The organism is Bythopirellula goksoeyrii (assembly GCF_008065115.1).
GTDB classification, from domain to species: Bacteria; Planctomycetota; Planctomycetia; order Pirellulales; family Lacipirellulaceae; genus Bythopirellula; species Bythopirellula goksoeyrii.
The window spans coordinates 3,552,344-3,610,014 of the sequence record NZ_CP042913.1 but is presented as its reverse complement, the minus strand read 5'-3'; the positions used below and the strand labels follow the sequence as shown (position 1 = coordinate 3,610,014).

Below are 57,671 nucleotides of genomic sequence, written 5' to 3'. Positions count from 1 at the left end.
TCTTTGCTCGATGCTTGGTGGGAATTCGGACTTTTGGTCTGTCCCTTTTTGGCAATTGCCATCAACTGCTTGAAAGCAATAAAACTTCCTGCAGCAAATCCCAACAACATGAACAATCCCTTGCTGCCTAGCTTGCTATCCAGCCAATAGCCTGCCAGGCCTGGAAGTACCATTTCCAACGAAATGGTCATGATTCGCGATGCCCACTCAGTAGCTTTCGCAGTGGCAGAGCGGTTGTCTCCCTGAGCATCTCGTTCGCCTAGTCTCGTGTCGTTCTCAGCATCAGGCCCAGTTGACGGCTTCCAGGACATCAAAATCCCTAACCTGCTGAACCTATCCCTTAAAAAGCGTGCCGTAAGGTCACGCTAAGAAGTGGTATAGAGACTCAGAAACACAAATTTTTCTAGACCGGCCTAATCTAATAGGGAGTCATTGGAGCGCAAAGGGGGATTCGTGCAATTTTTCACAAAGTCTTTCGAAACACTCAATCTTCTACCAACCAACTGATACGCCTGATATTGATCCCAAAAAGAACTTACGAAGAGGCTTCCATTCATTGGGCACCAAGATCGTGTCGAGCGATTTTTAGTCAGTGAGGACGTAACATGCTGTCAAATATGGGCTTACGGTCATCTCAGTTGTCCAAAAAGTTGCGTTTTGCGTGATTCGAGGTTAAGATGGATTTTAAAGGATTTGCGGCTCCACCTAGTCTTTTTGGAGGGGGATCGCAACGAATCATGTTGGTGCCTGGTCAGGGTTCACATTCTCGGATGGCCTGTAATCGGGTTCTGGTCGGCTGATCGAATCACGGAAGTTTTGTTCATCCCGTATTTTGATTGTCCGAACAAACTCGAATCGACGCCCTTTTTGGGTTCCAAGAGCCATGACCGCAACCTCCCTCCGCTCCCACACTGCCAAAGACCTCGCCCAGATGGCCCGTCAGCACGGTATCCCCGGTTGGCATTCCATGCGTAAGGACGAATTGATCGGAGCACTCTCAAGTGTTGCGCGTAAAAGAATGTCTCCCCGTCGGCAGCCAGGCGGTGAATCACCTCCCAAAAAAACAGCTCTAAGCGAAATATCAAGCCAAAATGGTTCAGCAAAGCAAAAATCTGAAACACCACCGCATATTCGCCATGATATTCTAGTCATGCAACAAAAAAAGGCGGTCTTGAAGAATCTGGCTCTCAACGATTCCAGTAAGTTTGACCAGGACAGAGAAGACCGCCTCGTGGTGATGGTTCGTGACCCCTACTGGTTGCACGCTCATTGGAGTCTCTCACAACCTAGTATCGATCGCGCTCAGGCGGCCATGGGCCAGCGCTGGCACCACAGCCAACCAACCTTGCGAGTTTTTCGCATAATGGAGGCTGGCTCGACAGTACTCGATCGAGATATTGCAATCCACGGTGGGGTGTCGAATTGGTACGTCGACGTGACGGATCCTCCTTGCAGTTTTCGTATGGAGATCGGTTATCTTTCCGCAGACGGCACTTTTTATACGCTAGCCCGCAGCAATTGCGTTCAGACGCCCTCCCCTGACGCAAACGAGACCGTAGACGAAAACTGGTCCGACGTGGCTGAGAACGCGGATCGAATCTTTGCCATGAGTGGCGGATATACACCGCAAGGAACAAGCCGGGAATTGCAGGAAATCCTCGAAACTCGTCTGCATCGCCCCTTGGGCTCTCCAATGCACACACGATACGGCAATGGCGCAGCAATGGATTCCAATTCAGGTTTGGAACTTGCTGTCGACGCGGAAGTGACCATCTTTGGTGTGACCTCCCGAACTGCTCACGTCACACTTAAGGGGGTGCCCATCAACGTGCGGCCTGACGGAACATTCTCAGCCAAGCTCAAACTCACCGAGCAGCGTCAGGTGATTCCGATTGTTGCCAGTGCTTCCGATGGAGTGGAACAACGCACGGTCATTCTCGCCCTGGACCGCAATACTAAGGTGATGGAACCCCTCTTCCGCGATATCAGCAAGCCAACGTAAATCTGTCAGTCGCAACGCTTTTCTCTCAGCCGCAATGCCCCTGATGGGTCTCGCGAGGCGGAGCGGAGAGTGCGCTAGTCAACAAATTGGCTAGCCGCATGGCTATTGTTCTGCATAATAGAGTCCAGGGAGGAGACTGTAATATGGCTAGAGATCTCATCAATATTGATGAACTGTCCGAAGCGGAATTGGTAGACCTTAATCACCGCGTCGTGGCCCGATTACGATTTTTGCATGAAATGCACGCTCATGCGGATATGTTGGAGTATCGTATCGGCGAGCGTGTCGAGTTCGATTCTGGGCGCGGCGGTTCAAGAGTTGGCGTTTTAACGAAATACAACAAAAAGACCGTCACGGTTGTTACGGATACCGGTGAGCATTGGAACGTTGCTCCTTGCCACTTGCGATCTGTAGAAAATCACGGCACTCATCAGAGAATCGATCCGAAAAGGATTGATCATCAGAATACCTGAAGCAGGGGTTCCCCCATGTCCACTACCGACAAGCAGCAACGATTGCTCGATTATCTTCGCAATCTCCCAGATTGCGTGATCGCCTTTTCGGGTGGCGTCGATAGTGCTGTGGTCGCGATGGCCGCACATTTGGCACTCGGCGAGAGGGCCTTAGCCGTCACGGGGGTGAGTGCCAGCTTGGCCGAAGGAGAACTGGAAGCCGCGCCACGCATTGCCAGTGCGATCGGGATACGCCACGAAACACTTGCCACCGATGAACTGTCGCATTCCGAGTACTTGAAGAATGAACCCACTCGCTGTTGGCACTGCAAGACGGAACTTTACAGCCAAATGCGTGCATTTGCAGATGAGATTGGATTCGTGACAATCGCCAACGGAACCAACACGGATGACCTGGGCGACTTTCGCCCAGGCTTACAAGCTGCCAAGGAGCATGGTGTATTGAGCCCCTTGGTCGAGTGCGGTATCGACAAACAAGGGGTGCGCGAACTCGCTCAAGCGTGGGACTTGGAGGTATGGGACAAACCTGCTTCGCCCTGCCTCTCCAGCAGAGTGGTCTACGGTCTGGAAATCACTCCTGAACGGCTCCAACGCATCGATGCCGCTGAAGTTTTCCTCCGAGAACTAGGATTCAGCTCGGTGCGAGTTCGCTGCCACCACGATGAGTTGGCCCGCTTAGAAGTCGAAGCCAGGGAAATAGCAAGGCTGGCAGAACCGGCCTGCCGGGAACTCATCACCGCCCGATTGCGAGAGTTGGGCTTCCGCTATGTAACGGTCGACTTGGAAGGATTTCGGTCAGGTAGTTTTACTCAGTTGGTATCTGTGGATCAGCTAAGCACCTCAAGTTCTAAGGTCTAGAAGAATACCACATAGAGAGCGAGTGTTAGAATCACGACAACCGTTCCCCAGAACTTCGCCGTACTAGACTCTTCCAGATTCATCGATTCATTCACGGGGAGTTCGACCGGTACAGGGAGCGGGTTGAGTTTGGTCATGATAGCCAACACAACCAGGATGATTCCAAAACAAATCGCCATCCGGTCCAGAAATGCGATCTGTGGGGCGAACACTTTGAGAGCACCATAAAGAACAGGGTTTAATAGGAGGCCCACTGTCCCCACTGAGCGAGGGGCACGATGTACAAGTAATCCAAAGACAAATATTGCCAGCACACCAGGAGAGATAAATCCCTGGAACTCTTGGATGTAGTTGAAGATATTCCCAAACTTGGGGCTACCCAGATTGGGCGCAATCAATAGAGCGATCAGCACAAAAATAATCGTACAAGTGCGTCCAACTGCAACCAACTCTCCCTGTGAGGCACTCTTGCGCAGCTTGTAGTAAATGTCCATTGTAAAAATGGTGGACGCTGAATTGAGCATAGAGGCCAAAGAGCTAACAACGGCACCAAAAATCGCTGCCAAAACAAACCCCAAGACGCCACTGCCTGGTACAAGTAGATTCTTCAGGAGCGTGGGGAACGCTGCATCATAGTCATAGCCGACTAGCTTGCCCGCTACGGGGATTTTCTTGGCTTCTGACATAGCGACTAATTCCGTATTCCTTCCCCAGATCGAAATCACTTCGCGGTCATCGCCTTCCAGGAGGAATTCTGCCAAGAGTGTAGCGTTGTGATTGACGATCTCCGCGGCTTTCTCCGGATTCGCCTCTGCGTAGCGATCGGTAAAATCAAAAAGTTTTTCTGATCCTGCATCTAATTCAGTTAGTAAATGTTGGTTTTTCTTTTCCGCGAGTTCCTTGAGATCGCCGTTGTAGAGGTTAAAGGCCAAGATTCCCGGAATCACCACGATGAAGGGTATGACTAATTTCAGGAAAGCGGCAAAAATAATACCTTTCTGGCCCTCAGCCAAGGACTTAGATCCGAGAGTCCGTTGAGTGATGTATTGATTAAGCCCCCAGTAGAAAAAGTTGGGAATCCAAAGCCCGATCAACAGTGCCGACCAGGGGATTTTCTTGTCATCCAAGGGGCGAACCATATGGAGCTTGCCATCGGGCAGTTCCCCTTTATTGAGGGCGAAGAACCTTTCCAGGGAAGTAGCTCTTTCCAGGCTCTCCACGGTCACTTCGCTGTTCCTAGCTGTTGTGATCAATTCCTGAGGATCTGCTGCTCCGAGCGCATGAAGGGCCAAGTAAGCAATAATCCCTCCTCCCACGATCAGGGCGGCACCCTGGATCAAGTCTGCCCAGGCACATGCCTTGAGACCTCCTGCGAAAACATAACCTGCCGCCAGGATGCCGATAATCCAGCAGCCTACCGTGATGCTTCCTAGGTCGAATCCCAATAGAGATTGCCCTTGGAAAAAAACGCTGATGACCTTGGCACCCGAGAATATGACCGATGCGGTAGGAACTCCCACGAGGATAATCATCGTGGTGATAGCCATCACCGTGCGCGCGAAGGTGTTGTAGCGATACTCCAGAAATTCAGGAATAGTGTAGATTCCGCTCTTAAGGAATTTTGGTAAGAAGACAAATGCAACCACAACCAACGTAATGGCTGCCATCCATTCGTAGCTGGCGATTGCCATGCCTAGCCAGTCGGCTGCCTCACCACTCATGCCGACAAATTGCTCGGTTGAAATATTGGCGGCAATGAGAGAGAAACCAACAAGCCACCAAGTCAAGCCACGACCTGCGAGAAAATATTCCTGAGCTCCCTTCTCGCCGCTGGTTTCTTCGTCTTTGCTCTTCCAAAGTCCAATGCCTATCACCGAAGCAACGAACAAAACGAAAACCAGAATGTCGATTCCGCCCATGAATAAATCCTGTTCAGACAAGAAATGAGATGCAATGCGAAAAGCCAGATCCCTAATGGGACCGCTAATCGAGACATCTTAATCCAACCCGAAGTGCAAATCCACCACTCGGACTCGTATGACGGAGAGTCTTTTACGATTGGAGAAGAGAATGGGGTAGATTCAAGCATTCGCCTGATAAAGCCGGTTTCCGCTAGATCGCTTCCGGACCACGTTCTCCGGTGCGAATACGAATACAATCTTCCAGGGGCAGAACAAAGATCTTGCCGTCGCCAATCTGACCGCTTTCTCCGGTGCGTCCCCCTTCAATGATGGCGTCTATGGTGGGTTCGACAAAGTTGTCATTCACGGCGATTTGCAGTTGCACTTTACGCAACAGGTTGACCGTAATCTCGCGACCGCGATAAACCTCGGTCTGGCCTTTTTGCCGTCCAAACCCTTGGACGTCCATAATCGTGAGTCGGACCACCTCCACTTTGGAAAGGGCCGCTTTGACGTCTTCCAGCTTGCTTGGCTGGACAATGGCAATGATAAGCTTCATTCGAATTCGGAATTGGGAAGGTGGAGTTCGGAATCAGGAAGAATGTGGACAACTATCCTAATTCCGCAACCCGCGATCCGCAATCCGCATTTCAAACAGGGACACCCCGGCCTGGGCAGGAATAGGCGGAAAACCCACCCAAGCCATTGGGGCATCCTTCTGGTTTGATGAGCCTGCTATCGGCTCAACTTTACCTCAGTAGGCTGGAAGGTGACGTCAGACGATTCGAAACCTAATTTAAGGTGTAGGAATCCGCGCGATATTTGCCGCATTGAAAAACTGCTCAGGCGATGAAGTCCCGGCTTGGTCGCACTGTAGGCGGCGAAGTGCAACCAAGCCAGTTGGGACATCATCAACGACCCAGGCAAAGGTCTTTCCAAACTATACTCGCGCCACCTGTGGAACACTTGGGAGGGTCCAGCGCTCCACAGGCGGCGATACTATTAACTATTCTCAAAGGATCATGAGTAGCTAGGCGTACCGGTGTAGGCCTGCATTCCATGCTCACTCACATCGAGACCTTGCTGCTCCTCCGCCTCAGAGACTCGGAGGATTCCGGCTGCTTTGAGGATCGAGAACAGAACAAACATCGTTGCAAAGGCCCACCCCGCAATCGAAAATGTACCGATCGCTTGGGTCATGAACGACGTCGATGGCTCAGGGCCAGCGGTGAGAGTGTTAGGTAAGATGCCAATGGCCATACAACCCCAGAGGCCACACAGTCCATGGACTGGGAAAGCACCCACCGGGTCGTCGATCTGCAGCTTATCGAGCAGAAGTATTCCGGCAATCACAAGACCGGCGGAAACCGTACCGACAACGATGGCCATATTGTTTGACATGCAATCGCAGCATGCCGTAATTCCCACCAAACCACCAAGGATGCCATTGAGGCCCATGGAAAGATCAGGCTTTCCAAACATGAACCAACTCAGCAGAGTGGCTACAATTCCGCCAGCACCGGCTGCAAGCGTTGTGGTCATCGCAATGTGCATCGTGGCATCGATGTCACCAGTGGAATGGAAGGCCAACTGGCTACCAGGATTAAACCCATACCAGCCGAACCACAGGATAAAGACACCCAAAGCAGCAATTGGCATGCTGTGACCAGGCATAGGAATTGACTTGCCATTTACAAAGCGACCAATTCTAGGGCCAAGGATGATGGCTCCTGCCAGACCGGCAAAACCACCCACGGCGTGTACAACTGCTGATCCTGCGAAGTCGGCAAAGCCCATTTGGCCCAGCCAACCGCCGCCCCATTTCCAGAAACCACTCACTGGATAGACAAATGCCGTGAGCACAGCACTATAAATCAAGTAAGCTCCAACTTTCATACGTCCCGCAACGGCCCCAGAAACGATTGTCGCTGCGGTAGCTGCGAATACCGCTTGGAAAAACCAGTCAACTTCAGGGCTGAAAGTACGATCGGCAGCAGCTTCGTAGCCGTCGAGCCCAAAACCGCCAAAGGCAAAATACTTGTGAGCTTCGACGTCGACTCCGTAGTTGCCTGGATACATCAAGCCGAAACCAATCGCGTAGAATAAGAGCACTCCGACGCAAATATCCATCGAGTTTTTAAACAGGATATTGACGGCATTCTTCGAGGAGTTGAAGCCGGCTTCCACCATGGCAAAACCCGCTTGCATGAAGAAAACCAACACCGCGGCGAGGAACAGCATCGCATTGTCGAGAGCATAGCCAACGCCCAAATCACCAGACTCTTCCACTACAACCGCTTCGTCGGTCACAGCTACGTCTTCCTGAGCCCAAGCCGGCTGATTAAGAAGGGCCGTCGCGCTGAGCGACAGCATCAGGGCAACTAGCAAAGATTGCCAGCTGCGAGTCATCACGAGAGAAAACATAACATTCGCCCTTTTTACATTGTCAGAAGGATAGTTACACCGCAGGACCGCACAGTTATCTAGAATTCCACCTTTTGGGTCCTGGGGGCCTTCACGGAAAGACCCCGGACGAGAACTCTTCGCACACCTGCAGGACTACCCTGCAGAGAAGTTTGCCACTCGCCGAGGCAGGGCTAATGCAATCATTGTGCCAGCACATGGAAATCAACTTGGTTGTGTAGCGTAACCTTTTTGATTAAAAGGGTTTACATCGCAAGAAAATATCATCAAATCTTGGGTGATTCGATCAGTCTGCAAGAAGGCTAATCAGAGGATGTCGCGCTTTTGGGCAGGGCCGCTCCTACCGTCATTTCCGAGCAGGCGGGAACCCAGTCTTGAAATGCCGCCGAATAGATTCCCGCCTGCGCGGGAATGACGCCTTGCAACCGGCGGCTGAAAGGCACCGCTACGCTGAAGCCGTACTTGTGGCACCGATTTCGGCAAACAGAGCGTCGACAAAATCAACAGGATTGAAGAGTGCCCAGTCCTCGGGTTGTTCACCTACACCGACATATTTGACAGGGAGCCCCACTTGCTGCTTGATAGCGACAACGACACCACCTTTGGCAGTACCATCGAGTTTCGCTAGGATTATACCTGTGCAATCCACGGCCTCTGTGAAGTTGCTCGCTTGGCTGATTCCGTTCTGACCTGTCGTGGCATCGAGCACCAGAAGCACTTCATGTGGTGCCTCGGGGATCAGCTTGCGGATCGATTGCTGGATCTTGGTAAGCTCAGCCATCAGGTTTTTTTGAGTCTGTAGTCGGCCAGCTGTATCGACGATACAAACATCAGCCCCGGTTGAGATACATTCTTCGACCGCCCGATAAGCGACTGATGCGGGATGGGCACCTTGCTCTCCAGTGACCAGGTTTACACCAAGCCGTTTAGACCAAATTGTTAATTGTTCGACTGCAGCGGCACGAAACGTGTCCCCTGCCCCGAGTACAATTGTTTTGCCTTGCGATTTTAGTAAATGTGCTAGTTTTGCAATCGAAGTCGTTTTGCCGGCCCCGTTTACACCGCAGACCATGATGACCGTTGGACCCGATTCAGCAAACTTAATCGGAGAATTTTCTTGAGCCATGAGTTCGGTAAGCTTCGCCTTCCAAGTCGCAACGACTTCTTCAAGTGTCACAACTCGACCACGCATCTTCGTGGCGACTTCGTCTACGATCTTTTCGATGGAATCGTAGCCCATGTCGGTTTTGAATAGTATGGCCCGCATCTCATCAAGGAACTGATCGTCAATCAGTCGTCCTTCACTCTTAAAAAGATCACGAACGTCAGTTTTCAGAAGATTGGCGGTCTTTTTCAGACCACTACGAAACTTGTCGAAAATTCCCATGTGTTTAAGTACGAATGACGAATGACGGAATGACGAGAGAATGTCGAAGCCTGAAGGACGAAATGCTATAGGGCAATCGTTATTCGGACTTTGTCATTCATTCGTGCTTGGGTAATTCGTCACTTTCGCTCTCTTTCCTTTCGATCAACTTGTCAAGAATTCCGTTCACAAACTGAGAAGAGTTAGCAGACCCAAAGCGTTTCGCCAGTTCGACCGCTTCGTCGATGGCTACCCTAGGCGGAGTGTCCGTGTAGCGAATTTCAAAGGCACCCAAGCGAATCACATTGCGATCCGTCGCGGCCATCCGCGAGACACTCCAATTGTCTGCTTTAGCGGCAATCAACGCATCCAGTTCTTCTCGATTTCGCAAAACCCCGAGTACGAGCGAGATAGCAAATTCGCGTAGCTCCGGTTCCTTCAAACGGTTTTCCAGCAGAGGCATAACCTGATCGCGAGATTCTCTCGGATTGAGATCTTCCTGAAACAGCGCTTGCAGCGCAACTTCGCGAGCTCGACTACGATTTGCCATGGGAAGACATTCGGGGGGTTAAATAAATTGCGTCACTATTCTTCGAACAGCCGCTGGGGCATTCTACTTCGGTGGGGAGTTCTTGAGCAATGCGACCATCCGCAAGGCAGCCTCGGCACACTCGGCTCCTTTATTGCCCACGTTGCCCCCAGAACGATGGATTGCCTGCTCCATCGTTTCGCAGGTCAGAAGCCCAAAAATCATCGGCAGATCACACGCCAAGGCAATCTGCTGCAGGGAAAGACTCACCGCACGATTGATGTGCTGATCGTGCGACGTCTCGCCTCGAATGACCGCACCCAGGCTAATCACCGACGCGTATTTCTGGCATTGGGCGAACCGCTGTGCGACCAGCGGGATCTCCCAAGCCCCGGGTACCCACGCAACATCGATCTGGGCATCAGCCACCCCTGCGGCTGAGAGGGTACTCAGCGCACCTTCGAGCAGTTTTGCCGTGATCGAGCGATTCCACTCAGCCACGACAATTGCAAAACGCTCTGAACCGTCTAATGGAGGTTTTTCCATGGGTGAAATTGCACCGATAGGCGAGGACGTCCTACTCCTTGATACTCATCAAGAACTCGGCATTCGACTTGGTTTTGCGAAGGCGTGTCGTCAGCAGGTCCATGGCATCGGTGGGGCTCATTTCGTTCAGCACGCGCCGCAACATGCACACGCGACGATGTTCTTCGGGATCCATGAGCATTTCTTCGCGACGGGTACCGCTGCGATTGATGTCGATGGCGGGCCAGATCCGTTTGTCGACCAATTGGCGATCGAGCACGATTTCCTGGTTGCCAGTCCCTTTGAACTCCTCAAAGATGACTTCGTCCATGCGACTGCCAGTATCAACAAGTGCCGTGGCAATGATCGTCAGCGACCCACCCTCTTGCACTTTACGGGCCGAGCCAAAGAACCGTTTTGGACGCTGCATCGCGTTGGCGTCGATACCTCCTGAAAGAATCTTGCCGGAACTTGGACACTCCGAGTTCCAAGCCCGTGCCAAGCGGGTGATCGAATCGAGGAAGACAACCACGTCGCGGCCGTATTCCACCATTCGCTTGGCCTTTTCGATGACCATCTCGGCCACCTGAATGTGCCGAGCCGCCGGTTCGTCAAACGTGGAGCTAATCACTTCGCAGTTGGGGCCCTTCACCTCACGTTCCATGTCAGTAACTTCTTCAGGCCGCTCATCGATGAGCAGCATCACAACATAGGCGTCGGGATAATTGACCAATACACTCTTGGCCATTTTCTGCATGAGTATAGTTTTACCAGCCCGTGGGGGGCTGACGATCAATCCGCGTTGGCCGAAGCCGATTGGCACGATCATATCGACCACCCGCATCGCGATTTCGTCGGGAGTCGACTCCATAACGATCCGTGAGTCGGGATGCTCGGGGGTCAGATTGTCAAAATACACCTTGCGAGAGAGCAGATTAGGATCGGCACCGTTGACGGACTCAATTCTCAATAAAGCAAAATATCGTTCGTTCTCCTTGGGAGGACGAATAGTCCCCGCCACGGTTGCACCCGTATGCAAACCAAACCGGCGAATCTGACTCGGCGATACATAGATGTCGTCTGGGCAGGAGAGATAGTGGTAGTCAGGGCTACGTAAGAAACCGAATCCATCAGGAAGGATTTCTAGCGTTCCTTCTCCGGACATCATCCCGTCGAGTTTTACCCGCTGTTTGAGGATGCGGAAAATCAGGTCTTGCTTTTTCAGACCGGCTGCTTCTTCAACCCCTTCGGCCTCGGCAACCTCAATCAACTCCGGCATCTGCATCTTTTGCAAGGCAGCGATGTGCATATTGGGGTCGGGCGTGTCGGTTCGCTCGATGGATTTGCCGACACGGCGAACACGCTCGGCTGCCTTGTCCAGTTCTTCAGCGATCGAGAGTGGCTCTTCTCGCTCTAGTTGCGCCAAAGCGTCGCCATCGATGTGGCTGTCACTACTGTTGTCGTAGGGTCGGCGTCGGCGATTGTAGGACGAACTTCGTCCAGACCTTGTGCCGTAGTTGGATGATTCAGACATAGTAAAAATCTCCTGAAAAGTGAGAGAGTGTGGCGCGCGAACAGCGCCGGCGGGGGGAATTCTAACGGAGCATAACGAGGAGAAGCTCTCAAGGAGCCAACCTCATTATTACAGAAAAACAATAAAAACGGAAAGCGAAATTGGAATTTTTAATGACGCGGGAAATGCGTCGGGCGGGCTGGCTGTGAGGAAATCTCAGGGCCAGTGGTTTTAATATACACAGAATCGATGCCAGGGGAAGGCGTGCTCGATATTAATTCTTAGTTAAGACCTCTCAGAGAGTTACATCTACGACACGGTCTGCCAGAACTGGTGTACTCGTGTAATAAGACTCTCCAGTGAGCCGTCATTGGCGATCACATGGGTGGCGTGGCGCCGCTTTTCTTCTATCGGCAATTGTGCGGCTTCCCTCGCCGCAAATTCTTGCGCACTCCAATTACGCAGGTTTTCGGCTCTGGACCGCCTCTCCGCAAGCGGACTATCAACAAACAGCAGCACATTGCAAAGCTCCCTCCAACCCGCTTCGAGCAACAAAGGAGCGTCTATAACTACTGCTGGCGTCGAGGTTTGCGCCAATCGAGAAATTTCAGCCTCGAACTCTTCACGGATTACTGGATGAAGTTGATCCTCGAGGAAGTCAAGGTCCTCGCGGCCCTCGTTTGTCTTTGAGAAGACTCGATCTGCCACTGCGGAGCGGTCAATCCTGCTGTCTGCATCGAGGATTTCTTTCCCCCAGCGGTTCACAAGGGCCTTTTGGACTCTTGGTCGATCGAGGACCTCGTGGGCTGTAGCGTCAGCATCAAGTACGACGGCTCCGAGTGAAGCCAACTCCTTGGCAACAGCCGACTTGCCGCTGGCGATCCCACCGATTAGGCCGATTACATGCATAAAGTTTTATTCTGCCAGACTGTCAACTTCCATCCGATAAACTAGCCTTCCTCCCACGATTCGCACTCAGCCCAGTTGTCGCCGAACTTGACATCAACTTGCAGTGGCACTCTCAGTGGCATAACGCCACTCATCTCAGCCACTACTAGCCGTGCCAAGTCATCCACCTCAGTGGGCGGCACTTCAAACAACAGTTCGTCATGGATTTGCAAGAGCATCGTGGCAGTGAGCCTCGATTTGCGCAGGCTGCGCTCAACCCCGATCATTGCCAGCTTGATCAAATCCGCAGCGGAGCCTTGAATCACCGTATTGACCGCGGTGCGTTCGGCAAGGTTCAGTTGACGCAGTGCCCCCGATTTTTCTTCGCGTAGCCCCTTCGGGACAGGCCGCACTCCTTGAATTGACCGCCGCCGGCCAAGCAAGGTCGAAACATATCCTTGCTCCCGACACAAACTGAGCGTGTGCATCATGAAACGCAGTACACCCGGATAGCGGGCGAAATACGTTTCGATAAACTCGGCAGCTTCGTCTTGGGAGATCCCCAGCGATTTAGCCAATCCGAAGGGACTTTGCCCGTAGATAATGCCAAAATTCACAGCCTTGGCACGTCGCCGCATATCCGCGGTCACTGCCTCGAGCGCCACATCCTCTACCTGACTAGCCACCAGAGTATGTATGTCCTCGTTGTTGGCGAAGGCGGCGCAGAGCGTCTCATCTTCAGAGAAATGAGCCAGTACCCGCAATTCAACTTGAGAATAGTCGGCAGCCAGTAGTTTCCAGCCAGCCGGGCCGGCACGGAACGCGGAACGAATTTCCCTTCCCGCTGCCGTTCGAATGGGGATGTTTTGCAGATTCGGGTTGCTGGAACTGAGCCGCCCCGTGGAGGCGACTGTCTGGCTGAATGAAGCATGGACGCGACCGGTATCGGGATGAACCATTGTTGGCAGGGCGTCAATGTAGGTGTTGAGCAGCTTGGCATACTGACGGTGCTCAACAATCTTCGCCGGCAATGGATGCAATGGAGCTAGCTCCTCGAGCACACCTGCATCGGTACTAGCTCCGGTCTTTGTTTTCTTGATGATTGGAAGTCTCAACTCTTGAAACAGCAACTCGGACAATTGCTTCGGTGAGGCAATGTTGATGGGGTGCCCCGCCATTTCTTCGATTTCGATGGTCAGCTTGTCGAGTCGTGAACGGTAGTCTTTGCTCAATTCAGCCAAGCGATCCGTATCAACCGATATCCCCTCGTATTCCATATCACCTAGAATTGCAATGAGTGGTATCTCCACTGAATCGTTCAATTCCTCCAATCCTTGGCTAGCCAATCCTTCTTCCAAAAGGGGTTTCAGTCGGAGCGGGATTTCAGCATCTTCAGCGGCGTAGGGAGCCACTGCATCCACGGGTATTTCGTCCATCCGCTTTTGGTTTTTCCCTTTGCCGATCAGCGAATCGATCTTGATTGTCTCGTGCCCGAGGTGCCGAAGTGCCAAGCCATCAAGCCCATGGCTCCGCTCTCCCGAGTCTAGGAGGAAGCTGGCGATCATCGTGTCAAAAGCGATGCCGGCTAGCTGGATGTCAACTTGTCGGAGTACAACATAGTCGTACTTGAGGTTCTGCCCGATCTTGGCAATCGCTGGATCTTCCAGGATCGGCCGCAACTTGTCGGCAACAAGCCCAGGGTCAAGGGCTGGTTGGCCAGCTGGAGCCCTCACCGGAACGTAGTATCCTTCCTCAGGTTTGCAGGCGAAGGCGTAGCCAACGATTTGAGCGCTTCGAGGATTCACATCCGTGGTTTCAGTATCCACTGAGATATGCGACTCGCCACTTAGTTGCTTAACAAGGGTGTCGAGTTTCTCAAGTGTTTCAACCAGGTGGTATTCGGAATCAGTTGGATTTACGTGCTTTTGGGAGTTGGCAGAGCCTCCATCCAGTGCCGCCACCCTTTGACCCATCGTGCGAAACCCAAACTGGCGAAACAGGTCATTTAGTCGGTCATAGTCAACAGTACGATATCGGGCAGCATTCCAATCAAAATCGACTGGCACCTGGTTTTCCAACCGTGCCAATTCCTGGGAAATCAGCGCGTCGCTGCGGTGATTAGCGAGATTTTGCTGTCGCCTGGCACCGGCCACCTCGCTGGCATGGTCCAAAACGTTTTCGAGGGTTTTGTACTCCGCCAGCAGTTCCTTGGCGATTTTGGGGCCAATGAGCGGAACACCCGGCACGTTGTCGACCTTGTCACCTACCAATGCCTGGAAATCTACCACCTGGCTGGGAAGGATTCCCCAATCGGCGAGTAATGATTCGGCATCGTAGATTTCCCCTTTCCGGATATTAAAGAGCGACACGTGATCAGTGATCAACTGGCGGCAGTCCTTGTCGCCGGTCACGATGAGGCAATCCGCTTCCAACTCATTGCATCGCCGGGCAAGAGTCGCCAAAACATCGTCCGCCTCGAACCCAGGACTACTTACAACCGGTATTCCCAACGCTTCGAGTACTTCGATTATCTTGGGAATCTGCGGGATGAGATCGGCAGGCATTTCACCTCGGTCGGCTTTGTAATCCGAATACAACTTGTGCCGATAAGTCGGTCCCGGCAGATCGAATGCACAGAAGATCGCATCTGGCCGGCGAGTCTCCAGCAGTTGCAACACATCGCGTATGAATCCGTAGACTGCCGCAACAGGTTCCCCATGAGGGCTAGTCATCTCAGGAATCGCATGGAAGACCTGGAAGATGAGCGAGTGGGCGTCAATTCCGCAGATACTCCAGTCTGAGAGGGTATCGACCTGCTGGGATCCCTTTGGATCGGCTTCCTTGGACGCTTCAGCTCCGGTTGTATCAACAGACAATTCCATCCCGGGTAATGATGACTGACGCGAGCGAGAGGACATGGTTTATTCTGTCGATTTCAGCAATTAGTGAACGTGGATTCGTCCTAATGTGGAGATTTCAGGTGACTCTTGGAGCAGTTGAGCCATGTTCGGTCGAGGGCCAGTATTGCCTACTTTCAGCTTGTTACCAAGGTGCTGATATCCTGCTGAATGGCTCGTAACACGGAGAATCGCTATTACCTAAACTGCCTATGTATCAATTCTTGACATGACGTAATTCCCTAATTAAGCTCGACTTAGAGCGATTCTTGTTGTTCCTGTCCACCTAAGTTAGGGCAAATTCGACTTCGAATTACTTGTCACAGCGAAGCAATCTGGGCGTTTAGTTCGCACTCGGGCTGTCTTGCTTCGTACAATAGTTAGTAGCGTCGCTAAGAAGACATATCCGCGGCGCGTTCGTTCGCTTCAGTCTTTCGCAAGCAATCAAGAGAATAGAGATTTACCGATGGCTTCTCGAGACAACCAAACTTTGCAAGGCGTAGTCATTGCCTTGGTATTGCTATTGATCCTAATGATTGTGGGCCTGCTGCTCATCAATAACGAGCGGAAGAAGCAAGTAGCACGGGCAGATGCTGCCGTCCAAGATGCCAGTAGCCAAAGAACAGCCGCGAGTAGCGCTCAATCGGAGGCAAACAGTTTTAAGCAGTGGATGGGATTCAAGGAGGAAGACACTTTCCAAACAGTCGAAGAAGCCTTTAAGGAAGATATGACCAAGTATGGCAGCACGTTCGATGAAAGTGTCCGATTTTACAGCCCGCTCCTGCAGAATTTGCAGCAAGAAAATCACAAGCTGGCACTGAGTGAGACGCAAGCAAAATCAAACGTCAAGGAACTTGATGAACAACTGCAAGCCCTCAAGGCTGAGATGGAAAAACAGTTTACTGAGTTCAGGAATACCGAAAAGAAGATGCAGGAAGACGCTGCAGCTGAACGAGCCAAGTTCGAAAAAACACGCCAGGACATGGTTGCCGAGCAGAATAAATTGGCAGAACAACTTGCCCAGCATCGTGAGGAAGTCGACAAGGCACGTAGTGAACTCTCGTCGGCAGAGAAAAAACAAACGGAACAACTGGCCAAGCTCGATCGCGATATCACGATCCTACGCAGCAATCAAGCTGATCCCGATCCCTTCGCCCAGCCAGCAGATGGGCTGGTCCGGTGGGTGAATCAGAAAGACCAGAAGGTTTGGATTAACATTGGCGAAGCGGACCATCTTCGCCCTCAGGTAACCTTTACGGTCTATAGTGGTGATGAAAGCGACGCACTCAAGGCCGAAACGAAGGGAAGCATTGAAGTTACCAAGATTCTCAGCCCCCACATGGCAGAGGCTCGCATTACCAGTGACATTCCGACGCGACCATTGATGGAAGGGGACAAGATTTATAGCCAGGTCTGGAATCGCGGTCGTCAAGTTGGTTTCGCCATCGCGGGATTGATCGACTTTAACGACGATGACAAAAGTGACCTAGAAGAACTCAATCGAATTATTGCCCTCAACAATGGCAAAGTAGATGCACAACCTGGCGAAAATGGTGGAGTTGACGGCGAGATGACGGTAGACACACGCTACCTGATCTTAGGCGAGTTTCCCGATAGTGCCTTGAAAGATTCAGAAGCCCAGCGCCAAGCTTGGGCAAAGATGAATGAGAGTGCCGACCGGCTTGGCATCGAAACGATCTCGCTCGATGAGTTCCTTACTCTCATGGGCTGGAAAGTGGAACTACGGACCGTGGCATTGGGCTCCTCTGCTCGCCCTGAGGACTTTCCTTTGGAATCTCGTGGTGAATATAAAGTTCCTAACAATCAATATAGCCCAGGCTCCTTCCGCCCTCGAAAGCCACAGCCGACTTATTGATGAATCTCGCTGCTATAGACTCTCACCTAGTAACGGGCTGGATTTGAGGCTCCACCTTATTTCGGCTGTAAAGCGGCTGGCCCAATCGACTGCGTCGCAGCTTCGATGCTTTCGAGGACGACTCGGCCCAAGAACTCCAGTTCGTCTTTAGTGATACACAGCGGCGGCATAATTACCAAAGTGTTTCCGAGGGGGCGCATCCAGACCTCACGCTTTAGTGCCTCCCGACAGACCTGATGACCAAACCGCAGTTCAGGAGGGAAGCATTGTCCATGCGAGTCCGCCGGGGCAAGGTCCACCGCACCGACCATGCCCAATTGCCTGACCTCAGCTACATTTTGCATGGCACTCAACTCATTGAGTATTTCTTCAAGTTGGTCACACTGAGCCCGCAATCGCGATTGAACCTCGGTACTAGCCAATACGTCGAGAGACGCCAGTGCAGCGGCCGCTGAAAGCGGATTGCCACCAAAAGTATGCCCATGCAAGAAGGCCCGACCGCTGTTCTGGTCGCCTAGAAACGCTTTGTAAATTTCACTTGAGGCAATTGCCGCTGACAAGGGAAGATAGCCTCCGGTGAGGTTTTTTCCAAGGCAAAGCAGGTCGGGAACAACTCCTTCCGACTCGCAGGCAAACATATTTCCAGTGCGGCCGCAACCGGTAACGATTTCGTCCGCGATCATCAGCACATTGTACTTCCGGGTAAGCTCCCGTACTCCGCGCAGATATCCCAATGGTTGGAAGACCATCCCCGCAGCAGCTTGAATGCGCGGTTCAATCACCAAGGCAGCAATCTCCTGATGATGCTGCTCAAGCAGAGACTCCAATTGCTGAAGAAAGTATTCCGCTCCTGAACCTTCCGGAAGCAGGCGACTGTCGGGAGCGTGTAACCGATGCACCTCGAACAACAGTGGCTCAAAGATTGCTGTGTACTTGCCGATTCCACCGACGCTGGCGCTCCCAAGCGTATCGCCATGGTAGGCACCATCGAGGGCCACATAACGAGTCTTGGTAGGTCGAGGTTGCTCACATTGTTGCCAGTACTGAAAGGCAATCTTCAGCGCAGCTTCGACAGCAGAAGATCCATCACTGCCAAAGAAAATATGATTGAGGTCGCCGGGAGCTAGCTCGGCAAGCCGTCGCGCGAGTTCAATGGCCGGCGGAGTTGCTACGCCCAGCGAGGTAGCGTGACTTACTTTGCTGATTTGATTTCGAATTGCTTCGTCGATCACTGGGTGTCGATGCCCGTGGAGCGTACACCACATGCTACTGATGCCATCCAAGTAGCGGTTGCCATGTACATCGTAAAGCCAGACTCCTTGGGCAGAATCAATGATTAGCGATTCATACTCCGCCATCTGAGTAAACGCATGCCAATAGTGGTCAAGATCCCACTTGGCGAGCAATTTGGGGGAAGACATAGTCAAACCTGGCTGTTTCAGAGGGAGGATGGTTTACCAGGAGACTTCAACAGGAGCGCCGACACCCACTCCAAGCATGATGGTGGCACTCTCGTCCACGATGGCGATTTCCAAATTGTCGTTTGATCCGATGAGTGCGACGAGTGTCATGGCAGGTTGATCGCCGTAGGTCTGGAAGATACTGCGGGTTTCGTGATCGTCACAACGAATGGCGACCGTTTCGTCTGTTGGGACATCGGCGAGCATATCGCGCGTGATATTCGTAATCAGATTCCCAAAAGAATCGACCTCAACCACTTCTCCTTCAATCCGGTTGGCCATTTTCTCTGCCTCTTGCCACTGCAAATTTACAAGCGTCTCATGTCGCGGGCCCAGCAAATCGGGAGCCAATCCGAGGCTCAAGTGTCCAGCCACAGGTGCCATGATGTCGCGGCCATGAAACGTTGGTGCGACCTGAGGTCGGAAGTACTGTGCTTCGTTTACACAAATTATCTTAGTGGGCAAGTGCCGATCCGCCAACCGATCCAGCAGGCCATTATCCGGGCAAACATACCTCTGATCGCCGAATTCGGCGTACAATATGTCCCTGGAAGTCCCCACACCGGGGTCCACAACCGCTACATGGATAGTGCCCGCCGGAAACAGCGGCGTCGTATTTGCCAGAACCTGAGCTGCAAGGCGAATCTGCTGAGGGGGAATCGTGTGCGAAATATCGACTAATTGCACCTGGGGATTGATCGAGAGAATCACCCCCTTAAGCGCCGCCACATAGGGGCTGCTCGCTCCAAAGTCAGTGGTGAGAGTGATGATCATGTACCACGCTTGCGTCTTCGCGGTCTCAACGCTTATGAAAGGGCCAATTATTATACACCTGTACAAACGAGTATTCCTGCCGCGGAAGTCCTTCTTTCTCGGGGTTCCGCTCGACATAGATGACTCGCGAGCGAACTTCCTCGGGATTGTGTAGAAAAACTTTGTAAGGCCGCTCGGACAACACGGGGTGGGTGAAGCCTATTTCAGGGTGCTCGCGAAGACGCAAGCGAAGGGCGTCCCCGAACTTGTGCCACATCGTGAGAGCGTCGTCGCGGTGACGGCGAATCACCAGATGGGCATGATTTGAAAGCACTGCACCCGCCCACACCGTATACCCCTGTTTCGCAATGACTTCTCCAAACCCCTCTCCAACGACTTGTCTCTTCGCGTCATCCAACCAAAATCTATTGAACTGCAGAAGAGGTTCCGCTTGCTTGTGAAACTCACGAAGCTTGTCACGAGAAGGTTGTAGGTGTGCCGGTCTACGCCCGAGGTAGATGGGGCCAAGTTCCTCAAACTCTTTCTTGCGAATCTTCTTTGACCCACTCCCTCGCAAGTCGTTAGACAGCCAATGTCCATACAGTGTCCAAATCAGGTGATGGCCAATGATTGACTCTCGGGGCGGCATGACGATTACCCTTGCTGAGCCAACTCCAAACAAATCTCACGGAATCGAGCCGGGTCGACATTGGGATTGAGCTTCTTCGCTTGTCCAATCAAGGCACCAATCGCCTGCACTTTACCCCCTTGTACATCAGCAACTATTCGCGGGTTCTTCTCCAACAGTTCGCGGCAAAGTTCCACGAGGGCCGACTCGTCTACCTGCTCGATTCCTAGTTTCTTTATCGCTTGCTCCGCCGTGATACCCTCTTCGAGCATGATCTCAAAGGCGTCCTTGGCGCGTGGCTTCGGCAGCATTCCATCGTTAATTGCTGAAATCATCCCAGCTAGGTTTTTAGCAGAGACACCGAATTCTTCGATGCCTTTTTCTTGCTCTTTGAGTAGTCGCAAAATGTCTTGGGTGACCCAGTTGCAGGCACTTTTGGCATCGCTGCTTTCCCGGGCAACTTGCTCAAAATAATCTATCACTGAACGACCCTGGTTGACGATTACACCGGCATCGTAAGCCGAAAGTCCCATTTCCTCGGCATAACGGGTTCGAAGTTCGGCAGGGAGTTCGCCCAACGATTTGCGAGCGTTCGCGACTTGTTCTTCGGAGACCAACACGGGGACCAAATCGGGATCAGGAAAATAGCGATAATCGCTCGATTCTTCCTTGCTTCGTTGTTCGAGAGTGATACCTGCTCCGTCATCCCAACCGCGGGTTTGCTTGGGTGCCTCGCCGATTTTCTGCCCCGTTTCCTGCCAAACACGGTATTGTCGGGGGGCTTCGTAGTCGAGTGCTCGCTCCACAGCACGAAAGCTGTTCATGTTTTTGATTTCAACAATCGGCGTGGCGATTTTTCCTTCCTCCGCGTCAATGTGTAAATTCACATTGGCATCCACTCGCAGACTCCCTTCCTGCATGTTGCAATCGGAGACACCAATATATGTCAGCAATAGTTTGAGTTCTTGCAAGTAGGCCTTTGCCTCGGCGGAACTCCGCAGGTCGGGTTCAGAGACAATTTCCAATAGCGGCGTCCCCGTGCGGTTCAAATCGATCTCGCTATCGGCCTTCCCAGCAGCCTCATCGTGAATGCTCTTGCCGGCGTCTTCCTCCAAATGTGCCCGGGTGATCCTCACACGTTTTGGTTCAAAAGCGCTTTTGTCGTCGCTGATCTCCAAGTATCCCGCCGAAGACATGGGCAAATCGAACTGGCTAATCTGATACGCCTTGGGCAAGTCGGGATAGTAATACTGCTTGCGATCCCATTTCGTGAAGCTGGGGATCTCACAGTTAATCGCCACCGCAGTCTTCAAAGCCAAGTCGAACGCATGTCGATTCATCACCGGTAGCGACCCCGGCAGGCCAAGGCACACAGGACAAGTTTGTGTATTAGGCTCCGCCCCAAACTGCGTGCTACACCGACAGAATAGCTTGCTCTTGGTAGCAAGCTGAACGTGTACTTCTAATCCGATAATGGTGGTGTAAGGTTCCATAAAAATTGGCCCGCGGATTGCGCGAATGTTCGCGGATAGATATTCAAGATGACTTTTTCGTCAGGGCGATGCGTTTGTATTGCAGTTTTGGGTGGTGTCCGAAATTGGCTAGAAGACCAAGAGGTAACTTGGTCGCATGGAGATAGTTGAGTGTTTGCGCAGTATTGTGGTCAAGTAGTTGCGAGGTAGCCTTAACTTTCACTATGATCTGATCATAACATATGAAATCTGCTTCATATTTTTTCTGAAGCACATGTTCTCCAAATCGAATGCTTACTTCAGGCTTTGATACATAAGGGATTCCGCGATTAGAGAATTCAATTTCAAGACACTCCTGATAGACTGCTTCTAAAAAACCACAACCAATTTCGTTATATACTTCAAAGCAAGCCCCAAGAATCGCATAGCTCTCTTCTTCCAAAATCAACTCAGACATATTTCTCGAGAACTCAATCCAAAAAGTGACTGCAACAAATTCATTTCCTATCCGCGAACATCCGCGTGATTCGCGGGCAAAAAATCACATCTCCGGCCTGCGTTGATGCCAATTTGTTGCCTGCTCGAACATATGCGCCCCTCGAAGCAACCTCTCTTCCTCCAGTGGTGGAGCCAGTAATTGAAGACCGATCGGCAGGCCTGCTTTGTCGAACCCGCAGGGCACGCTTATTCCGGGAATTCCCGCTAGATTTGCGCTCACGGTGTACAGGTCCACTAAATACATTGAGAGCGGGTCTTCAACCATCTCGCCAAGTTTGAATGCCGTCTGAGCGGTCACCGGGCCGGCGATCAGATCGACTTCGCCGAATGCGTTGTCGAAATCTTGGCGAATCAAGCGGCGAACCTTCAATGCCTTGAGGTAATAGGCATCGTAGTAACCAGCGCTCAGTGCATAGGTGCCGAGCATGATGCGGCGTTTCACCTCGGGGCCAAATCCTTCGCTGCGGGATCTTCGATACATTCGCACTAGTGTAGAATCAAGCCGCGTGAGACCGATCTCATCCTTTGCGGCTTCTAATGACTTACGTTCAGCAGCGAGTTCCGCCAGCATCGCAACTTCGTCCGTACGATGGCCGTAGTGCACACCATCGTACCGAGCCAGGTTGCTAGAGGCTTCGCAAGGGGCGATCACATAGTAGGTAGCCACGGCATGTTTGCTATGTGGCAAAGAGACTTCCTTTACAGTAGCTCCAAGCGATTCGTAAATCCGAAAGGCTTCGCGGACCGCGGACTCAACCTCGCGGTCCAAGCCTTCCGCAAAATGTTCCTTTACCAAACCAATTCGCAATCCCTTGAGCGGCTCAGAAATGGTTTTTGAATACTCGGGTACCGGTTGATCGAGCGATGTCGAATCGCGTGGATCATGCCCCGCGATGGTTTCTAAAAGTAGGGCGGCATCCTGCGTCGTTCGAGAGAGTGGTCCCACTTGATCCAGGCTGCTGGCGAAAGCCACTAAACCATAGCGACTCACTCGCCCATAGGTCGGTTTGAGCCCCACAACGCCACAAAGCCCCGCTGGCTGTCGAATCGACCCCCCCGTGTCAGTACCAATAGACAAGGGAGCCATTCCCGCCGCAACGCAGGCCGCTGCTCCGCCGCTTGAGCCTCCCGGTGACCTTTCCAGGTCCCAGGGGTTGCGAGTAATCTGAAATGCAGAATTTTCCGTCGATCCCCCCATGGCAAATTCGTCCATGTTGGTTCGCCCAATTAGCACGGCATCGGCCGCCTTGAGCCGCTCCACGACGGTTGAGTCGTAAGGAGGCCGAAAATTCTCCAGCATCTTGGAGGCACAGGTCGTCAACGTCGACTTATCGCAGAGTACGTCTTTGACGGCGACAGGAAGCCCAGCCAGCTTTCCCAGTGATTCCCCCTTGCTGCGCCGCTCGTCCACTGAAGCTGCTTGCCCAAGTGCACGTTCGCCTTCTTCGCGAAGATAGGCTCCGACCTTAGAGTCTCGTGCGGTGATCGCATCAAGATATGCCTGGGTCAGCTCAGCCGCAGTGATGTCGCCCTGCTCAAGTTGCTTGAGCTGTTCAGTCGCAGAATTTTCAATAAGTGGCGAAAGCGAGGGCATTTAGTCTAACCTAGCACGGGGGGCACCAGGAATGCTCGGTCGTTGTGACGAGGTGCGTTTGCCAATGCCTTCTCACGAGGCAGGCTCGCCTCTACTTCATCAGCCACGAAGACATTGTGTACCTCAACCGCGTGAGCCATCGGCTCGACCCCTTCAGTAGGGACTTCACTGAGGTGATCGACGTACTCCACTATTTGGGCGAGTTCCGTTGTAAGTCGATCTAGCTCGGCGTCGCTCAATTGCAGGCGTGCCAGGAGCGACACTTTTTCAACATCAGTGCGAGTGATTGCCATCGCCCTTCTCTCGCAAGAAAAGTAGTCGGTTCAGATACTCACTACAGAACGGCCTAAGAGACAGCCGGTGCATCAGGGACCTTGAACGGGGCCTGGCGAACGATCTTGGTGACCGATCCGGATCGAATGCACTGCGTGCAAGCCAAAATCGACTTGTGAGTGCCGTTTGGGGTGCTTATACGAACCTTCTGGAGATTCGGTTTGAATTGTCGGCGCGTAATTCCCGTGATCTTCGTACCGACGCCGCCGAGATACTTTCGCTTACCGCGGATCGTTACCGAGTTGCCGATTTGTGGGCCTTTGCCGCAAACTTCACATTGTCGGGCCATCGTTCTGGTCCTTCGTATACTGAAAAACAGTGGTCTAAGTTGATTTTGGGTAAACCGCTCAGTATACCGATCCCCGCAACCGATGCAACCGCTGTTGTGGACAGAAGTTAGGGCCAGTTTGAGCCCCGAGTACAATCCCTACTCCACAGAATGGCTAGGCTCACTCCTGCCATAGCCAGTAACAGTGTGCTTCTAGGTTCTGGAACCGCAATTTGTGAGCTAATAAGAGGAATTCCTGAACCGAATTCCCGCTGCCAGATCAAGAAATCGCTTCCATCGGAGTCGCCGTCACCGTCCGCATCACCAACCGCAGATGTGCCATAGGCCGTTTGCCAGACGTCGAAATCTGGACCTCTGCGACCTGCGAAGTCGTTGCCAAAGACGCATATTCTGCTTCTTGACAAATGAGATGCGGATAAGCTTCGACTGACTGTATCTTTCAAAAGTTGAAGAGAAGAATAGACGAGGCTTAAACTGCGATGCACGTTGCCCACTAGCGAATGTGTGAGCATACGGCCACTACTTTGCTAGCATTTCCTGCACGGCCTCTGCCAGGGCAGCGTTGGTCGCAACCGCCTCACCACTATGCACGCTTGCCTTCCCTTGCCAATCGAAGAACTTGCCCCCCGCCTCTTCGATTATGGGCTGCAACGCAGCAGCGTCCCACAGGTTCATCACCGGGTCGATCATGATCTCCGCCCTCCCTGTGGCTACGAGCATATAGCCAAACGCGTCGCCCCAAGTGCGTGTCACACGGCAGGCGGCGGCCAGGGCATCGAACACCCCTCTGCCGTCCGATTTACGATCTTTCGTGTAGGAACGAACGGAGGTCGTCAAGTAAACAGCTTCCTCCAGTTTTGCCACCTGAGACACTTGGCAGCGCTCAGGAGTGCCGCCCTCAACAGTGTGCCAACTGCCGTTCCCCTTCGAGGCATAGACCATCTCATCGACAGCCGGAGCATAGATCACTCCCGCCATCGGAAGATCGTCATGCATCACTGCCACAAGCGTCGTAAAGAGCGGCACACCGCTGATAAATGCCTTCGTTCCGTCGATGGGATCGAGCACCCAGCAGTAGCCGCTTGACCCTGGTGTTTCGCCAAATTCCTCTCCCAGAATTGCATCGGAGGGAAATCGAAGCGATATTTGCTCTCGGAGCAACTTTTCGGCACCCTGGTCCGCTAGGGTTACTGGGGACCCATCTCCCTTGCGTTCAACTGCCAGATCGCGGCTGCGAAAGTGTTGCAAAGTGAACTTTCCAGCCTGACGAGCGATCTCGACGGCGAATTCCAAGCGTTTTTTACTGTTTTCAGAGGCCATGGAGCCTAGACTAGCAAACCATCCCCGGAACGCAATCCGCATGCTTTCTATCCGGCAGTTCTAGCGGTTATTCGGTTTTGAGCGAATCTCAGTTTGAGTAAATTCAGGCAGCATAATAGGATGGGGCGAAATTTCCTTGAACCTGGGGGTGTGGCTTTTAGAATGAATAGTAGGAGTTGCTCCCCAAACCGAGCCCCGCTGGGGGCGATTTGAACAGGAGGTCGTGCAATGTGGCAAAGGATTGGCGTCGGAGTCGCGTCGGTTGGATTGGGTTGGTTCGCTTTGGCGTTGCTGTGGAATTGGCAGCCAGCCAATGCGGCACCGATTATGCCAACCGGGATGGCGGGCGATGGACTTATCACCCACGTACAGGATGTTGACGGTCGACCCCTGAGGGTCATCGTTATTGATCCCGCGGCGCGGGTGATGGGAGTTTACGACATCAGTCGTGAAACAGGAGAAATTCAATTGAAAAGCGTTCGTGACATGAGCGCCGATTTGCAGATGCTGGAGTTCAATAGTGGAGCCCCTTCACCGGCAGATATCAAGAATTCGATACAGAGGAAATAACTAAGGAAGAAACTTTTACTATTTAGCTCGTTTGCTCACATGGAGGGTACAGCGCCGAGCCTAACGGAGTCCAAGCTTTCTTGGAGCCCAAGAGGTCTCGATGGAACAGAAGTTTTATAATTTTGACGAAGCAGTTGAGAAGTTGGGGATTTCTGCGGAGAAACTCAACGAGCTCCGTGAGAGCGGAATGCTACGCGCCTATCGAGACGGCTCGAGTTGGAAGTTTCGAGGAGACGAAATTGAAGGTATGGCCCAGGATGGAATTCCAGACGTCCCACCTCCGAGCGACATTGGGCTCGTTGATCCCGAAGAACTGGTTGCAGCCGAACCTCTTGAGGACCTAAGTGAGGTCGATGATCTCGAACTTGGTTTAGCTGATGAGGATGATGAAGTCGATTCGAAGTCTGAGCCAGATGAATCCGCGATTTCGCTTCCCTTGGAAGATACAGACACGCTTTCGGCCAGTAGCGAACTCGAACTGGTCGATCCAGATGATACCGTAACCGCGGAATCCAGCTCAATTGAATTGGAGGATCCAGATCGCTCGCATGATGCCTCGGACTCAATCCTGCTCAGTGAGGAGGAGTTGGGTGAATCTGTGAGTGGTTCTTTGAGTACAATCATCGGCCGTAAGGAACTTGAGTTAGAGGATGCTGATCTTGAATTAGAATTGGCTGATGATGTGACGGATGACGACGACACCAAGCTCTCTGCCCCCAGCGAGGCGTCAGATATACACTCTTCGAAAATATCCGGATCGGGTGTGCTTGATGACGACAGTGAGGATCTTTCGAGTGCCAAACGCAAGTTTGAAGATCTTGAGGAACTAGAAATTGATCTTGCCGCCGAGTCGAGCCTCGCTCTCGATCCGAGCGATCTTTCTGATGAGTCAAGTAAGTCGAAAAAGTCGCTGGTCGAAAAAGAAGGCGAGAGCGACCTAAAACTCGACGACGAGGAAGCCGAAGATGATGCAAACATGGGTTCGACTGACGTACCCTTGGAAGAACTGTCCGGAGTCTCACTACAGAGCGATGAAGGATCAGATGCGGAACTGGATTTGGCGACGGATGACGACCTGATACTAGCCGACTCAGGGGGAAGTGATTTGACCCTCGACAGTGGCGATAGCGGAATCAATCTCGTGTCCCCCTCGGATAGTGGACTTGCGCTCGATGACATCCCCTTGGACGTGGGAGGCTCGGCAATTCTAAGCTCGTTATCGCTGGAAGGTTCCGACCCTGAGATCTCGTTACTAGGAGGAGAATCAAACCTATCGAGCCTCGCTGGGGAATCTGGCGACCTCCAGACCGATGATGATTTTCAGCTTACTCCTTTGAGCGAGGGAGGGGCTGATGATGGTGACAGTAGTTCGCAAGTCATCGCCCTGGACGCCGATCTAGGTGCTTTTGAGGAAGAGGCGGGGGGGTTGGATGCCGATGCATTTTCTGAAGAAGCTGATGAAGGGGTCGTGTTGTCCGAAGACTTTGGTGACGCCCCAGTTGGTGATATTGGCATGGGGGCCTATGCGGGCCCAGTGGCAGTTCCGGCTGCCGAGGGTCAATACACCTTAGGAAACATCCTGTTATTGATGGCTCCGGCTATCTTACTCATCTTAGCTGGCATCATGATGCTCGACATGGTTCGCAACATCTGGAGTTGGGACGAGACCTACAGCCTCAATAGCTCGATGCTCGAAGCACTCTTGGGAATGTTCGGCCTGAACTAACCAGACATAAGAAATGTAACGCGGAAAAACGCTGATTCTGCGGATTTTCGCAGAGAGGTCAGGTCCGAATCTATCACACTAGAGTTTCAGAATGTCTCTCATTGCTGTGTAGTTCTTAGGAATTAGATCCGCGTTGCTTCTCGGCCCATTTCTTCAATGCCGCTTCGCATATGTGTGGCTGCGTTCTTGCAGAGATCGAGCCAATCCGTCAAGCTGGAGGTTGTTCTTAAACCTCTCAGCTTCCCTCCAGTGTACTCTCATATGTTTACTGCCCTCGCCCGATGCTCAGTTCTCTTCTTTTTGTTTTTGGCATGTGTAGCCTGTCAGCCAAATGAAGAAATCAGCACCTACACCACAGAGCGAACATCTGCTCCGCGTCCTCCGTTCAACAAAGAGGAAGTTGCCAGTCAACTCGACCATACCTTGGCAGCCATGTTACCGGTGGACAAGACAGTCTGGTTTTTCAAGTTGGCTGGACCCGCTGAAGCAGTTGCTCGGCATCGCGACGAGTTCAATAGGTTTCTCAAGACCGTCGAAAAAGGAGATTCGGCAGAGAGTCCACTTGCTTGGCAAGTTCCCGATGGATGGTCCGAAAAAGGACCCTCCCAAATGCGTCTTGCTACCATCGTGGTCCCCGATGAGAAGGAGGATCTAGAAATCGCCATTTCCTCGTTGCCTCTTTCTGGTCCCTGGGACGAGTATGTCGCCCTCAATGTGAATCGCTGGCTCGGACAATTGAGTCAGGGTGAGCTATCCAAGCAGGCTATCCTCGAACAGACTAGCAAAATAGAAACGGCCACCGGTCAGGCTACCGTTGTCGAGCTCTCAGGCATCCTCAAGCAGACTCCTACGATGAATCCACACGCTGGGATGACAGGAGGAGCTAAGAAAGCGGCCCCTCCCAAATCCGCTCAGGCCGTGGCTCCCCCATCCGCCAATGCGGGGTTCACTTTTGAGACGCCTGAGGGCTGGCAGCCTGGCAAGACCTCCATGATGCGGAAGGCAGCTTTCAACATCGGCACAGGTGACAAACAAGCCGAAGTCACGGTGATCCCGCTCCCTACCTCGGCAGGCCCTCAGATTACGGACGTACTGGCCAATGCCCAACGCTGGGCCTCTCAAGTAGGCTTGCCTCCCGAGACGAACCTCGAAGAATACATCGAGAAGACCGAAATCGATGGTAATGAGGGGAGCTTTATTCGCCTCGAGAGTCCTGCAGAGACCAATCCCCAGGCTACCATGCTGGTTGCAATGGTCGAACATGGCGAAAAGGTCTGGTTCTTTAAGATCGTTGGCAATTCGGAAATTGTAGACGAGCAGCAGGACAGATTCGAAGAGTTTCTTGCCTCAGTTCACTTTGAATAGCCGTTACGTCGCCCATCTTAGAGCGGTATGCTAGAGGGCGAACTCCATAGAGGTAGCCTCCACCTGAAGGTGGGGTTTTGCCCGCCATTTAACCCCCGCCTTCCGGCGGAGGCTATTAAGTCAGCTTTACTCCGGATACTGTTGTGGCAACTACTGAAATCCAAGATTATCGAGAAACCATTCCCCCCCACATAACAACATCGCAAACGGCCCGCAAAATAAGCCTCTTTGCAGAAATAATCGCTGGGTTTGCCTCGCTGCGCCTGACCGTGGTTCTCTTTGCTCTGAGTATTTTCCTCATCCTTGCCGGTACGCTAGCGCAAATCGACCACGATATTTGGTTTGTCGTCCATCGCTATTTCCGCACATTGGTTGCCTGGATTGATGTGCAAATATTTTTCCCGCGTTCTTGGGACATCGCCGGCGTTTTTCCGTTTCCTGGTGGGTGGACCTTAGGGGCCCTCTTGGGGGCTAACCTGCTGGCTGCCCATCTCACACGATTCAAAGTTAGTGGCTCGGGCAATCAACTAAGATTTGGAAGCGGTCTGATTGTCGTGGGCATACTGTTAACCTACGCGGCTGTGCAAAGCGGATTAGGTGATAATGTCCGAAGTGAACTCTCCCCTCAGTTTTGCAATGGTCTATGGCATGCCCTGAGGGCAGCTTTGGGGGCCTCTACCTTATTGTTTGCCTATCGACTTGCCTTGAATTTCCCCAATCGCGCCAAAACAGGTTCCTCCTGGTTGTGGTGGCTTGGGGCGGCGACTTGCACCGTACTAGTCGCTGTGACGCTCTGGTTGTTCATCCATCCAGAAGCACAGCTTGACCCTTCAGGACTGCGAATCCTTTGGCAACTTATCAAGGGCGCAGCAGCTGGACTGGTACTCTTGGCCGGCTGCCGGCTTGTCTTTGGGCAGCGTGCTGGGATCGTGCTTCTGCACGGCGGGGTTGGTCTGTTGATGTTTAGTGAATTGCACACAGGCCTCACTGCTGAGGAAGCCCGCATGCAAATTGCCGAGGGGCAAACCGTCAACTACGCAGAAGACATTCGCAGTGCCGAGTTAGCCATCGTCGACAAATCAGGTCCAGAGAAAGACAAAGTGACCGTGGTCCCCGTGTCGATGTTACGGGCGGCTGCTGACTCGGGCGAAATAATCGAGCACCCTGCCCTCCCCTTTGCCATTCGCGTGACCGAATTTCTACCCAACGCGGTAACACGACTTGCACAGCCTGGTGAAACGACCCGCGCAACCGAGGGATGGGGAACCATGCGGATAGTCGAGCAGCGTCCCAAGAGTACTGGTGCCTCGACCGAGCAAGCGGTCGATCTGCCGGCCGCGTACTTAGAATTACTTACCAAACAGGACCATGAGCCTCTAGGCACCTATCTTACGTGGGCCTTGCCCTCATCGGCAGCCATGACTGAGAGTCTTGAAATTGATGGTAAGCCGTACGAAATGCAAATGCAGTTTAAGCGGATGATGAAACCGTATTCAGTGGAACTCTTGGATTTCCGCTTCGACCGGTATGTCGGAACGGAGACCCCCAAAAACTTTTCCTCGGAAGTTCGTCTGACGGACCCCGCCAATCACGTCGATCGCGAGGCGAAAATCTGGATGAATAATCCCCTCCGCTATGGTGGTGACACGCTCTATCAGGCCGACTGGGATAAGGAAACCGAACGTGGCACCGTCTTGCAAGTGGTTTCCAACACCGGATGGATGATCCCCTACGTCGCTTGCATGCTGGTCGCGGCCGGGATGTTGTACCATTTTGGTCTGACCTTCACTCGCTTTGCCAATCGCAAGACAAACGCTGCAGTGTTGGCAGCACGCCAATCACCAATGGAAGTACTTTCCGATTGGCGTTCTCCGCAGGTCTGGATTCCTGCGTTGGTACTGCTCCTCTTTGTAGGTTGGGTAGCCGGACGGGCGCGTCCCCACCAGCTTCCGCCCACGGAAATGCAGATATACGAATTTGGCAAATTGCCGTTGGCCTACGAGGGGCGTATCCAACCGTACGATACGATGGCTCGCAATATGCTGACAGTGCTCTCCGGCAAGGGGGAAGTGGATCAAAGCCCGAAGGTCCCTGCTATCCGCTGGTTGCTTGATGTAATTGCCAATACCCGCGCCGCTCAGGACTACCGCATCATTCGCATTGAGAATCTCGATGTGTTGCAAACGCTAAATCTCGAACCTCGCGATGGTTTTCGATACAGCATCGCGGAATTGGCAGAGGAAAATGAAGAAACCATGAAACAGTGGAAGTTGGCAATGGAGGTCCCGGAGGCTCAGCGTACATTTGTCCAGCAGAAATTCTTGGATTTGGCGAGAAAGCTTGTCCTTTATCGAACTTTGCAAAATTCCTTTGCATCACCCGCCGTGCGTACGGATTCTCGAGAGAATTTGATGGCGGATCTTTCCAGGCTTGGCCAAGAAATCCAAGCTCTCGACCCCAAAAGCCCCCGCGCTATCCCCCCCGCCACACCTGAAGAACCCTGGCAGATCATGCTTGCGGCCGAGGCGAATTTCATTGTGGACAGCATTTCAGGAAAGCCTGTGAATGAAGCGATCCCCTCCCTGCGCGCCGTTCTTGACGCCTACCGCTCCGGCGATTTGGAAAAGTTCAATTCGTCGGTTGCCTCCTATCAAGAGCTGGTTGCTGAGCGGTCCGCTGCTGATACAGAATTCGCCGCCAAGCTTAATGATAATCCCGATGCACTCTCCCGAAAGACCGCAGAGATTCTTGACCTAAATCGCATCGACTATGAGGCCTACATCAACCAGTTTAATCCTTTTGTACTTGCCATGGCCCTGTATCTGGTGTGCTTCGTCCTCTCGGCCTGTTCCTGGCTCGGCTGGACGGCAATTCTCAACCGCAGTGCGAATTGGCTGTTGTGGTTCACGTTCTTGCTGCATACTTATGCCCTGGGAGCTCGCATCTATATTTCTGGTCGTCCCCCGGTGACAAATCTTTATTCTTCAGCCGTGTTTATCGGCTGGGCCGCCGTCCTTTTTGCGTTGGTCTACGAGCATGTCTACCGTCGTGGGCTAGGAAATCTGTTGGCGGCAGTGGTCGGGTTTCCCACCCTGTTCATCGCGTACAACCTGGCCGGCGACGGCGATACCTACATGGTCTTGCAAGCCGTTCTGGATACCCAGTTCTGGCTAGCCACCCACGTGGTCTGCATCACGCTCGGTTACGCGACAACCATCTTAGCCGGCATGATGGGCCTGGTTTATGTTTTCATGGCACTAGTGCTGAATCGGCTGGACGCCGAAAACCGGAAACAACTCATCCGCATGATGTACGGCACAATCTGCTTCGCTCTCTTTTTCAGCTTCGTGGGGACCGTCCTGGGTGGCCTCTGGGCCGACGATTCCTGGGGGCGCTTCTGGGGTTGGGACCCAAAAGAAAACGGTGCCCTAATCATCGTCCTCTGGAACGCCCTTGTGTTGCACGCTCGCTGGGGCGGCATGCTGGCTCACCGCAGCCTGGCCGTGCTGGCCGTTTTTGGAAACGTGGTCACAGCTTGGTCTTGGTTCGGCGTTAATCTGATGGGAGTTGGTCTACACTCCTACGGTTTCACCGAAGGCCGCCTAAAATGGCTCGTGCTATTCGTTGCTAGCCAATTGGCAGCGATGCTTCTGGGTGCACTTGGAAGGTCTCCAGGAGACACAACTTCCCAAGAGGCATAATTGAGGCTTACCCAAGAGACGTGCCGCTACGCGGCTGACGGTCATCTAAAACAACCGCTCGCGAAGTTCCACAATTCGAGCGGCTTCGGCTCGCAAATGCTCCGGCAATTGATCCGGGGAAAACACGCGAGGTGAAACAAACACCTCGGCAGGCTGAGCCAATTGAAATGCAACTGCCAACTTACTCAGCAACTTTTGAGTGCCCTGGTCCAACTGATGGGCCTGACAGAGTTCGCGAAACAGCTTCTGCGAATCCGTACATGGCCTTTCCAGGTCATTTCGTCGGCGATAGGCGACGAAGGCAGCGACTAAGCCCACAACCAGTAAGAGCCCTGCCACATACGGGACAAAGTCCGCTAGTTCCATAGGCGGACCTGACCGGCGGAAACCATCACCAAGGCGCTCCCATTTAGAGAACTGAGCGAACAAGCCGACGGTAGCAAGTGTTTCAATCATTGTCGCGCCTCCACCAGATCTGGTGATGTGGGCTGCTCAAAACTGCCAAACACGGCTAGGCTATTTCTTGCAGCATTCTGCACGGTTCCGCTGCGGTCGAGGGCAGCTATCTCAAGTGCTGCCTGCACCTCGGGTACCGGCCAATACTTGAGCGCCTCTGCCGCTGCGGCACGTACAACGTGGTCATTGTCAGTGAGCAGCGTTAGCAAGTCGTCCACAACAAACGGTACCACCTCCAAGAGCTGTGCGATTTCGATCGCCCGTAGTCGGGGCTTGACCCCTTGGGCAGAGAGTTCATTCTTCAACAGCGCGAGATATTCCTCATCGACTCTTTGCACAAAACTTCCCGTAGTCTGGCGGGCTTCTTCGCTCAAGTTATCGTAATTCTTGACGAAGTTCTCGAAGGAGAATTCAGCCAATGCCTCGCGCGCCGCGTTGCGAACTTCTTCATGGGGTCCATCGAGCAGATCTGAAAGCAACGGCATCGTGCCAGGTATGTGCCGGTCTCGCAATTGCCGCGTGGCAGCAGCCTGCACCGGGGGCGAAGTGTCGTAGACAGCTTGCAGAATCAAATGATTGGTATGGTCGCCTGGAAACTCCGCAAGGGCCTCGCAAGCAGCTGCTCGTCCTGCTGGCTCGCCCGCGAGCAGTAGCTCCTCGAGTGAATCGAGTACTGCATCCGGGGAAACGCCAGAAGCGCTGAGCATATGGACACACAGTACTTGGTCTGCTTCGCAAAACGTCGAAAGGCGATTCGAAGGGACATTAAGCCACGAAAGGCTCCGCAGCCTCTTGAGACTTCGAGAGAGAGGTGTTGACTTCGCTTGATCGCAATACTCAAGCATTCGGCAAATGAATTTGCGGTCGGTACGATAGGAGACGATGCTCAAGATGGTTGCCGGAACCTTTTCGCCTTGAAGCATCTTCAATAGCAAGTCGATGACCGCGGAGTTGGCGCTTGACGCAAATGCATGCGACATGTCTTTGAAGCACGGGTGATGCGGGTCGTCGAGGATCGTGAGGAGGAACTCGTCATTGGATTCGCAAATCTGCGAAAACGCTTCCAATAGCTCTGGCCTCTTGTGATAGCGATAGCGTTCCAAACTTCGCTTAAGGCATTCGAGGACGCTCTTGCGATATACGCGCGGATCACGAGTCTCGTTTTGCTTTTTAGTTTTCTTTAGTAGTGCGCTCAGCCTTTCCGTCAGTCGCAGTACGAGAGCAGCGGCCTCTTTGGCGTGAGGACTCGTTGTATGTTCGGAGAGAGCTACCAGGTTAGGAACGAGGTCATAATCTTCAATATGTTCAACGACTTGACAGGCGTTTGTGAACAGCAATGAATCCTCACTCAGTATCGCATCACGAAGGGCCCCCGATATTCTGCTATGCGACTTAAGTATCAATTGTCGCTCGGGCTCACCCAATTCGTGCCAGCGCTGCAGAACTGCCGTATGCGCTTCCTTGTTGCGACGAGCCAGAATCGTCTTGAGTGACTCGATAAACAGCGGTCCATTTTCCCATTGAAATGCCGTGAGAAGCACCTCATTGGCCGACTCGTTGCGACTGTTGGCTAGGACTTCAAAAGTTAATTCAAGAGGGGATTTCATGTCGATTCTTCTCAATGCGGTGGTAACCGTAGTGAGGTATTCGGAGTTGTGCCAAGAGACGGTTTTAGCTAACAAAAGAGTAGGTTGCACTCTGGCCCGGGAAGAAGGGCCGAGCAAAAAGTGGTGCTGAAAATAGCTATTCCAAACTCATTTGGCTAGACTGAAGGGTTGCCATCGCACCTGACACCGTCAAAATTGATATGATGCGGATAATGCTGCCGCTGGCACAGGAAATTCGTCACTCCTTATAGGTCTTTAAACGTGCAGGAATAACTTCTAAATGCCTGAGAATATGTCAGCCGAGACTCTCTTGGAGCAGGAATACCTTCCCACCCGAGCGAAAATCCTCGAAATCGCCGCGACTCTGGATCGTGTTGCCCGAGGCGATGAGCGGCTATCGAGCGACCCACGTGTGAAACAGCTTCGATCAGCTCTGGAAATGCTTTTGGACGATCAAAGCGACCGAGCAGCGCGAATCCAATTGTTGTTTAGCCGCCCCTACGATGAAAACTGGTCTGATACGCTACACATGCCCAAGCGTTAGACAATTCTCAGTCCAATCAACCGATTCCTAACTCTCCCCATAAGAAGCAGCGTGTACTACATCGATCCCCATATTCACATGGTTTCCCGAACCACGGACGACTACGAAACGCTTGCCAAAATGGGATGCATTGCCCTGAGTGAACCCGCCTTTTGGGCAGGGTACGATCGAGGTAGCGTCGACGGTTTTCGCGATTATTTTCGCCAGCTTACGGATTTCGAATCCTGCCGAGCAGCCAGCTACGGCATTCAGCATTTCACTTGGCTATGCATCAATGCGAAAGAAGCCGAAAATGTTGAACTCTCACGCGAAGTGATCGCCATGATCCCCAAGTTTCTCGATTCTCCAGGCGTGCTAGGTATTGGAGAGATCGGACTGAATAAAAACACCCGCAACGAAGCAGTCGTGTTTCTAGAGCACATCGATCTAGCCATGAGGACCGATGAGCAGATCCTGATCCATACGCCTCATCTGGAAGACAAGTATCAAGGTACCCGCATGATTCTGGACATGCTCATGGGGGATAGTCGCATCAATCGGCAGCGTGTGCTAGTCGATCATGTCGAAGAACATACGATCCGCCCCGTGCTGGAAAACGGCTTTTGGGCGGGGATGACGCTCTACCCGGTAAGCAAATGCACACCGGCCCGAGCTGTGGACATGGTCGAAATCTACGGTCCCGAACGACTCTTGGTAAACTCTGCCGGGGACTGGGGCCCGTCCAAACCGACCGCAGTCCCCGACTTTATTTTAGAAATGCGGCGCCGCGGTCATAGCGAGGAGCTCATTCGTAGGATCGTCTACGACAACCCAGTCAATTTCTTCGGCCAAAGCCGCGGTTTCGATTTCAAACCACCCTGCTGATATTACTTGTGGTAGCCGTCCGGGGAAGTCCTCGGTTCTTAACTACCGATTCGAAGATTTATTCGACCGATTGGCAGTCTGCTCTTTCATCTTGGCGCGACGCTCAGCATTGCGGATGTCGCGTTGGATCTTCCGCTCCACAAGATTCTCAATCCGCGACGAATTCACCACGTACAAGGCAGGATCATCGATCAAGAAAGGTGTCGACCAGGTCTTGCCATCACTGCGATTGCACGAATTGAAAAAGAACGTGCGGAATCGCTGTGCAGAGAATCCGTAGGGGAATTGCGACGTGATATAATCTGCCTGAGTAAGGTCTTCAACGCCTGGTTTGGCATAGTAATGAATCATACCATCGGGTGTCACCGACATGCCCATAGTCCACCAGCCAAACTCTTCCACGGGAATCTCCTTGCATCGCACATCGTTGCCACGCGTATCACCGCGGTAGGTCAAGAAGGCGGAATCCTCTTTAGCTCCTTTGCTTCCTTCGCTGCGAAAATGAATCCACAGACCGGGCCAATAGGGTTCTGCCTCAGTGACGGTACGCGATCCGAACAGCCCTGCTCGCTTTGTCTCAGTCGTTGTGGTCTGAGTGCTCAAACGGAAGCCAAAATGGGGTCCGGTACGATTTTCCCACTCGTCAACTGGTGGCAAATAGATTCGAGCAACTGCACTGGGAATCTCACTTACGGGAACCCCACCGATTCGGGCCAGACTATTCGCGACAAAGTCGTCTTGCTCTGTCTCGAAGGTGTTGTAACCCGGGATGCCGGAATTCAAAGTGCGCAACAAAAGTGCATGCTTGCTACCTGGAAGACCACCTGTCGGAGTCGGCACGATCTGCATGTGATCTGGCTGTCCTCGTTCTGGGCCTTCCACCCACCGACCATTCGTCGAATAACCAGTTGGCGAGCGTAATTGTTGATCTTGCTCGCGGGAACTTTTTGGAAACCTGTGGACAAAGCTCCACTCAGTGTCTTCGAAATCGTCTCCAACATAGTCGATTCGCGCTCCCGTACCTGGCACAACGGGTCGTGCCGCCAGAGCAGAAGAAGAGAGCAACAAGGCAAAACAAATCGAGCAAACAAGTGTGTGTTTCATGGCAGGATCCCGGCGAGGGTCAAGAAGGGGTCTTTATCAGAGCGCTGTGGGGAAGCACTTCTGTTTAGAGGTATCGGAAGGGTGCCGAGTGAAGATTCGGTCCAAGCAGCACAGCTGAAATAGCTTTCCCAATCCGCAAGGCTTAGCCATGCAGTGCTAGCTTAGATGCCAAATTGACGCAGAACGACGTCTGCCACGTCGGTATCTGCCAGAGGTCGTTCGACGAAAACGCCTCGTTGAGACGAAAGCAACACCCCTCGCTGCTCGGCAGTTTTTGCCGGCGCACCATGGCTGCCCTTTACTAGGCTCGCGTCCAGAGGGATACCTTTGGCATTGGGATCCCAAAACATTTCGACAGGATCGTAACCCGGTTTGCGGTGAATATCGACCGCGCGAGCAAAACCTGGTGCAAGACAATCGTCCAGCCACCAATAGTATGCTTGCCAACTGTTTGGTTCGGAGATGACTACCAGATCACCAGAGAGCGGATGTTTAAGATCAACTTTCTCTAGCTCATCATGGCTTAGCACGTCGGCAATGCCATCGCAATTGCTCAGCAGATCAAACACCTTGCGGCAGACCTGCGGATCATGATCCTTAACAAATACATGCGAAAACTGATGATCGACCAAAGCCCATGCCCTACTTGCCCCAAAGTCGAGCTGCTCGCGGCCTTCTTCGAGCCCAACTGTGAGGAGACCTGCCTCCCTCAGCATTCGATTGGGATAGGACACGTGCTCAACCGGTGTGATCACGTATTCGCTAGCCACCAGCCACAGCGGCTCACTCCCCTGATAGGCTCTTGCAAACCCTTCGTCAAGCCGACCGATCTCGGAATCCAAATCGCCCAATGCTCGCACCGCGGCCGGGCTGTCAGGGCCTTCTTTCTGAGCCGCATAGTCCAGATGCGCGAGATAGGCATAAAACAAGTTTGGTCGAAACTTCTCGGCGGCCTCGATTGCCGTGGTGACAACCCACTGGGTTGATTTAATGTTAGCAAAAGGCCCCCAAAAGTGCTGTAGAGGAAAATGCCCATGTCTTTCCAGTAGCTCTGTATAAAGCGGCTCGGGCTTGGAATAGCACCAGAGGGATTCGCTCCCATCGGGATTATGTTTCGGCGCCGGCCAGCAAACGACGTCGGCACCACAGCCAACGCTGTGCAGCGGAAACCAAGCTGCCGCTGTAAGTCGCGAGTCGTGCCCATGCATGATGTCCCAGAGTTGTGGCCGCTGAATACAGCTATTGGGCGCAATCCACATTTCACATTCTTCTTTGTCGCGAAAATAGAAGCCATTGGCCACTACGCCATGTTCATTCGGCGGCAGGCCTGTCGTCATATTCGCTTGGACACAGCATGTTACCCCGGGGAAACTCGGCACCAATTCTGCACAATCTCCACCCTCGGTGAGTGCGCGAAGGCGAGGCATGTGTTCTAAGTCTTTTCTACGTAGACCCGGCACGGAAAGTAAAACGACGTATTCAGGCATGGTTATCGATCAGGGGGTTGAGGAAATCATACGCTTGTCTTGCGGCAGTAGGGCCCAGATGGCTATGGCGACTCAGTTCCACATGCAGGGGGCCATCATACTCAACTTCCTTTAATGCGGCGACAACCGACGGGAAATCTATTTCACCCTCGCCAAACATCAGGTGCTCATGCACTCCACGGTGCATGTCTTCGATGTGTATATTGACGATTCGCTCGTGCCACTCAGCAATGACATCTGGAATGGAGTTCTCTTCCAGGCAATGGACATGCCCTACGTCGAGGGTGAGCTTCATGAACGGCGAATCAATCAAGGTGAGAAGCTCTGCATATCGGTCCATCCTGTCGATCAACATATCAGGCTCTGGTTCAAACCCTAGCCGCACTCCATGCCGTCCTGCATAGTCGAGTACCGGATGCAAACTCTCCGCCAGATGTGCCATGCCGTCCGCCGCAGTGTCTCCCACAGGCAATACACCCGACCAAAGCGAGACGCAGTCGCTTCGGAGCGCTGCTGCAATATCGACCGCATGGCGCAAGAATTCAACACGTAGTGGTCTCCCCTCCCCTTTCGAGCAAAGCAACGTCGGTTGATGCTTATGACGAGGATCTAAGAGGAATCGGGCCCCTGTTTCGATCGTCGATCGCAAGTTGTGTTCTACCAGCAAGTCGCTTATCTCACGGAGTTCGGATTCAAAATGGGGATCGTAGGGATTCAGTGCGGCATGATCCAGCGTGATGGCCACACTCCGGTACCCAATCTCTGCTAACAGTTCGATTGCCGCAGGCAAGCTATGGTGTGCCAATCCATTTGTGTTGTATCCAAGGTACATTCTGAGAATCTCCGCCCGTGTTCTCTCATCTCACCGAGTCGATTGTACACTCAAGTCTGACCAGTCCAACGGCTAAGCAAGCGAACCGGCAGGAGTAGCAATAAAACACAGAATCCCGCTGACCACCCTGCCGCCAATGCACTTGCCGCCGCATCTAAAGGGATAAACATCAAGATCAGTGTCCCGACAGTTTGACGAATGCAACTTTGACTCGGATTGGTCAACAGTTGACGTGCGAGCAAGAGTTCAATGATTAGCAGCAAAATACAAACCCCAAACCATGCGACAACTGGAATTCCTAAATCCCCAATTGTGAACGGCAAAGCTGCAATCCATGCAAGGCCCGCAATGACCACTCCGATACCTGTAGTTAGTTCGATATGTTTAAGCGAACCTGCTTCGCTGCGAGAGATTAGTGTCAGACCGTACGTGTGGAAGCAGACTCCTCCCACCAAGAAACCCGCCATGATTACTCCTCCAACAAGCGAAGTTGCAATACTGGCACCCAAGAGTACATTGAGTCCCCTGCAAGTACTCATGGCCAAGGGCCCCCAACTTGTCGATTTCTCCCACGCATTGTAACTCCAGATTTTCCAAGACAATGCAATAGCGAACATAATCGGTAGATATTGGCCAATCGTTACACTGGCGAAAAGTGCTGCGATGTTTCCTCCCCCAAGCAATACCAAACCAACCCAATAGGCATTCTCTTTGCTGATTCGCCCCGAGGGAATCGGTCGCTCCGGACGCTCGACGGCATCCAACTCGGCATCAAACACATCATTGAGTACCATCCCCGCTTCGTAAAGACAAACCGAAGAGAGAATCAGCAACAGTAGTGGCCCCAGTGGCTGCCAATCGCGCTGCACGAGCAAAAATCCCGCGATGACGTTTGACATCGCGGTAAACACATTGGCCGCCCGCAACAACTGCCACCACGCACGCCAATCGATCCCAGCGCGCGACATTAAAGAACTGGCTCCGCCAAGCCAAGGGATTGCATCGTCTCGCTTAAGAAGGCATGGGCCGCACTCGCCGCTTCATCTGGGGAGTCAATGTAAGGGTAAAGTTCCACGGTGAGCCAACCCGAGTAACCTGATTGGGCAATAGCCTTGAGTGTCTCAGGGAAATCGATGGCCCCATGTCCAGGAATCAAATGTTGATGCACGCGAGTAGGGGCGATGTCTTCGAAGTGATAATGGCGAGTATGCTCCGCCATCTTTGGCACCCAATCTTGGGGCTCTTCGCTCACACAGTAGGCATGCCCCACATCGAAATTCAGTCCGACGATCGGGGCATCCACACGTTCGACAAACTCCAGATATTCATCAAACCGTTCAATAAACAGTTCCGGTTCCGGCTCGATCAAGAGTCCCACGTCGAGTTTGCTTGCCTCCTCCACACATGGCATCAACTCCTCGTAAAAAATATCAGCCGCCCCCTGTCGAGTTTGATCGTCCGTAAGCAAGCCCCCAGGCTCGGTCGTGATATGCGGTGCTCCCAAGTCAGCCGCCAACTGCAGAGCTCGCTTGGTATGCTCCCGCCGGATAGCACGATAATGGGGATCGGGATCTGTCCAGCCCGGATGCCAATAGGGCTGACGAGGGTCCGCGACGGCATTCATCATAAATGCGTTAATGTTGGAAATCGTAAGGCCCTGGTCAGAAAGTGCCTGTCGAATCGCCTCCCGGCGTTCTGGAAGTAGCCCTGCAGGCCAGGCATGAGGAACATCTGCCAGCAATTCGATGCCACGATATCCAATTGCCGCAATGCGACGGATCGTCTCCTCAATCGAAAACTGCATGTAGGCATTGGAACTAAAAGCAAGCTTCACAAGAGACTCCGTTTGAATTTCCCCGAGTAGCCCTCGCCGAAAGGGGGGCTTGCAATCTGTAACACCCCCCCGCCTTCCAGCGAGGGCTAGTAACAGAAATAACGTTCATTCTGAAAATCAGCAGTAAATTCTACTCAGAGACATGCCCGTCTGTTACCCCTGTCGCTTCGTATCTCTCAGCCAAAATTGCGATTTCTTTCTTTCGTTGCCGTGTGACGAGTAACGTCGTGTTCCGGTCGCCGACCAACTTAAGTCGCTTCCGAAGTTCCTCGGGGCTCGTCGAAACACCCCTCGTCTTGATCTCCAACTCTCCAATACCCAGCGATTGCAAATATTTGGCCAGTTTCGGCACTCTGAAAGGCAAGGCATCGATCACTTTAAAACAGCTCGTCAGCGGAGAATTGCCGGCATGATTCGCTGTCAGATAGGCTTCCCCAGGAAACAGAGCCTCACATCCTAGCTCCACCGCCAACGCACCGGTCAATCTTGAAGCTCGAATAGAGGGATCGGTGTCGAAAACATAATCAGAGATGCTTTCCGCCAGCGGTGCCTCACAAAGGGGATCACCGACAAACGATGCCGTCTGGAACTCCAAGCCTTGATTTTGAATGACTGTAGCCCGTCTCATACCAGGGGATTCTGCCAATTCACCAAACCAAGCCACCAATTGCCGGCAACTTCTCGCGCGAGTGATCCATTCCAATTCAGCCTGCTCTTGCCAGTTGTGTGATAACACGGCAGCAGGAGCAAACTTTATCGCCCCATGAGGCGAGGCTTCCAGCCAGCTATCAATCGTACTCTCACTGGGAGAATGGAACTCTGGGTGTGTCGAGCGGCGGCCATCCACGCGGCGGTCGGGATCGAGATGCCATCGAGAGCCGATTGTTGGCGGACACTCTTCAGACGTTGCAGTTTTCATAGATGCCGACTTGTCTAGTTTCCAGACGCGGAGATTCGCATCCGCTAGAATCGCCATGATAGGATCCCGGTCCACACCGACAACCGATCCTCGCTCGGCAAGAGCTAACATATCGCCACCAATACCGCAGCAGTAATCGACGATCTCGCCCCCTTCGGAGAACCTCTGTGCTTTGTGTCTGGCGATGGAAAGATCCGTCGCCTGCTGAAGGGCACGGTCCGTAAAAAACATCTGCCTGGCAAGCGAGCCAAACTTTTCGGAGGCTTTTTCGCGCAAGCCTACTTGCTCGACAACCAGCCGAACACGCTCTGTGGAGAGCGACCTACGCAAGTTTTCGACAAGCCGATGCGACGGCAGGTCGGACTCGGCTGCCGTTGTGATCCATGGACGTGCCTCATCGCTAACCAACCAGTGATAATCGGAAAATTCAGTCAACTTTTCCTCATCGAATCAATAGAGGCCATGATTTGGAGTACAGATCGCCTGTAGATGCTATTCACGCTGATAAAACCGATTCCTAGGAAAACTCGCACAACTCCCGTCAAGCAAGCTGGATGGCAGGACTCGCTCGCCGGGAAGCACGGCACAATTTGTGTCGATAAATACTTATGGGAACGGATTCCATTCCAGAGTCAAGTCATCTTTGCCAACAAAGTAGTTCCCATTTGAGGTCCGACCGCGATGTTCTCCCGCGTCTTAGGAATCCCCGTGCTGCTCGGGGCCGCTGTCGCCATTCCCTATGTTCAATCCAACGGCACCAAGAGTATTGCCGATTTGTGGGAAGCCACGCAAACGAGTTCTGAGGTAAACACCGATAGTGAGCTAACAGGAACAGCACGAAACCGAAAAAGCAATCCTTCACCACAAGGGCCAGGTTCCGAACTCTATCCGATCGAGACCCCTCTGGAAGGAATCGAAAGCATCTCACTCGATCAGGTATTTCGTTTTGATGTGACCAAAGAATGGGTTTATCAACATTGGGCACGCAAGTCGACCGCCCTCTCCGAATTAGGATTGTACGGAGTTAGGATTCCGCTGGTTACTGGAACCCAACTCACGGATATCGCTGGTTCGTTGACCTATTTCTTCGATCCTTCCGGGCGGGTGCAAAAAATCACGTTTAAAGGGAACACGGGTGACACTACCCAGTTGGTGATGCTGGCCGTACGTCGTTATGGACTCCAGCCGCAATACAATATAGTAGCAGGGGAGCAGTTGTTCCAAACCAAGAGTGACCGCGGCGTCATAAGCGAACTTAGAACCAAGCCTTCTGCAGTCCTTTGGTCGAGTTCGCCCCACAATAGTTTTGCCGTTGATTTTCAATTGCAGCCTCCCGGTGCGATGACGCCGCTTCCGGTCCAGCAAGCACCGCTTCCGGAGGTAAATACTCCGACCGAACCACAGCTAACGGCCGAAGAAGCAGCCAAGAAGGCCCACGAAGAAACTGCAGCAGAGCAACTGGCTGCCAAGAAGGAACTCCAGGAGTCTTTCAATCGATTCTTCCCACGCAGTCGGGTGCCAGAGGAACAGATCAAGAACCTGGATACCCTCGAGAGGTATTAGCGATTTAGGGTAATAGAGGCACTGCAGAATGTCTTCTGACGCTGGGATGCTTACTTTGCTGCTTGTTCACTTCTCGGAGGGAGAGCGTGAAAACGTTCCTAGGCCATTGATATCAAGGTTTTCCACGGTGACAGTAGTAGCTTGGAGATTTGTCCCGATTCGGAAAGTCACCGCACTTAACCCGCTTGCCATTTCTCCCGCGGGCTTATAGATAAAAACGTCGCGGTCCCGATGACGTAAAGGGAACAGAGTCTGCTTCGGGCCCATGCTCAGTTGTAGTGCACCCTTACGGTTAGAAACCTCAATTTCACCGAAGTAAGAATTGCGATATGTACCCACATAGGACTCCGCGGACAGAGGAGGAGACTCTTCGGTGGGTCTCTGTGAATAGTCGGTAGCCGGTTCGGCCGTAGATTCAATCAGGCCGGTAAAAAACTTCAGCCAGTCTCTCTCGACCTTGCCAGTCTGCACCAGATCGAGATAACTCGCAGCGATCGCTTCGGCCGCACCGATCGGAGCGGCGTTTGTCAGGACAACGATCCCGAGGTTTTCAGCCGGCAGTAAATTGACGACGGTCGCTGCCCCCATATCGAAGGCTCCTGAGTGCCCCAACATAATCCGGCCTCCGTCGTTGTAGCTAACATTCCAGCCGAGCGCATACCAGCCAGCCCGATCCGTAGCCGGGTTCTGTGGTGGCCGACTGACAATCTGGGGGCGATGTGTCTCATCCAGGGCCGCGGCTGCGACTATTTGCTTGCCATCAAACTGGCCCTCGGCAAGTTGCAGTCTCATCCACTGGGCCATATCTCGGACCGTGGAACTTACCCCACCTGCTGGTGATTGCGCGTCGGGATCGCGGACGTGCTTCGCGACCCATTTGCCATCGACGCGGACGTGCAGTAATGCCCGGTTCTCAGCTGACTCAAAGTCTGCAAACCGAGAGCTAGTGGAGTTCAGGCCAAGGGGACGATAGAGCTTGTCCGCACAAAGATCTTCCCAGGTCGTACCGGCTGCCCGTGCCACAGCCACTCCCGCTTCAGAGAATCCGAAATTCGTGTACGCATATTGAGAGCGAAAGTTATTAGCAGTATCTAGGTATCGCAATCTGCGAAACACTTCAGCCTGCCCGTAGCCGAGGTCTTCCAGCAGGTCCCCTGCGTGGTCCGGCAGGCCGCTACGGTGGCACAGCAGGTCCCGAAACGTTACTTCTCGTGTTACCCAGGGGTCGCGCAATCGAAAGCCTGGATCGAAGTCGATTACACGGTCGTCCCAGTCAATAAATCCCTCGCCGACCATTGCAGCGAGCACCGTCGTGGCAATTGGTTTGGAGACCGAAGCGAGTTGAAAAACCGTATCGGCATTGACCGAACTCGGATGACCCGACTGCCGGACACCAAAGCCCTTGAGATAAACCACTTCGTCCTGGTGGACAACGGCAATCGCAATGCCAGGTACCCCGGTCTTTTGCCGAGTCTGGTTGACAACTTTTTCCAGTCCGGAAAGAGCCGACTTGACCTTTTCGGGAGACAATTCTGCTGCCGACGCGGTCCCAATTGACAGTGCAAAGCATGCGAGAAATGCCACTGCGGAACACCCGGCTATGCTATTTATCTTAAGATTCTTACCCTGTTGCCAGTCGGACAAAACCTGTTTCCACCGCTCAAGAAAGTGAAGGCCTTCGAGGAATCTGACAATTCTCGATTGGGAGAAGCCCCTAGTAAAGTTGATTTCCATGTTGAAGAGTCGTGGGTTTTCTTTGGAAGGGAATGAGAGCCGAGTGCCCCTGGGGAATCAATCACTCTGGGCCAATCGGCCCTGTACTGCAAACTTCGGAATTGCTCGGAAGGTCGATTGACTGTGAAATAGTGATAGTCTCAAGCTGAGCTAAACGTCAACAGCAGAATGTTTTATGCTGAGTCCATGAGTCAGATTGAAATCTACCGTTGTCCACTTGCCGAGAGTCAGGAAGCTCTGCGTTGCCTTCACCATGGAATTTCTGCGGATCAACAAGATGCCCTGGTTGCCACTCTCGAGCAACTGCGCAGGCAAGATGCGATCGCATTGGAGAATTTGATCATTGCGAAGGAGCAAGACCAAATACTCGCAGCCACCTGGGTGCAACCAGCACCTGGCAACACGGCAATCCTTTGGCCTCCTGATTTCACTTCGCCTGCAGCCTCGGAATTGATGCGATTCGTGGATGGCATCCTCAACGAATGGCAAGTTCCTCTAGCACAGATGGTCATCGGTTCGTCGGCAGAGGTAGATATCGAAGCACTTGCCCTGGCCGACTTCCACCGACTGGTAGAACTAGACTACCTCTCCCTGGAGCAGCCTCAAGCTGATCCTAAGTGGCCTGCAAGCACTTTGCACTTCGAACCAGATGCTGCAAAACATCCAACACGTTTGCATGACGTTATTCTGCAAAGTTACGAGGAGACGCTCGATTGCCCACAACTCAACGACTTGCGAGATCCCGAAGACGTGGTTGCCAGCTATCGGGCACAGGGGGAGTACAAAGGCGAAAACTGGTTCCTGGTTCAGTCAGATCGCACGGACATTGGCGTACTAATTCTTGCAGACCACAATGACGGCAAGGTACTCGAGCTAGTTTATATGGGAGTCGCCCCTAGGGTGCGCGGCCGAGCTTTTGGTGAGCATATCCTTCATCATGCCATCCGCTGCGCGGCTAACACTCAAGCAGAACGCTTGGTATTGGCCGTCGACACGCAGAACAACCCCGCACAGGCAATGTACCGCCGCGCTGGTTTCACGGCATGGGATCGCCGCACTGTCTATGCCAGAGTCGCAGATTAGGGAATTATGTAGCCAGACGATTGGCTGGAAACCTCCTGTTTTGTGAGCTAATTCTTGGATGCCCTTCCGTAATTAGCTATGATAGAAGGACTATGATTTCTCATCACAAAGTCTCGTCTGCGCTCACTCTGGCCATTGCCTTGACCGGGATTTTTCTCCATGTCGCCTGGGCACGATCTAAGGAGACTCAAAGCTCAATAGAGTTTTCCCACGATGTAAAACCGATCCTTGCACGTAGGTGTTTCGCCTGCCACGGACCGGAAACTGCCGAGTCAGGTCTCGCGCTGCACGAAGCTCAAGCGGCATTTGGTGAAATCGATTCAGGATTGCAGGCGATTGTTCCAGGCGACGCAGATGCGAGCGAACTTTTCCGGCGTATTTCGTCGAACGACGATTCAGAACGGATGCCACCCGAGGGAAAACCTCTTTCGTTGGAGGAAGTCGCTGCGATTCGCCAATGGATTGATGAGGGCGCGAATTGGGAAAAACATTGGGCTTTCGTGCCGATCTCTCAGCCGACTCCTCCGGAAGTGACGCAGATTGGCTGGGTCCGCAATGACATTGATCGCTTCATTCTTCGGAGGCTGGAATCTGCCGGACTACAACCTGCGCAGCCAGCTTCGAAGCGAGTCCTTGCCAGACGAATCTACTACGATCTCATCGGCCTGCCGCCGACTCCCAAACAACTCGCCAAGTTTCTCGCCGACTCTCGACCGGATGCATATGAACGACTGGTGGATGAGCTGCTTACCTCGCCTCACTATGGCGAGCGGTGGGCTCGTCATTGGCTCGACGTAGTCCGCTATGCCGAGTCAAACAGCTTCGAACGCGACAATCCCAAGCCAAACGCTTGGAAATATCGCGACTACGTCATTAAGTCTCTTAATGACGACAAACCTTATGACCAATTTGTCCTCGAACAACTCGCTGGCGATGAGCTACCAAATGTCACCGATGAAACGATGACTGCCACGGGATACTATCGACTCGGCCTCTGGGATGATGAACCGGCCGATCCCGTACAGGCATTAGCCGACGAGATGGACGACATCGTTTCAACTACCGGGCAAGCTTTCCTAGGTCTGACGGTCGGCTGTGCTCGTTGCCACGACCACAAAATCGATCCTTTTCCGCAGGCAGACTATTATGGCTTAATGGCTTTCATGGCGGACGTAACCACTTATGGTACTCGAGCTGATCAACAGACGAATAATCAATGGAGCGTCGCACCGCCAAAGATACGCAAACAGCGAGATACTCTCAGAGAAAGCAAGCGAAAGCTAGAAGACTCCAAAATCCAATTGGAGGAACGAGCAATCCAACGGATGTCGGGGGCGATCCAGCAATTAACTGAATCAGAGAAACGAGAAGAAGTACTTCGCGAACATTTAAGAACCCACTTTAAAGGGCAAGAAGAGCAAGATTACAATAGGACCATCGCTAAAATTGAAGCATTGGCGAAGAAGCTGGAAAAGCTTGGACCCGATAACGCCGTCCTTGCCCTGGCTCGCACGGACCCTTCACCTCCAGTGATGCGTATTCACCAACGAGGTAATCCGCATGTGCTGGGTAATGTCGTTGTGCCACATTTCCCCGAAATCTTTGGTGGCTATGAGCCCAAGATCCCAACATCCAATGACCAGTCCGGCTCGGCAGGACGCCGCAGAATACTCGCCAACTGGATCATCTCGCCAGATAACCCACTCACTAGCCGGGTTGTTGCCAATCGCGTGTGGCAACATCACTTTAGTCGAGGCATCGTTCGATCGCCAAACAACTTTGGCCAACTCGGGATTCCACCTACCCATCCCGAATTACTGGATTACTTGGCGACTTATTTGATAGATCACAATTGGCAACTTAAGCCGCTGCATCGTTTGATTCTCACTTCGAATACCTACCGCATGTCGTCTAAGGCAGACCCTGAGTCTCTTGCTGCAGATCCTGAAAACAATCTCTTCTGGAGGTTTGATATGCGACGGTTGAGTGCCGAGGAAATCCGCGATTCGGTGTTGTCCGTCAGTGGTAAACTGAACGACTCACTTCATGGACCGAGTGTTTATCCGCAACTTTCTCAAGAAGTTCTGGCGACCCAATCACAACCTGGCTTGAATTGGGGCGAGTCGAATGCTCAGGAGCGATCGCGGCGAAGTATTTATGTTCATGTCAAACGTTCGCTTCTATTGCCCCTCTTGACCGCGTTTGACCTACCTGATCCCGACTCCAGTTGTGAAGCGCGCTTCAATACCACGCAACCAGCCCAGGCATTCGCATTGCTCCATAGTGAGTTTCTGCATGAATCGGCGGGCGACTTAGCCCTTCGAGTTCAGAGCGAAGCGGGCACGGAATCAAAGAGGCAGGTGGCTCACGCGGTCGAATTGGTACTTGGCCGCGAGGCAACTATCGAGGAGATTCAAGACGGCATAGAACTGATTAACCTGATACAAAACGAACATAAACAGGATGCCAACGAAGCACTCCGCTACTATTGCCTCACACTACTGAACCTCAACGAATTTATCTACCTTGACTAGCTGCTTGCGGCCTAGCGAGGTTGATCTACGAACCCAAGAAAACACTCATGCCCCCTCAACACAACTTCTGCGGTCGCACTCGTCGCGAATTCCTTTGGCAGGCCGGCGCTGGCTTCGGGGCAACAGCCCTAGCTGGATTGCTTTCGAAAGACGGATTCTTCTCCAGCGCCGACGCATCTACGCTCTCACAGAGACCTGCTCCTAGTGCCGCCAAAGCCAAGAGCATAATCTTCCTGTTCATGTATGGCGGACCAAGTCACATCGACACGTTCGACTACAAACCAAGTATGATCGGCATGGATGGCAAAACGGTCGCCGTCAAAACGCATGGCCGCGGGGGGCATAAGAACTCGGGACGTATCGTCGAGCCTCGCTGGAAATTCCGTCAATATGGCGAGTGCGGCAAATGGGTTAGCGATCTATTCCCTCACCTTGCCCACCACGTTGATGACATCGCATTCCTACACTCGATGACTGCCGAATCGCCTATCCATGGCTCAGCGATGTTGATGATGAATTCAGGCAAACTCCAATCGGGGAGCCCCTGCCTGGGGTCTTGGGTGAATTACGGACTGGGAAGCGAAAACAGCAACCTCCCCGGATTTGTTGTGATGCTTGATCCCTCTGGCGGACCAATCTCTGGCGCAAAGAACTGGTCGAATGGCTACATGCCAGCGACCTATCAGGGGACTGTTTTTCGCACCGCAGGGGCACCAATTCTTGATCTTCAGTCGCCCCGCGGAATGACGCGGGAGCTAGAACGCGATCTCCTAGATGCAATTTCTAGTGCCAACGGGAAGCATCTGGCTCTTCGCGCGGACAACAGCGAATTGGCTGCCCGGATTGCCAGCTACGAATTAGCCTACGACATGCAAGTTTCGGCCCCCGAGGCGGTCAACCTCGCTGATGAGACCCAAGCGACGCTCGATCTCTACGGCGTTGGCAAACAGACGACAAACGACTTCGGTACACGCTGCCTACTTGCCAGGCGACTTGTCGAACGAGGTGTACGCTTCATCCAGTTGTACTCGGGGGGTTCACATAACGACCACAACTGGGATGCCCATGGCGACTTGGTGCTCAATCACAACAAGCATGCAGGAGCGACTGACCAGCCCATCGCCGCCCTCCTTGCCGATCTTAAGCAGCGTGGCCTTCTAGAAGAGACCTTGGTAGTTTGGGGGGGAGAGTTCGGTCGCCAGCCCACTGCAGAGTATTCCAAAGGCACCGGTCGCGACCACAACTCGGCAGGCTTTACGATGTGGATGGCAGGCGGCGGTATCCGGGGAGGCGTATCAGTCGGCCAGACCGATGAACTCGGAAGTCGTGCCATTGAGCACGAAATGCACGTCAAGCGCTTGCACGCCACCGTGCTAAGCCAACTCGGCTTTGATCCCAATCGACTCAGCTATTTCTACAACGGACTCGATCAAAAACTAGTCGGCGTCGAACATGTGGAGCCAATTCGGGATATAGTGGCCTAGTCGTTCGTGCTTCAAATCTTTGTATCTGCCGGTGGCCTTGATCCACATGATTGCCAACTAGCGTGAACAAATGTTCTTGCGACCCATTATTTAGTGGGTATCTATTTCGACAAAGGTGTTTGCCGTAAGTGACGTGGATTCTGCCGATTCTTTGTGTTTCTCTAAGGCACTTTTGGTCGTCCACGCAAAACTCATTTGCGGCGAACAGATTATCCACACGGGACGAGGTTCTTCCCAAATTTTTTTTGACACGACAAAGTGTCCAAACCAAGCAAATTCTCGCAGTTCCTTAACAATCCTCAGTTGGACAACTTTGAAATCAATGTCAAGTCCTTCTCGCCGAGTGCTAGCACCCATAAAATCACCCCTTCGCGTGGGAGGAAACATGCCGTCGCACTCACCTCCGGTAATAGTAGGAATCTCTTCGAGGTTGAGTTAGCGAAGATATTCGTCGTGTTCGTGGTTCTCATTGGGCAATAGAGCCAAACAGGAAGTGATCATGGAAGATTCGGACAGGCTGTCCGCGTTGCGCACCGATTTGGTGAATCGACTAGGCAAAGAACGATACGATCTCTGGATAGGCACCCAGACGACGTTCGAGTTTGCTGCCGATACACTTCAAGTTGGTTGTCCAACTGCGTTCGAAGTGCAGTTTTTGCGCCGCCGACTGCATTCGCATCTAGTGGAGGGAGGCTCCTTGATCGCAGGCAAAGAATTCGCCGTCGAATACTTTGTGCGACCTGCGCCACCAGTAGAGTCGACATGCGATCAGCCGATTCACATGCAACAACAATTGTTCGAGGAAGGTCTAAAGACAAACAGTGACCGAGCAGATCTTTCCCAGTCACCAGTTGCGGCCAATCCGAATTGCATCCCCTCAGTTGCGACGATAAGTGGTTCACAAAATCGTCGTAAACCAACTTACTCGAAACCCTCAAAATCAACCTTCTCGGGGTTTGTCACGGGTCCCTGCAATGAACTGGCCCTCCGCACGGCGAAAACCGTTGCCGGCCGCTTGGGACACTATGGGCCTCTGTTGCTTTATGGCCCTGCAGGTGTTGGCAAGACTCACCTCCAGCATGCGATTGTGCAAGAAGTGCGGAGCACCACCCCCCGAATTCGGGCGATTCGACTTACTGCCGAGCAGTTCACGAGCGAGTTTCTCGAAGCACTCAATGGTCGCACTTCTCCGAGTTTCCGCCATAAGTACCGTTCTGTCGACGTCCTGCTGATCGACGATATCCAATTCCTTGTCGGCAAGCGCGCTACTCTCGAAGAACTGCTAATCACAATCGACTCGTTACAAGAACGCGGCAAACAAGTCGTGCTGTCCTGTGCAGGCACGCCTGCGGAGCTGCAAAAGGTGAGTCCTGAACTGGTGACCAAGATTTCGGGAGGGTTGGCCATTCCAATCGAACTACCCGACTACGCCACGCGGCTGGAACTCGTCAGACAGTTTCTCGCTCAGATGCACCCGGTAATTGGCATGTCAATCGACGGCGAAGTCGCTTCACTCATCGCAAATCAGATCGCTGGCAGCGCCCGTCAACTGCGTGGTGCGATCAATCGCCTGATTGTCACCAGCGAGGCTTGGGGCAAGCCACTGACGGCGGACCTTGCTCGTACCGTTCTTGCCGAATACATGCAACAGATTACCCCCTCGGTAAGACTCGCGGACATCCAGCAAGCCGTTTGCAAGGTGTTCCAAGTCGAACCAAGCAGTCTCAAATCGAAAAGCAAATCGCGTACCGTGGCTGAGCCAAGAATGTTGGCCATGTGGCTGGCATGTAGCCTCACTCGCTCCGCCTTGGGTGAGATCAGCGAATACTTCGGACGCCGCAGCCATAGTACGGTGATCTCCGCGCAGCGCCGCATCGACAAGATGGTCAGTCAAGGCACCAGCATTTCAGTAGCCGATCGATCCTGTAAAGTCGAAGAAGCAATTCAGCAAGTGCGGGCGGCATTGAGGATCGCATAGGTTGTCCGAGACGGATTATGGTCACCTGTTCTTTGCTAACTCTGATGCAGTTCCCCACGAATCACTAAAGATAAACTCAGACAATGGCTTGCGCTCTCTTGCCGTTGTGTCACGCTCTTTGTACTTCTCACTGAGATTGTCCGGTTCAGCTGCATAGCCGATGGCTAGCCCTGTCAGAGGCTGCACATCTTCCGGGATGTCGTACAATTCTCTGGCCTTGTCTGGCAGAATGCCGATCATCTGATGAACGAACATGTCCCGTGCTGTTGCCTCGAAAGTAAGGTTGGCACTTGCGAGACCAAGATCGTGGAGGGCTGCGGCGTTAGGCTTGTCATTGCGAGAGAACTTCAGACTCGTGCAGCCCAAGGCGAGTGCGGGTGCAGCTTGGGCCCATTCCTGGTTCCCTTCGACTAGACATGAGAGCATTTGTTGGAAAGCTTCTTTGTCTTCCTTTTTCGCCACGATGTAGCTCCAAGGCTGCTCATTGTAGGACGAAGGGGCCCAGCGCGCCGCTTCGAATAGCGAACGCAAGTCTTCATTGGTAACTGGGCGCTCAGCAAATGCATATGGACTCCAGCGTTTTGTGAGCAATTCGTGAATGGGATGGTCGGGGGTCGCTTGTTTTTGCGTGTTCATATCTCGTTCCTTACTGCTATGAGATGTTTGTCAAAGTTAAGTGTGGCGACTTGCTTCAGCAGTCGTATTATGGTCTCGTAACAATACTCCATGCACACAATCTTACCGGTGAGATGAAGATGAGACAAACTTTCTTTTCAGGCATAGTAGTCGTATTGTTCGCACTCCCAATATATTCCACAGAGTACGGCCAGGAGAAGAGTACTCCACTTGCCGAACTCGACGGTGCATTCATCGCTGCCCACACAGTTGCCAACAAACTGGACCTTGAATCGGGCGGCCCCATCATCCTCCTCCGAGACGGGCAAATCGTCTTGATCAACGACGATACCGAGACTGCCGCTCAAGTGATTCTTTCGGATTACAACGCGTTCAAGACTTTTGCGCATATCCCCGTGGCAATTTATCTATTACTCGGGCCAGAAGGGACTGGTGAAATCGATGACCAGCGACTTATTCAAGTGCGAGACTATCACGATAAACTAGTGAAAGTCGAGAATAACTTCATGGAGATTGATCTGAGCGGAGACAATCTTGATCGCCAGAAAAATATTCTCACCAAATCAAAACGATTTCTTGAGCAGGTTATGCAGCAGAGAATTTGCAGTTCCGCAGAACTACGTTGTTTCACTCGCTGCATGCTGCCAATGATTAAGGAAAACATTGCCTGCGCTGCAGCAAGTCAACTCGACGCGATGCACGCTCAGGTCATGGCTTGGAAAAGAGAAATACCTCCTGCAAAGTGGCATAAATTGCGCGTAGCCATCAAAGGTGCAGTGCTGGCTCGTGACGACAATCTCGCCAAACAGTATTTTGAGCGACTGCTTCGTGTGAAGGGAGAAGGGATGCGGCTTACCTACATGGAACTCTATTTCCCCCCGACGCCGATGCAAACTTTGCTCGCGACTCGCTCGGTTGATCGGGGGATCGGCAATGCCGTATTTGGCGATCCGAACCGGATGTTCCGCGACGTATTGGCCGATGCGGCCAGGGCACATATTAAATGCCTGAAGTTTGAGTAGCCTGCCTCTAAGATTCTCCACTACAAGTCCAAAATAAGTTGTGGCGAATCATTATACGATTCGTATAATGTGCTTCACTGAATGTACTCCAGCTACTGAGAAAACTTGAAAAAGTTTCTCAATAGAGCACGTTAACCAATATCATGAGCCGGCCCGTCCCCGGGCCCGAAATACCGGGGGCGAGGACGCCCCGTCTCGCGTATATAGGAAATAATCAATGCGTATCGCACCCTTCTACTTCTTTTCGGCCGTCATTCTGACTCAACACCTTGCAGCCCAAGAATCTGCCAACTTCCCCACGATCGGTGAGATTGTCAGAGTAGATCCTCTATTGGACGAGCTTATCGCCTCTGACTCTCGCATCGAGGTGTTGGCCTCAGGCTTTGATTGGTCGGAAGGTCCTGTCTGGATTCCCCGCGATGGCGGGTTCTTGCTTTTCTCAGATGTCCCCCAGAACACGATCTTCAAGTGGCAACCAGGTAAAGGAATCTCCACCTACATGAAGCCTTCAGGCTACACTGGAGTGGGCAGTTACAGCAGTGAGCCCGGCAGTAATGGGCTCACCCTCAACCCCGATGGTCAGCTAGTGTTCTGTGAGCACGGTGATCGCCGCGTCTCGGTAATGGTTTGGGGTGAAGGGAAACGAACTCTCGCAGACAACTGGGAAGGAAAGTGGTTCAATAGTCCCAATGATGTTGTTTGCCACTCCAATGGAGATGTCTATTTCACCGACCCTCCCTATGGCCTGCCGAATCGAGAACCTGACGACAAACATGGCTACGGCGGCTGTGGGGTTTTTCGCATTGCAAAGACCGGCAAAGTTTCGCTTCTCACCGACGAAATGACGCGACCTAATGGCATTGTCCTCTCTCCCGACGAAAAGACTCTCTACGTCGCTCAGAGTGATTCGAAAGCTCCGATTATTCGGGCCTTCGACTTGAAAGATGACAGCACTTTGACCAATAGCCGAATCTTCTATGATGCCAGTAGTGAATATGGAAAGCGGAAAGGCTCGCCAGATGGAATGACCATCGACGCCCAAGGCAATTTATTCGCGACCGGCCCCGGAGGTGTTCACGTTATTTCGCCTGAAGGAAAACTGCTGGGTAGAATCGACACGGGTGAAGCAACCGCGAATTGCTGCTGGGGCGACGATGGATCGGTGCTATATCTAACTGCCGACATGTACCTGTGTCGCGTACAGACGAAAACCATGGGAAAACCATGGTGACGGTAGCATCCTAGTGAACCCTTAATGGAGTTTTTTGGTCTGTTCGTGGCATAAGGTGAGCACTGCCCGCCAAGTTTGAACCGCGATACTGTTGATCAGTACCTGCCTCATTTTTTTGGATAGGTCCGTGTGCCGCCAAGCGGCGATTCTACGAAGGATATGGAATTAACATGAGTCAAGGAGCAGTACTTGAAGTCGACTACCGCCCCAGCTTGCTCGAACGGTTGGGCGTTGTGTTTCTCCTGCTGTTAGCATCCCATTTTGTGGTCGATGCTCTGGCAACATTGCTTCCATCGAGCCTAGGTCTGATTGAAGTTCGAAGCGGTTTGAGCCACTCACAAGCCGCCTGGCTTTTGGGTTTGGGCTCATTTACTTCAGGTCTTGCTCAACCCCTCTGTGCACTGATAAGCGACCGGCTGAGAACGAGAGTCTTAACCGTCGTGGGAATTACCGTAGCAGGAATTGGTTTTGCAATGCTAGGCCTCACTACGAATGCAATCGCCCTATCGACAATCTATGTCCTGGGAATGATCGGTGTGGGTATATTCCATCCTATCGCAGCTACTACTGTTGCCCAACTTCACTATCATCGCCGCAATTCAGCTACGGGCATCTTCTTCGTGGCAGGGATGATCGGAGGAGTATTCGGAGCTATTCTTTGGCCACGATGGTTATCTACCACCGGTGGATTCGGAAACTTGCCGTTGATGGTTGCTCCAATCTTAATACTTGCTTTCTTCTTGCATCGCAAGCTTTTGGTACTCCCTCCCATCAAGCAGCACCAGTGGCATACTGCCGATTTGAGCCTTTTGCGCGGCAATTGGGCGAACATCATCGTGTTGTACGCTGCCTCTGCTATGCGGTATTGCATAAATACCTCGCTCGTATACTTGTTCGTACGTTGGACAGAGCAAGTGATTTCTCTCGAACATGCCTCTATGAGTGCAGAAGCAGTGGCAAAGCAGGCGGCACCGATCGTGGGGAATCTCAACGCCTGTATGATTCTCGGTATGGCGATAGGTGGCCTCATGGGAGGCACTTTCGTGGCACCGGGCCGTGAAAAATGGCCGCTCGTATGGGTTCCCTTGTGCTTTTGCCCTGTGTTGGCACTATTCCCTCACCTAAGTATTCAGGCGAGTTACGTATTGGCCGTGATGGCAGGTGTGGGCTTTGCTTCCATGATTCCCGTCACTGTCGCTTTGGCTCAGCATCTCTTGCCACACCGGGCAAATTTCGCCTCCAGCTTAATGATGGGCGGGGCCTGGGTTGTGGCCACGATCGGCCCACGCTCGGCAGAATTTGGCGTTACTCACCTAGGAATTGAAACCACGTTTGCGCTGCTAGCCGCCGTGCTGGCCATTTCAGGTATTGTCTGCTGTTTGTTTCGAGAGCCCAAAGGGCTGACGGTGGCTCCTTGATTGAGCGGTCGAACGGATAACCTCAGCCGGCTGCCCTACCAAAGAACACGAGCGTGAGATGGTAGAACACCGGTGCCGCAAAACAAATGGCATCAATTCGGCTCAACACGCCGCCATGACCCTCGATAAGCGTACCTGAGCGTACTTCCCCTCGATCTTTCCGGATAGCTGCCATGGTCAATGCACCAGCCGAGGACATCATTGAGATCAATATCGACATGGTGGCCACTTGCCAGAGGTATTTGAAAGGTGTGGCCCAGAACAACAGCGACCCCAGCAAGGCCGTTGCAGCTGCTCCCCCGACGACCCCTTCCCAGGTGCGAGATTCATCGATGGTTTCAGTGATCAGATGCTTACCAAAGAGCCGGCTGCAAAGGAAC

At 52.7% G+C, this 57,671-nt stretch carries 48 protein-coding genes (2 of these 48 running past the window's edge); 18 read left to right on the top strand and 30 right to left on the bottom strand.

All coding sequences use genetic code 11. From position 1 onward, the window contains the following. Positions 1-311 carry the 5' portion of an AtpZ/AtpI family protein gene (locus Pr1d_RS14365; protein ID WP_148074180.1) on the bottom strand. 40 nt of this gene lie to the left of the window's left edge, so only the first 311 of its 351 coding nucleotides appear in the window; its start codon is at positions 309-311; its stop codon lies beyond the left edge, outside the window. A gap of 572 nt (positions 312-883) precedes the next feature. Between Pr1d_RS14365 and Pr1d_RS14360 the strand changes: the two genes are divergently transcribed. The 3 genes from Pr1d_RS14360 to larE all read left to right on the top strand — a co-directional run bounded on the left by Pr1d_RS14360 (position 884) and on the right by larE (position 3,333). Then, a complete protein-coding gene (locus Pr1d_RS14360) occupies positions 884-2,002 on the top strand; it encodes a DUF4912 domain-containing protein (protein WP_148074179.1) in 1,119 nt (372 codons plus the stop codon). A gap of 143 nt (positions 2,003-2,145) precedes the next feature. After that, positions 2,146-2,475: a hypothetical protein gene (locus Pr1d_RS14355; protein ID WP_148074178.1), complete on the top strand. Its 330-nt coding sequence runs from the start codon at positions 2,146-2,148 to the stop codon at positions 2,473-2,475. A 15-nt stretch (positions 2,476-2,490) separates the two neighbouring features. Then, positions 2,491-3,333 (top strand): ATP-dependent sacrificial sulfur transferase LarE, encoded by an 843-nt coding sequence (gene larE / locus Pr1d_RS14350; RefSeq protein ID WP_148074177.1) that lies wholly within the window; start codon positions 2,491-2,493, stop codon positions 3,331-3,333. On the opposite strand, the gene Pr1d_RS14345 is transcribed toward larE, so the two are convergent. The 9 genes from Pr1d_RS14345 to polA form a co-directional block, all read right to left on the bottom strand. Then, positions 3,330-5,252 carry a sodium:solute symporter family transporter gene (locus tag Pr1d_RS14345; RefSeq protein WP_148074176.1) on the bottom strand — a complete coding sequence of 641 codons (1,923 nt, stop codon included), beginning with the start codon at positions 5,250-5,252 and terminating at the stop codon, positions 3,330-3,332. The two genes, larE and Pr1d_RS14345, sit on opposite strands and share 4 nt — an antisense overlap. A 193-nt stretch (positions 5,253-5,445) precedes the next feature. Next, the gene (locus tag Pr1d_RS14340; RefSeq protein ID WP_148074175.1) at positions 5,446-5,793 is read right to left on the bottom strand and encodes a P-II family nitrogen regulator; all 348 of its coding nucleotides are present in this window, start codon (positions 5,791-5,793) and stop codon (positions 5,446-5,448) included. A 461-nt stretch (positions 5,794-6,254) separates the two neighbouring features. Continuing rightward, positions 6,255-7,607 (bottom strand): ammonium transporter, encoded by a 1,353-nt coding sequence (locus Pr1d_RS14335; protein WP_148076391.1) that lies wholly within the window; start codon positions 7,605-7,607, stop codon positions 6,255-6,257. Positions 7,608-8,103: 496 nt separating this feature from the next. Continuing rightward, complete coding sequence (ftsY, locus tag Pr1d_RS14330; RefSeq protein ID WP_148074174.1) at positions 8,104-9,045, bottom strand: signal recognition particle-docking protein FtsY; 942 nt, start codon at positions 9,043-9,045, stop codon at positions 8,104-8,106. 97 nt (positions 9,046-9,142) lie between these two features. Then, positions 9,143-9,574 (bottom strand): transcription antitermination factor NusB, encoded by a 432-nt coding sequence (gene nusB, locus Pr1d_RS14325; protein WP_148074173.1) that lies wholly within the window; start codon positions 9,572-9,574, stop codon positions 9,143-9,145. 63 nt (positions 9,575-9,637) lie between these two features. After that, positions 9,638-10,099, bottom strand: coding sequence for a 6,7-dimethyl-8-ribityllumazine synthase (ribH, locus tag Pr1d_RS14320; RefSeq protein ID WP_148074172.1), 462 nt, complete (start codon positions 10,097-10,099; stop codon positions 9,638-9,640). Between the two features lie 31 nt (positions 10,100-10,130). Further along, positions 10,131-11,612, bottom strand: a complete 1,482-nt coding sequence (gene rho, locus Pr1d_RS14315; protein ID WP_148074171.1) for a transcription termination factor Rho — start codon at positions 11,610-11,612, stop codon at positions 10,131-10,133. Between the two features lie 288 nt (positions 11,613-11,900). Further along, a complete protein-coding gene (gene coaE / locus Pr1d_RS14310; RefSeq protein WP_148074170.1) occupies positions 11,901-12,500 on the bottom strand; it encodes a dephospho-CoA kinase in 600 nt (199 codons plus the stop codon). A gap of 41 nt (positions 12,501-12,541) precedes the next feature. Further along, positions 12,542-15,397, bottom strand: a complete 2,856-nt coding sequence (gene polA, locus Pr1d_RS14305) for a DNA polymerase I (RefSeq protein ID WP_238476504.1) — start codon at positions 15,395-15,397, stop codon at positions 12,542-12,544. A 445-nt stretch (positions 15,398-15,842) separates the two neighbouring features. On the opposite strand from polA, the gene Pr1d_RS14300 reads away from it, so the two are divergent. Next, positions 15,843-17,252: a hypothetical protein gene (locus tag Pr1d_RS14300; RefSeq protein ID WP_148074169.1), complete on the top strand. Its 1,410-nt coding sequence runs from the start codon at positions 15,843-15,845 to the stop codon at positions 17,250-17,252. Between the two features lie 56 nt (positions 17,253-17,308). On the opposite strand, the gene bioA is transcribed toward Pr1d_RS14300, so the two are convergent. The 9 genes from bioA to hisN form a co-directional block, all read right to left on the bottom strand. Continuing rightward, positions 17,309-18,673, bottom strand: a complete 1,365-nt coding sequence (bioA, locus tag Pr1d_RS14295; protein ID WP_148074168.1) for an adenosylmethionine--8-amino-7-oxononanoate transaminase — start codon at positions 18,671-18,673, stop codon at positions 17,309-17,311. Between the two features lie 33 nt (positions 18,674-18,706). Beyond that, positions 18,707-19,486 carry an SAM hydrolase/SAM-dependent halogenase family protein gene (locus tag Pr1d_RS14290; RefSeq protein ID WP_168205232.1) on the bottom strand — a complete coding sequence of 260 codons (780 nt, stop codon included), beginning with the start codon at positions 19,484-19,486 and terminating at the stop codon, positions 18,707-18,709. A gap of 25 nt (positions 19,487-19,511) precedes the next feature. After that, on the bottom strand, positions 19,512-20,114 hold the full coding sequence (locus Pr1d_RS14285) for a hypothetical protein (protein ID WP_148074166.1): 603 nt from the start codon (positions 20,112-20,114) through the stop codon (positions 19,512-19,514). A gap of 5 nt (positions 20,115-20,119) precedes the next feature. Then, the gene (gene gatB, locus Pr1d_RS14280) at positions 20,120-21,586 is read right to left on the bottom strand and encodes an Asp-tRNA(Asn)/Glu-tRNA(Gln) amidotransferase subunit GatB (protein WP_148074165.1); all 1,467 of its coding nucleotides are present in this window, start codon (positions 21,584-21,586) and stop codon (positions 20,120-20,122) included. Between the two features lie 43 nt (positions 21,587-21,629). Next, on the bottom strand, positions 21,630-22,022 hold the full coding sequence (locus Pr1d_RS14275; protein ID WP_148074164.1) for a GxxExxY protein: 393 nt from the start codon (positions 22,020-22,022) through the stop codon (positions 21,630-21,632). Between the two features lie 84 nt (positions 22,023-22,106). After that, a complete protein-coding gene (gene gatA, locus Pr1d_RS14270; RefSeq protein ID WP_148074163.1) occupies positions 22,107-23,657 on the bottom strand; it encodes an Asp-tRNA(Asn)/Glu-tRNA(Gln) amidotransferase subunit GatA in 1,551 nt (516 codons plus the stop codon). Between the two features lie 5 nt (positions 23,658-23,662). Next, positions 23,663-23,950: an Asp-tRNA(Asn)/Glu-tRNA(Gln) amidotransferase subunit GatC gene (gene gatC, locus Pr1d_RS14265; RefSeq protein WP_148074162.1), complete on the bottom strand. Its 288-nt coding sequence runs from the start codon at positions 23,948-23,950 to the stop codon at positions 23,663-23,665. 53 nt (positions 23,951-24,003) lie between these two features. Further along, positions 24,004-24,279 (bottom strand): 50S ribosomal protein L28, encoded by a 276-nt coding sequence (gene rpmB / locus Pr1d_RS14260; RefSeq protein ID WP_148074161.1) that lies wholly within the window; start codon positions 24,277-24,279, stop codon positions 24,004-24,006. Between the two features lie 519 nt (positions 24,280-24,798). Then, on the bottom strand, positions 24,799-25,641 hold the full coding sequence (hisN, locus tag Pr1d_RS14255; protein ID WP_238476503.1) for a histidinol-phosphatase: 843 nt from the start codon (positions 25,639-25,641) through the stop codon (positions 24,799-24,801). A 186-nt stretch (positions 25,642-25,827) separates the two neighbouring features. Between hisN and Pr1d_RS14250 the strand changes: the two genes are divergently transcribed. From Pr1d_RS14250 to ccsA, 4 genes are all read left to right on the top strand, one after another. Then, entirely contained in the window at positions 25,828-26,169 is a 342-nt protein-coding gene (locus Pr1d_RS14250) for a hypothetical protein (protein WP_148074160.1), read from the top strand. Positions 26,170-26,269: 100 nt separating this feature from the next. Then, the gene (locus tag Pr1d_RS14245; protein ID WP_148074159.1) at positions 26,270-27,895 is read left to right on the top strand and encodes a helix-turn-helix domain-containing protein; all 1,626 of its coding nucleotides are present in this window, start codon (positions 26,270-26,272) and stop codon (positions 27,893-27,895) included. Positions 27,896-28,156: 261 nt separating this feature from the next. Beyond that, positions 28,157-29,260 carry a hypothetical protein gene (locus Pr1d_RS14240; RefSeq protein ID WP_148074158.1) on the top strand — a complete coding sequence of 368 codons (1,104 nt, stop codon included), beginning with the start codon at positions 28,157-28,159 and terminating at the stop codon, positions 29,258-29,260. A gap of 143 nt (positions 29,261-29,403) precedes the next feature. Next, the gene (gene ccsA, locus Pr1d_RS14235) at positions 29,404-32,961 is read left to right on the top strand and encodes a cytochrome c biogenesis protein (RefSeq protein ID WP_148074157.1); all 3,558 of its coding nucleotides are present in this window, start codon (positions 29,404-29,406) and stop codon (positions 32,959-32,961) included. A gap of 45 nt (positions 32,962-33,006) precedes the next feature. Here ccsA and Pr1d_RS14230 read toward each other — a convergent pair whose 3' ends face one another. Both Pr1d_RS14230 and Pr1d_RS14225 read right to left on the bottom strand, forming a co-directional pair. Beyond that, positions 33,007-33,417, bottom strand: coding sequence for a hypothetical protein (locus Pr1d_RS14230; RefSeq protein ID WP_148074156.1), 411 nt, complete (start codon positions 33,415-33,417; stop codon positions 33,007-33,009). After that, positions 33,414-35,024, bottom strand: coding sequence for a HEAT repeat domain-containing protein (locus Pr1d_RS14225; protein ID WP_148074155.1), 1,611 nt, complete (start codon positions 35,022-35,024; stop codon positions 33,414-33,416). Before Pr1d_RS14225 ends, Pr1d_RS14230 begins: the two co-directional genes overlap by 4 nt. Positions 35,025-35,304: 280 nt before the next feature. Here Pr1d_RS14225 and Pr1d_RS14220 point away from each other — a divergent pair, with 280 nt between their 5' ends. Continuing rightward, positions 35,305-35,568 (top strand): hypothetical protein, encoded by a 264-nt coding sequence (locus Pr1d_RS14220; protein WP_238476502.1) that lies wholly within the window; start codon positions 35,305-35,307, stop codon positions 35,566-35,568. A 51-nt stretch (positions 35,569-35,619) separates the two neighbouring features. Further along, a complete protein-coding gene (locus tag Pr1d_RS14215; RefSeq protein WP_148074154.1) occupies positions 35,620-36,432 on the top strand; it encodes a TatD family hydrolase in 813 nt (270 codons plus the stop codon). A gap of 42 nt (positions 36,433-36,474) precedes the next feature. Here the strand turns inward: Pr1d_RS14215 and Pr1d_RS14210 are convergent, their stop codons facing one another. The 6 genes from Pr1d_RS14210 to Pr1d_RS14185 form a co-directional block, all read right to left on the bottom strand. Continuing rightward, positions 36,475-37,536, bottom strand: coding sequence for a hypothetical protein (locus Pr1d_RS14210; RefSeq protein ID WP_210417711.1), 1,062 nt, complete (start codon positions 37,534-37,536; stop codon positions 36,475-36,477). Between the two features lie 161 nt (positions 37,537-37,697). Continuing rightward, the gene (locus Pr1d_RS14205) at positions 37,698-39,023 is read right to left on the bottom strand and encodes an alkaline phosphatase family protein (protein WP_148074153.1); all 1,326 of its coding nucleotides are present in this window, start codon (positions 39,021-39,023) and stop codon (positions 37,698-37,700) included. Then, positions 39,016-39,855, bottom strand: coding sequence for a sugar phosphate isomerase/epimerase family protein (locus Pr1d_RS14200; protein WP_148074152.1), 840 nt, complete (start codon positions 39,853-39,855; stop codon positions 39,016-39,018). Before Pr1d_RS14200 ends, Pr1d_RS14205 begins: the two co-directional genes overlap by 8 nt. Positions 39,856-39,905: 50 nt before the next feature. Further along, the gene (locus Pr1d_RS14195; RefSeq protein ID WP_148074151.1) at positions 39,906-40,823 is read right to left on the bottom strand and encodes a UbiA family prenyltransferase; all 918 of its coding nucleotides are present in this window, start codon (positions 40,821-40,823) and stop codon (positions 39,906-39,908) included. Further along, positions 40,823-41,689 carry a sugar phosphate isomerase/epimerase family protein gene (locus Pr1d_RS14190; protein ID WP_148074150.1) on the bottom strand — a complete coding sequence of 289 codons (867 nt, stop codon included), beginning with the start codon at positions 41,687-41,689 and terminating at the stop codon, positions 40,823-40,825. Before Pr1d_RS14190 ends, Pr1d_RS14195 begins: the two co-directional genes overlap by 1 nt. A gap of 130 nt (positions 41,690-41,819) precedes the next feature. Further along, a complete protein-coding gene (locus tag Pr1d_RS14185; protein ID WP_148074149.1) occupies positions 41,820-43,043 on the bottom strand; it encodes a class I SAM-dependent methyltransferase in 1,224 nt (407 codons plus the stop codon). Positions 43,044-43,289: 246 nt separating this feature from the next. On the opposite strand from Pr1d_RS14185, the gene Pr1d_RS14180 reads away from it, so the two are divergent. Beyond that, complete coding sequence (locus Pr1d_RS14180) at positions 43,290-44,171, top strand: DUF6690 family protein (RefSeq protein ID WP_148074148.1); 882 nt, start codon at positions 43,290-43,292, stop codon at positions 44,169-44,171. A gap of 66 nt (positions 44,172-44,237) precedes the next feature. Here Pr1d_RS14180 and Pr1d_RS14175 read toward each other — a convergent pair whose 3' ends face one another. Next, a complete protein-coding gene (locus Pr1d_RS14175) occupies positions 44,238-45,755 on the bottom strand; it encodes a serine hydrolase (RefSeq protein ID WP_210417710.1) in 1,518 nt (505 codons plus the stop codon). A gap of 336 nt (positions 45,756-46,091) precedes the next feature. Here Pr1d_RS14175 and Pr1d_RS14170 point away from each other — a divergent pair, with 336 nt between their 5' ends. The 4 genes from Pr1d_RS14170 (at position 46,092) to Pr1d_RS14155 (ending at position 52,984) form a co-directional block, all read left to right on the top strand. After that, positions 46,092-46,988 carry a GNAT family N-acetyltransferase gene (locus Pr1d_RS14170; protein ID WP_168205230.1) on the top strand — a complete coding sequence of 299 codons (897 nt, stop codon included), beginning with the start codon at positions 46,092-46,094 and terminating at the stop codon, positions 46,986-46,988. Between the two features lie 92 nt (positions 46,989-47,080). Beyond that, positions 47,081-49,522 (top strand): PSD1 and planctomycete cytochrome C domain-containing protein, encoded by a 2,442-nt coding sequence (locus tag Pr1d_RS14165; protein ID WP_148074145.1) that lies wholly within the window; start codon positions 47,081-47,083, stop codon positions 49,520-49,522. Between the two features lie 47 nt (positions 49,523-49,569). Further along, entirely contained in the window at positions 49,570-51,006 is a 1,437-nt protein-coding gene (locus Pr1d_RS14160; RefSeq protein ID WP_148074144.1) for a DUF1501 domain-containing protein, read from the top strand. A 499-nt stretch (positions 51,007-51,505) separates the two neighbouring features. After that, a complete protein-coding gene (locus Pr1d_RS14155; protein WP_148074143.1) occupies positions 51,506-52,984 on the top strand; it encodes a DnaA ATPase domain-containing protein in 1,479 nt (492 codons plus the stop codon). A 21-nt stretch (positions 52,985-53,005) separates the two neighbouring features. Here the strand turns inward: Pr1d_RS14155 and Pr1d_RS14150 are convergent, their stop codons facing one another. Beyond that, positions 53,006-53,620 (bottom strand): nitroreductase family protein, encoded by a 615-nt coding sequence (locus tag Pr1d_RS14150; protein ID WP_148074142.1) that lies wholly within the window; start codon positions 53,618-53,620, stop codon positions 53,006-53,008. A 119-nt stretch (positions 53,621-53,739) separates the two neighbouring features. On the opposite strand from Pr1d_RS14150, the gene Pr1d_RS14145 reads away from it, so the two are divergent. The 3 genes from Pr1d_RS14145 (at position 53,740) to Pr1d_RS14135 (ending at position 57,291) form a co-directional block, all read left to right on the top strand. After that, entirely contained in the window at positions 53,740-54,642 is a 903-nt protein-coding gene (locus tag Pr1d_RS14145) for a hypothetical protein (protein WP_148074141.1), read from the top strand. Positions 54,643-54,859: 217 nt separating this feature from the next. Then, positions 54,860-55,873, top strand: a complete 1,014-nt coding sequence (locus Pr1d_RS14140; protein WP_148074140.1) for an SMP-30/gluconolactonase/LRE family protein — start codon at positions 54,860-54,862, stop codon at positions 55,871-55,873. A 170-nt stretch (positions 55,874-56,043) separates the two neighbouring features. Continuing rightward, positions 56,044-57,291 (top strand): MFS transporter, encoded by a 1,248-nt coding sequence (locus tag Pr1d_RS14135; protein WP_148074139.1) that lies wholly within the window; start codon positions 56,044-56,046, stop codon positions 57,289-57,291. Positions 57,292-57,313: 22 nt separating this feature from the next. On the opposite strand, the gene Pr1d_RS14130 is transcribed toward Pr1d_RS14135, so the two are convergent. Continuing rightward, positions 57,314-57,671 carry the 3' end of a phosphatidate cytidylyltransferase gene (locus tag Pr1d_RS14130; RefSeq protein WP_148074138.1) on the bottom strand. 593 nt of this gene lie beyond the right edge of the window, so 358 of the gene's 951 nt are visible here — the last part of the coding sequence; the start codon falls outside the window, past its right edge; it ends in the stop codon at positions 57,314-57,316.

Coding starts and splice junctions, on each gene's coding strand:
- Pr1d_RS14195 (WP_148074151.1), bottom strand. CDS start 40,823: ATGTCGCGCGCTGGGATCGATTGGCGTGCGTGGTGGCAGTTGTTGCGG.
- Pr1d_RS14300 (WP_148074169.1), top strand. CDS start 15,843: ATGGCTTCTCGAGACAACCAAACTTTGCAAGGCGTAGTCATTGCCTTG.
- Pr1d_RS14205 (WP_148074153.1), bottom strand. CDS start 39,023: ATGCCTGAATACGTCGTTTTACTTTCCGTGCCGGGTCTACGTAGAAAA.
- Pr1d_RS14275 (WP_148074164.1), bottom strand. CDS start 22,022: ATGTCTGAGTTGATTTTGGAAGAAGAGAGCTATGCGATTCTTGGGGCT.
- Pr1d_RS14250 (WP_148074160.1), top strand. CDS start 25,828: ATGTGGCAAAGGATTGGCGTCGGAGTCGCGTCGGTTGGATTGGGTTGG.
- Pr1d_RS14355 (WP_148074178.1), top strand. CDS start 2,146: ATGGCTAGAGATCTCATCAATATTGATGAACTGTCCGAAGCGGAATTG.
- Pr1d_RS14360 (WP_148074179.1), top strand. CDS start 884: ATGACCGCAACCTCCCTCCGCTCCCACACTGCCAAAGACCTCGCCCAG.
- Pr1d_RS14180 (WP_148074148.1), top strand. CDS start 43,290: ATGTTCTCCCGCGTCTTAGGAATCCCCGTGCTGCTCGGGGCCGCTGTC.
- Pr1d_RS14230 (WP_148074156.1), bottom strand. CDS start 33,417: ATGATTGAAACACTTGCTACCGTCGGCTTGTTCGCTCAGTTCTCTAAA.
- gatA (WP_148074163.1), bottom strand. CDS start 23,657: ATGCCCTCGCTTTCGCCACTTATTGAAAATTCTGCGACTGAACAGCTC.
- bioA (WP_148074168.1), bottom strand. CDS start 18,673: ATGTCTTCCCCCAAATTGCTCGCCAAGTGGGATCTTGACCACTATTGG.
- Pr1d_RS14210 (WP_210417711.1), bottom strand. CDS start 37,536: ATGAAACACACACTTGTTTGCTCGATTTGTTTTGCCTTGTTGCTCTCT.
- Pr1d_RS14240 (WP_148074158.1), top strand. CDS start 28,157: ATGTTTACTGCCCTCGCCCGATGCTCAGTTCTCTTCTTTTTGTTTTTG.
- ribH (WP_148074172.1), bottom strand. CDS start 10,099: ATGGAAAAACCTCCATTAGACGGTTCAGAGCGTTTTGCAATTGTCGTG.
- Pr1d_RS14335 (WP_148076391.1), bottom strand. CDS start 7,607: ATGCTGTCGCTCAGCGCGACGGCCCTTCTTAATCAGCCGGCTTGGGCT.
- Pr1d_RS14170 (WP_168205230.1), top strand. CDS start 46,092: ATGAGTCAGATTGAAATCTACCGTTGTCCACTTGCCGAGAGTCAGGAA.
- rho (WP_148074171.1), bottom strand. CDS start 11,612: ATGTCTGAATCATCCAACTACGGCACAAGGTCTGGACGAAGTTCGTCC.
- gatC (WP_148074162.1), bottom strand. CDS start 23,950: ATGGCAATCACTCGCACTGATGTTGAAAAAGTGTCGCTCCTGGCACGC.
- Pr1d_RS14145 (WP_148074141.1), top strand. CDS start 53,740: ATGAGACAAACTTTCTTTTCAGGCATAGTAGTCGTATTGTTCGCACTC.
- Pr1d_RS14155 (WP_148074143.1), top strand. CDS start 51,506: ATGGAAGATTCGGACAGGCTGTCCGCGTTGCGCACCGATTTGGTGAAT.
- Pr1d_RS14165 (WP_148074145.1), top strand. CDS start 47,081: ATGATTTCTCATCACAAAGTCTCGTCTGCGCTCACTCTGGCCATTGCC.
- gatB (WP_148074165.1), bottom strand. CDS start 21,586: ATGGAACCTTACACCACCATTATCGGATTAGAAGTACACGTTCAGCTT.
- Pr1d_RS14345 (WP_148074176.1), bottom strand. CDS start 5,252: ATGGGCGGAATCGACATTCTGGTTTTCGTTTTGTTCGTTGCTTCGGTG.
- Pr1d_RS14225 (WP_148074155.1), bottom strand. CDS start 35,024: ATGAAATCCCCTCTTGAATTAACTTTTGAAGTCCTAGCCAACAGTCGC.
- Pr1d_RS14290 (WP_168205232.1), bottom strand. CDS start 19,486: ATGATCATCACTCTCACCACTGACTTTGGAGCGAGCAGCCCCTATGTG.
- Pr1d_RS14140 (WP_148074140.1), top strand. CDS start 54,860: ATGCGTATCGCACCCTTCTACTTCTTTTCGGCCGTCATTCTGACTCAA.
- Pr1d_RS14220 (WP_238476502.1), top strand. CDS start 35,305: ATGCCTGAGAATATGTCAGCCGAGACTCTCTTGGAGCAGGAATACCTT.
- Pr1d_RS14200 (WP_148074152.1), bottom strand. CDS start 39,855: ATGTACCTTGGATACAACACAAATGGATTGGCACACCATAGCTTGCCT.
- larE (WP_148074177.1), top strand. CDS start 2,491: ATGTCCACTACCGACAAGCAGCAACGATTGCTCGATTATCTTCGCAAT.
- Pr1d_RS14135 (WP_148074139.1), top strand. CDS start 56,044: ATGAGTCAAGGAGCAGTACTTGAAGTCGACTACCGCCCCAGCTTGCTC.
- coaE (WP_148074170.1), bottom strand. CDS start 12,500: ATGCATGTAATCGGCCTAATCGGTGGGATCGCCAGCGGCAAGTCGGCT.
- Pr1d_RS14160 (WP_148074144.1), top strand. CDS start 49,570: ATGCCCCCTCAACACAACTTCTGCGGTCGCACTCGTCGCGAATTCCTT.
- Pr1d_RS14340 (WP_148074175.1), bottom strand. CDS start 5,793: ATGAAGCTTATCATTGCCATTGTCCAGCCAAGCAAGCTGGAAGACGTC.
- hisN (WP_238476503.1), bottom strand. CDS start 25,641: ATGCGGATTGCGTTCCGGGGATGGTTTGCTAGTCTAGGCTCCATGGCC.
- ftsY (WP_148074174.1), bottom strand. CDS start 9,045: ATGGGAATTTTCGACAAGTTTCGTAGTGGTCTGAAAAAGACCGCCAAT.
- rpmB (WP_148074161.1), bottom strand. CDS start 24,279: ATGGCCCGACAATGTGAAGTTTGCGGCAAAGGCCCACAAATCGGCAAC.
- Pr1d_RS14245 (WP_148074159.1), top strand. CDS start 26,270: ATGGAACAGAAGTTTTATAATTTTGACGAAGCAGTTGAGAAGTTGGGG.
- nusB (WP_148074173.1), bottom strand. CDS start 9,574: ATGGCAAATCGTAGTCGAGCTCGCGAAGTTGCGCTGCAAGCGCTGTTT.
- polA (WP_238476504.1), bottom strand. CDS start 15,397: ATGTCCTCTCGCTCGCGTCAGTCATCATTACCCGGGATGGAATTGTCT.
- Pr1d_RS14285 (WP_148074166.1), bottom strand. CDS start 20,114: ATGCCGCCCCGAGAGTCAATCATTGGCCATCACCTGATTTGGACACTG.
- Pr1d_RS14150 (WP_148074142.1), bottom strand. CDS start 53,620: ATGAACACGCAAAAACAAGCGACCCCCGACCATCCCATTCACGAATTG.